The sequence below is a fragment of the Arthrobacter castelli DSM 16402 genome (assembly GCF_000430705.1).
GTDB lineage: Bacteria > Actinomycetota > Actinomycetes > Actinomycetales > Micrococcaceae > Arthrobacter_C > Arthrobacter_C castelli.
The window spans coordinates 1-57,671 of the sequence record NZ_AUMN01000014.1; the positions used below are offsets into that span (position 1 = coordinate 1).

Consider the following 57,671-nt stretch of genomic DNA (forward strand, 5'->3'; position numbering starts at 1 on the left):
GACAACCTGGACGGCATCCTCAGCGGCAACGACACTGAGGCCAACGCCAACCCCGATGTCGACTCCACCGTCGACGCCGACAGCTCCTCACAGAGCAACACTGACCGCGTCGAAGACAACGAGTCCCTGCTGGGCGGACTGCTCTAAGCACCCGCAAAGCAGCAGCCCGCCCAAGGCTGCACGTGTGGCACCCGCTCCCCCAGTCTCCCGGGGCGGGTGCCACACCCATCTCCAGAGGCAATAACCGACGGTCTCCAGCACAGCCTTGGCCGTTTCGTGGACAACCAACACCTTGGCCGCGGCGGTAAAAGACTGGCCCACCAAAGAAAGCGGGACCGAAAAACAGTAGCTGGGGCATCCGGAGTTGGTGCTAATGACCCTAGTGTTTGCTCAGCCAGTCAAATGCCCCGCGATTAGCACCGAAAATGGCATCTGCCTCGGCCGGCCCTCGATGAAACTATTCGTCGCGCCGGGCCTGTCTTCTTCTCTGGTTTTTGCACAGACCGTAAATCCCCGCACCGATCAGCGTGAAGCCGATGGCTCCCATGATGATCTCTTGGTTCAAAAATCCCATGACGAGCAGCAGTAGTCCACCGAGCATGAGCAGCCACCAGTCGAACGAACCCCCTGGACGTCGGTCCTCCGTTCCGGCTGCCAACTCCTCCGCCAGCATCGGGTCTTCTCTGGTAAGTTTCTGCTCCATTTCAGCCAGACGCCGTCGTTCTTCCCCCGACATCGGCATTGTGACCTCCACCCGCGCTGAATGCTCATTGTCAGGCCCAGCCGGGGCCGGCATCCAGCCGTCATGAGGACCCCTCTCACAGAGGACCGCTCGCTTCTTAACGGCCCCCATGAGAGAGGCCAGTAACCACATTACAAAACATAAGGCTGCTTAGTATAGGTTGCAAGTTCTGCTCGATCCTGACAGCTCCCTCAACTGCGGCCAGAACGCTTTATTCGACACCATGTGAAACGAATCCTGGAAGAGGTTGATGATCTCCTCATCACTGAATTTTCTTCCCACAGACACCCCCTCTCCTAGCCGACACGATCCCGGCCCCTTCACCATCGACCTGAACCGGCGGAGAAAACGAGGTAGACTCATTCACTGTAAAGGTGCTCCTTCGATCTGCTTAAGTAGCTGTGTGATGACTACTATTTTCGCGCCCCAAGGGGCACCTTTCACCGCTTAAACACGCCCCCACTGCGGGGCGGGGCCCCGATGGAAGATCGAGGCTAAGCTGCGATGCCTTGTTCGAGCATGGATATATGGTGGTCGACGAGAACCGAATTATCCACAGTGCGGAACTTGGGGTACACCGACCTCCACGACAGGCTGGATCAACTGGCCGGTACCAGGTGCCTCGCACACTCGGAAGCCACTGCGGCAAATTTCAAATCGCATTGGACGATAAGGTTCCGCGCTAAGGATCAGCCAAGTTAGATTCTGACGCCGGCCATTACCGCCGGCCAGAAGTCTACGCCGCCGGTACGCCGGTGCTCCTGGATCCCGACGTACTTATCGGTTCAGTACTGATCGGTTCACCGTTGCGGAAGGGCCATCTCCACGCTGGTTTTGGCGATCAGGAGACCGGCGATCACGATGCTCAGCACCATATAGCGACCTATGCCGACCATAGCCTGCTCGATGTGTTGCGACATACTTGTCACCTCCTTGAAGAACTTGATCGTGCGTTCTTCAAGATATCCCCGAGGTCGGTTACGCCGACTGGTCTTGGCACTGCCGGTGACAATGACGTGGGCACTGATGCTGAAACTATGGCCCCATTCGATAGATCATGTATCATCATTCTGCGATAGTATGGATTGATAAATAAATTGTCTATCTATTGGAGCACACAGATGACTGTGGGAATCCTGACCGAAAAGCCGTCCGCGGCGCGGCATTTTGCCGCGGCACTGGGAGGTGACAGCGGCACGTACAACGGCGAGCCGTATGTGATCGCCCACGCCCGCGGGCATTTGTACGAGTTCGTCGATCCGCACCGGATGGTCTCCGACGCGGACCTGGCCGAGAAATATCGCAAATGGGATCTGGTGAATCTGCCTTGGAACCCGGCGGATCTGTCCTGGCAGCTGGAGACGATCAAAGGGGCCGGGGCGGTCGCCTCCGAAGTGAAACAGAAGCTGGCGCGCTGCGATGAACTCGTGGTCGCCACTGATGTCGATCCGACCGGAGAAGGCGGCATGATCGCCGTCAACGCGTTCCTTGAGCTCGGACTCAAACCGAAGACCTGGTCGCGGATGTATTTCACCGATGAGGCACCGGCGTCGCTGCAAAAAGCTTTCACCTCGCGCCAGAGCATGGCTTTGCTGGTTGATTTCGACGAGTACAAGAAAGCACGTTACCGCTCTCAGTTCGATTTGCTGAGCATGCAGTTCACGCGTATCGCCACCAACATGGCCCACGCTTCCGGACAGAACACCGTGCTGCGCCAGGGCCGGTTGAAGTCGGCTATGACGCTGCTGGTCGGCGATCAGCTGAAGGCCTACAACGACTACGTGAAGAAGCCGTTCTTCCAGAACCGGTTTCGTGACGAAAACGAAGTCATGTATACGAACCCGCAGGAGCCGAGGTTCGACAAGAAAGAGCAGGTGTCGCAGCAGTACGGCCCCTCGCCGGTCACGGTTGACAGCACCGAGACGAAGAAGACCGCTCCCCCGCGGCTGCTGGATTTGGCAACTCTGTCTTCGATGCTGGTGGGCCAGGGAGTCAAGGCAAAGCTGACGCTTGAGACGTACCAGAAAATGTATGAAGCCCAGGTGGTCTCGTATCCGCGCACCGAGGATAAGACCATCACGCCCGAGCAGTTCGACGAACTTGCCCCGCATCTTGATCAGATCGCCTCTGTAGTTGGCGTTGATACGGCGCTGTTGACTCACCGGCAACCACGCAAGTCTCATGTCAAGGCCGCCGGCGCGCATGGTGCTAACCGCCCGGGACCGAAGGTTCCGGCCTCGCTCGACGACGTTGAGCAGCGCTTTGGTGCCACCGGCCGGCTGATCTACCAGACCCTGGCGAAAAACTACCTGGCCATGGTTGCCGAAGATTACGTCTACGAGCAGCAGAAAGGCCACGTCGAAAAGTATCCGGATTTCGCCGGGCTGGCCAACGTGCCGAAAAAACCCGGTTGGAAGGCGGTGTTCGATCCTGATGCCGGTGATGAGACAGCCGACGGTGACGAGAACGAGTCCGCCCGGGGCCTGGGCACCAACGCTGATCCGTTTGTCTTCGAGGGCGCGAACAAGCGCCCGGAGCACCCGAGTATGAAATGGCTGATGAAACAGCTGGAGAAGCGCGACGTGGGCACCGGTGCCACGCGCACCTCGACGTATTCCGACGTGACCTCGACGAAGGCAAAATACCCGCTGCTAGTGGAGAAAGGCAGGAAGCTGCTGTTGGCCGAGGCCGGGCAGATGAGCTGGCTGCTGCTGCCGGGCACCAGGATCGGTGACCTGTCGTTGACCGAGCAGGTCTATGCCGACATGCGTGCCATTGCCGACGGCACCGCCGACGCTGACGAGTGTCTGGCCCGGGTGGCCGACTGGGTTTGTACCGATATTGAGCAGATGCGCACCAACGCGGCATCGATGCGTCAACAGCTGGGCTTGAGCGAACAGACGGTGGTTGGTCGCTGCGAAGGCGTGTGGCAGGCAGCCCCTTCCGGTCCGAAGCAGGTCGCGTTCAAGAAGGTTTTCTCCCAGCATGAGTTCACCGACGAGGAGGTCGGGAAGCTGTTGGCCGGTGAGACGATCTCGTTTGAGGCCACGTCGAAGGCGGGTAAGAACTACACGGCTATCGGCAAGCTCGGCGTCGGCGAATTCAACGGACGCAAGTTCGTCGGTTTCCAGCTCGAGGTTCCCGACCGGCCGACGTCGTGGTGCGGACACCACTTCACCGACGACGAGAAAGGCAAGCTCGAGGCCGGACAGAGCCTGGAGTTCGACGATTTTGTCAGTGCCAGGACTGGCAACACTTTCGGGGCCAGAGTTTCGTGGGATGCGTCAGCCAAAAAGATCGTCCCGGATTTTGGTGTCGACGAACCGCCGCGTTCATGGTGCCAGCATTCTTTCACCGACGAGGAGAAGAAGAAGCTCACCGACGGCGAGTCGGTCTTTGTCACGGGTTTTACCTCGAAAAAAGGAAAAAACTTTGACGCGTCCGTGACGTGGAAAGAAGAGCAGGGCAAGAAGAAGATCGTGCCCGCCTTCGCTTAAAGGTGCGCTCGGACGTTGAGAACGGGTGTTGTCGACCGTGGTGGCTGTTCACAACCACCACGGTCGATGATGTTTCACTGATCTATTTGGATCATTCATATACTGTATGCTGGATGATGAATAACTCATCTATGAGACAGAGTAAATATGATGGCGTGATAGGACATATAGTGAGGGGTCGACATGGCCAAAGAAGTTTTCAAGATGCCTTCGTCGCTGAACCGCAGCTTCTTGGATCACGAGATTACGTTGACCGGCGGCGGGTGGCAGGCGAAGCCGTCGCCGATCAAGCAGCTGCTGTTTTTAACCGGCGGGGTCCTGGTCACTATATGGTTTGTCAGCTCAACGTTCGTGGCTCAGGCCTCTATCGGGATCATTGTCTTATTCGTCATTTGGTCGCTGGCCATGGTCTTCTACCTCGGCGGGCTGACCAGGACGAAAGAGCTGCGGCTGATGACGGTGCCGGCCCTGCTGTCGTATCTTCCCACCCGCGCCCGCAAGGTGGTGGCCAGACGCAGCTCGGACCCCAGCGAATTCGCCTCAATCGTGGGTATCGACAGCATCGAAGAGGGCGGGCGGATCGATTTTTCCGACGGCAGCGTCGGCCAGCTCTACCTGATCGTCGGCTCAGCCAGCTATCTGCTGTTCGATGAAGACCAGCGCGGGATCCTGAACCGGGTCGATGCTTTCTGGCGCAAGGTCCAGACCTCATGCGAATACATCTTCATCACCACCAAGGAGCCGCAGCGGATCCATCACCAGGTGGCGAACCTGGAGCGGCGCAACCGTGAGCTGGGTGTCCGCGACCCGGATCTGCTGGAACTACAGAACGAACAGTACGACATCCTCACCGAACATGTCGGCGGCAAGTTCACGTCGATTCACCAGTACGTGCTGCTCAAAGGCGTCAGTGCCGACGGTCTGCGCCAGGGGCACATGATCCTGCAGGCCGAGGCTGAAGGATCGTCACTGATGGTCAAAGAAGTGACGATGCTCGATCGCGAAGAGACCCGGCAGACGCTGCGGATCTTCTACCAGGGCGTCAACGACGATCCATTCACAACCGGCCGCACCGGAACCTGAGATTTTGACGAGACATGAACACCACAAAGGGGCATCAGATATGGCAATGCTGACGAAGGGCCGAACACCGATCGATACCGAGGCAGCGGATGAAACTGACACCGGTACGACGACCCTGGCCGATGAGCTGATTGGCACCGAGCCGGCGGTGATCGACGACGGCGAAGCCAGTGAACGCACTGCCGCTGTGACGAAGCAGAGTTGGTTCAAGCGCCGGCAGCGGATGAAGCAGGACGGTGGTGAGGCAGGCACCGCCGCCGATGACACCGGCGAGGCCGACACCGATGAACCTGAAAAGAAACAGGGCTGGTTCAAGCGCCGCCAGCAGATGAAACAGCTTGAAGGCCGGTTTGAATCGTATCCTCATCTGCTGGCCCTCAAACCCAAAGAAAAATATGTCTTCCGCTCGGACTACTTCGAAGTCGACAACTCAGTCGGGACCGTGCTGGCGTTCTTTCACGACGAGGCCGCCAAAGACGCCTTTCCGCCGTTTTGGGGCATCGGCCGGATTCCGGACGGTCTTGACGACCGGGTCACGGCCGTGGTGCTGGAACAAGTGACGCGGATGAGCGAGAAGTGGATTGACCAGAACACCAAGCAATCAGAGAAGCTGGACAAGCTCGATTCCGGTGAGCAGGACGATACAGGCACGAAGTCGTCGAAGCGCAAGGCGGAGAAAGTTTCGTCGGACCTGGAGATCATTATCGACGAACTCGCCGACGGTGCCTCATACCTGTCCGTCCAGAACCGCCTGTTGCTCAAAGCCCCGTCCCTGGAAGTGCTCGAAGCATCAATCGAGACCATCTCGCGGTTGTATATCGAACGGTTCAGCACGTTGAGCGTGGCCGCCTATGCCGGTGAGCAGCGCCAGGAGTTGTCGGCGCTGTTGAAGAAGAACGAGAAGAAGCGCGGCAAAGGTTTCTATTTCACGTCCACGGAGCTGGCCGGCTCGCATTCATTGGTGACCAACGGCCTCAACGACCGCCGCGGCGAATATGTCGGCTACATGGTCGGGGACGTGAACAATTCAGCGGTGCTCTTCGATGCCAACAACTACGATCACCATGCCGTCATCGCTGACTCGGCCCTCGGTGACTACCTTAACGGTGTCCAGGTCGCCGACATGTGGTGCTCGAAGCTGTCCCAGTCGGCGCTGCTGTCCAATCACAACGTGGTTCACCTGGTGCTCGACGGGGCGGACATGGACCGGCTTGGCCCGGCCTTCGACGGCATCACCTCCCGGGTGGACCTGAACAGCGGCGACGTCAACATGTTCGAGATGTTCGGTGATGCCGATGACGAACTGGCGATCTTTTCGGCTCAGATGGAGAAGCTCAAGCTCATGTTCGAGCAGCTCTATGAGTCCATCGACGGCTCGGTGGCCTCGATCATCCGCAGTGCTCTCGAAGATACCGCCACCGACTTCTACGTCGAACAGGGTATGTGGTCGCACAACGCCAAGGAGCAGCGCCACCGCCTGCGTGTGGTGGGCATCCCGCACCAGCAGGTGCCCCGGCTGCAGATGTTCGTGTCCTATCTGGCCACCGCGCACAAAGCACTGGTCAACTCATCCAAGGTTGACCCGGACCAGCTGCGCGCGTACAACGTGCTTCAGGGCATTGCCAACGCCATGCTGTCGACCAACGGCGATCTGTTCAACAATCATACGGCTCCGGCGGTCGACGGGGTTCGTGACGCCAAGCGCGTGGTTTACGACTTCTCGCGTTTGATGCGCCGCGGCAAGGGTGTGGCCATGGCACAGCTGGTCAACATCGTCGGTTTTGCCATCGGCAAGCTCGACCGCGGTGACACGGTCATCATCCACGGGGCCGAATACGTCGACGACCGGGTCAAATCCTATATCGAGACGCAGTTCGAACACTTGTATCAGCGTGGCGGACGCGTGGTCTTCAGCTACAACAACATCGACAAGATGCTCGATGACACCGCGTTCAACAAATTCGACGCCGCTGATTTCACCATCTTCGGTCCGATGCGGGACAAGACCGTGGCGGAGTATCAGAGGCAGCTGCACCAGCAGATCCCGCCGGATCTGGCCCGGCTGATCACCCGTCGCGGCGAGAACCTGTCGTATCTGCGCCGCGGCGTCTCCAACGTGGTATTCCAGCCCGATCTGGCACTGGGCATCAACCCTGTCCGCGAAGACCAGCGCCGGGCAATGGCGCTGGTCGTCGGTCAGGCTGAACAGGATGCCCAGTCCAGCGAGCCGACACCGCCGGCAAACAACACCGGCGCGGGCCCTGTGGACTATGGCTCACCGAACGGTTCGACGGATCGTTCGATGAAAATGACCAGAACCAAGCGGAAAGCTCTTTCGACTGATCGGTCCAAGACACGGTCCAAGGCGACGATGAGCAAGCGAGAGATCGGCAATCGAAGGAGCGGGCGATGAACCGGAAGATGACGGTCAGGGTGCGGACGTGTGCCATTGGGAGACCCTCGATCCTGGTGCGCTGCATGGTGGGCATGTTACTGGCGGCCCTGCTGGTGCCGGCCATACTGACGCTGTTCTCCGGCTCGGCCTCTGCCGCCGGTGAGGAAGACACAGCCGACTACAGCCTGTATCAGCTGTCGTCGAACGCGGCATCATATTTCAGCAACGAGAATTCGCCTAAGGGCGACGGTGACAGCGGCGATGAGGCCACAGATGACGCCGCCGAGCGGATGACTGACGAGTGGCATGAAGTCACCAAGCATCCCGGCATGGCCGGTTCATTGCTGGGCTATGCCGACCCGGAGTTCAGCTTCACTGTCAAGTGGCTGTTCTCCGCTGTCTCGGGATCGTCTCAGACACTCAGTTATGACACGTTCAAGACCCCTGACGCCGAAGAGAATATTTATCAGGGTCTGCTGAACTATGCTTATTTCGGTGCCGCCAACGCGGCCCTGGGCTTCGACAGCATGTCCTCGGGTATCGGCGGCGGCATGATTCACGCCATCGCTGGCTCGGTGATCTGGTTCGCCTATGCCCTGTCGATGGGTGTGTCGTGGCTGTTCTGGATGGTGATCCAGATCCTCCAGCTGCTCAACCCGTTCATGTGGTTCGCTGAGGCCGTCAAGAACACCGCCGGCGCGCTCTTCGCCAACGGGATGACGGCCGGTGGCGACAGTACGCTGGCCGATGGCCCCCTGGCGGGGCTGGCAGCGTTTATCGACCAGTGGTATAGCACATTGGTCAGTATTTCGTGGTCTGTTTTAGTGCCGCTGTTCATCGGTTTCCTGCTGTTGAGCCTGGTCTTTTTCAAGAAGATGAACCGTGGATCGGCGATCAAAAAACTCGTCGTGCGTGTGGCCTTCATCGGGCTGGGCCTGCCGCTGATCGGCAGCATGTATACCGGCATTCTCGATCAATTCGATGATTCGCTGGTCGGTTCGCACGCCGGCCCGACCAGGGTCGTGCTCTCCACCTACGTCGACTTCAATGCCTGGATGACGCAGAACCGCCTCTATATTCCCGAGAAAGCCTCCATTTCGTGGAATCCTGACGAAGGGCAGCCGACATCAAAGTCGATACTGTCGGTGCGCACCTCGACCCTGGCGATCAATGCACAGTCCCACGACGCTTTCTCCGATATAAATGTCGGCACATCGTCGCATACCGCGGGCCAGGCCTGGCAGTCGGCTTCGGTCGATCCCAGTGTGGAGAATCCCGACACCGGGGCCGTCCTGGCCACGATGGGCATGCTCGGTCAGTACATCACCAGCCAGTCCATCACCGCCTCCGACTTCGAGTCCGGCATCAAAAGTAATATCACCCAGTTGACCGAAGAGTCGGATGGTGTGACTCAGGCAGAGAAGCGCACGTGGTTCACCGACGACGGTGGCTATGCTAAGGCCAAGGATTTTGGTGAAAAAGGTGATCTGTCGCCGCGCGATCACCCGCTGATCTCCACGGGAGTGGTGGGCCTGGATTGGCAAGCGAACAAGACGGGTGGATCGAAAAAGATCTTCTTCACTCACCAGGAGACCAGAGTCGACTGCGGCTACCGGGTCGTCGACAGTCAGGGCAACCCGGCTAATTGCAACATGTCCCCACTGGCCGCGTACAACTACCTGAACACTTCGTTCGCGCCGCAGTCGATGACGATCTTCTCCTCGGACAAGGCAACCTCGGGTTTCACTCGCGAGACCCATAACGCGGTCAGCCAGGTCGGCACCGGTCCGGCCTCGTTCATGTACTGGGTCAACGCGGTCGTGCTGCTGTTTTCGATCGTCGTCATCGGTTTCTTCTACGCCATCGGCATGCTCGTGGCCGCGATCAAGCGGATGTTCAGTCTGGTCGCGGCGGTGCCGTTTGCCACCATGGGCTCACTGTCGGGCATCAGCAAAGTGATCATTTATACCGTGGCACTGATCCTGGAAATACTGGTGACCTTGTTCCTCTACCAGTTCGTTTCGCAGTTTCTGGTCTCACTGCCGCAGATCATCGAAGGCCCGATCGCCGATCTGGTCTCGGGCACGGAGACCAGTATCTTCAGCAGTGGAGTTCTCGGAGCCGTGGCCGTGGTGGTGATGACCGCCATTTCGACGATCATAATTATCGGGGTCACGTTTGTGCTGATGCGTGTTCGCAAGTCGGTGCTCGAAGCCATGGACGAAGTCGTCACCAAGCTCGTGGACAAGTTCCTGGAGACGAACACACCTCCGCAGCAATCCGGCGATGGATCCGGTGTCATGCCCGCCATGGCCGGCGGTGTCGGCTCCGCTGCCGCCGGTTCCCTGATGAACAAGCAATCCGGCGGAAACAGCGGGTCCGGTTCCCAGCCCACCACAGGCGGCGGCGGATCCGGCCCCAAGTCCGGTGGGACCAATGCCGGCGGGACCAACGGCCCGAAGAAACTGTCCGGCGGGTCGTCTTCAGGTGGACCTCAGTCACAGTTGCCGGCCGGCGGTGCCGGTGGCGTATCACAGACGGAAGGCTCTGCCGGTTCTGCCGGCGGTTCCGGCGGGCCGTCCGATCCTGCTGATCCGAACGGGCAGAACAACCCGGGCGGTGCGTCTGACTCCAGCGGTGGAGCCAATGTCGGCGTCATGGCTGGTGGTAGCGGCACCGGTGACGGCCACGCCGGCGGCGTCGGCGGCTCCGGCCAGCTGGGCACTGACGGCACCAGCGAAGACGGCATCGGTGGCGACGGATCGCAGGGCGAAGGCGGTCTTCACGGTGACAGCGCTCAGAATCCGGTCGAGGCCGATGGCCGCGCCGGCAGCGGGCCCGACGCGGCCGCCGGTTCGCAGGTGCTGACCAGTGTCGGCGCACCGAACAGCGCGCGCACCGACAAGGCCGTGGCCAATGACGTCAACGCCCAGGGCGGACTGTCGAGGCTCGGCGGACCGACCGCTGCCGGCAGTGCGTCGTCGGCCAGCGGGCCCGACGCGGCCGCCGGTTCCACTGATCAGCAGAGTCCCGACGCGAAGCCTGGTTCTTCAGGTTCCGGTGCCGGCTCCGCCACCGGTGCCACCGGCGGGGGTACGAACCTGTCAGGAACCAACGGTTCCACACCGGGTTCACCGTCGCAGAACAGCGCCGGCACACAGGGTGATTCAACCGGTGGGCAGAGACCGGAATTGTCCCCACAGAGCCCGGCCGCGGGCAAGAGCCAGTCCCGGCCCGCAGCAGCACAGGGTGACTCAGCCGGTGGTTCAGCCGGTGGTGTGACCGGTGCTGCTGCAGCCGGCGCGGCTGCCGCTTCTGCAGGCGAGCAGCCGAAGCAGCAGCAACAGCCGCAGACGGTTTCACAACAGTCGAAGGGACAGCAACCACAGTCGAAGCAACCAAAGCAAGTGCACCCAGCGCAGCCGCAGACGACTTCTCAGCGGCCCGCCGAATCTGGGCCACAACAACAAAAGGAGCAACAACCGGCGCAATCGCAGCCAAGGCGGCAGCCGGCACCGCAGCAGAAGGGAGCGCAACCAGTGCAACCTAAGCAGCAGCAAGCGCAGCAGCCGAAGTCGCAGGCGGCACCGCAACAGCCGAGGCAGCAACCGCAACCAAAGCAGCAAGCGACACCGCAGCAGTCGAAGCGGCCAACGCGCCCGGTTCAGCTGGCACAGCCGAAGCCGGCACCCAGGCAGCCGAAGCAGCCAAAGGGCCCCGGCCAGTCGAAACCGAAGCGCTAAAGGTCAGGCACCGACCGGCACGATTTCGTGCCGGTCGGTGTTTTGCTCAAGTGACGACAGACAAGGGTGGTGATGAGTCTGCGATCGCGGCTCCGTGACGATTTCCCGGCCGGCTGGTGGCACTGTCGGCGCTGGTGGACCGACGGTGGCCGGGAACTGGGTTTGTGGCTGGTGGCCATTACGGTCACTGTGATGTTGCTGGCCCGCGTTGTGACAGCTCTGCGCTGTCGCCGCCGGCCGGTTGTCCTGGCGAGAATCAACGGTGAGGCCTTCGTCGCCGCGGGTCTGGCCAACAGCATCATGGTGATATTCGCCGTCATCGCCCTGACCACCGGACCGGCGGCACGGGACCGTTCCTGGCTTTTCGCACTGGTGGCATTTCTGGCGCTATGTGTGCTGAATCTGCTGGTCGCGTCCGTAATGGTGGCTGTGCTGGCCGTCTCCCGGCTGACCAACAAATTCGAGTGGTCGGTGATCGACTACATCGACCGGCACGGCGTGCGGGGATCAGCACCGCCGCAGACCTGTGCCGAGTACGAGGCCGAGCGGATGCGGGACTTTCTTGGCGGTCGGTGAAGACGGCGACGTGAAGGAGGCCCGTGGGATGCTCCCCACGGGCCTGCTGTGATGTTGTTCTAATTTGGGTTAGTTCGGCTAATCCGAACAGGTCTCCCGGTGTTCTTTGAGCTGGGCCTGGGCCGCATCGGTCCCTTCACGGGTGAAGGTTTCGCCTGCTATCGAAAGAGCATCGTCAGTCATGGAGATCTGGTCATTCCCCTCCCACGTGCCTTCCTGCGTCCAGATGACTTGTGTTTGATTGTCATTGAGTTGACCGATACTTTTCTCGTCTGCCTTCGGTGTATTGCTACAGTAAAATGCTTGATAGGTTATAGTGTTTCCGTCAATGGTAAGGGTGGTATAACCGGCATTGGTGGCGGACTCGACTTCACCAATGTATTTACCGTCGGCTCCACCACCGCAGGCAGTCAATCCGAAAGCCAACGCGGGCACCGCCGCCACGATCAGAAGACTTCTTTTCATCGTCGCGGACATCATGATTTGTGCTCTTTCGTATCGGTGCCTGGTTGGTCACTGTATGTTATTTAACATACATATTTCTTTACCATTGTCGCATAGGAGCTGGTGCTTCAGCGTTTTGGCGGATCACGACCGCGACGAAAATACAGTAACCACGTCCGACTCGGATATGTGCTTCAACAGTGGCACGATGGTGGTTATGAGCGCTGACGTCGTCCACCACCTGTATACTCGCCCCGCTGATCTGTTGCCCTGGTGCGGGACCACACCCGGACCCGATGAACGCACCGGCGACTGGAACACCGGCCACGACCGGGACCTATTGCTTGAATGCGTCTCGGCCGGGCTGCCCTGCTGTGCGGCGTGCCTGTCGCCGCAGGCCCTGGGCGGCTGGACACCGCTGATTCTGGAAGAGGAATAAGCCTCGGCTTTATGGAGAGTTGTCGGGTTTCAATCAGAGAAGATAAGGAGATCTGATGTTGATTGCGTTTTCGGTTGCCCCGTCGGGCACCAGTGCTAACGACGGCTCTGTGGGTGATGCCGTGGCCGCGGCAGTGCGCGTGGTGCGCGAGTCCGGTCTGCCGCACCGCACCACGAGCATGTTCACCGAGCTGGAAGGAAGGCTGGGATGAAGTGATGGCTGTGGTCAGACGGGCGAGTGAGGCTGTCATGGCCTATGGGCCGCGGGCCTCGCTGGTGCTCAAGGCTGACATCCGGCCAGACCATGAGAACGAAATCGAGGGAAAGCTGACGCGGCTCGATGCAGAACTCAAGGACGGGACAGGTCAGCCTCGATGAGAGCCGTGCCAAGTCAGCCGAGGTCTCCGTCCACAGGCGGCGAGACGATCAGGCCAGTGTGCCGTTGATGCGCTCAAAAAGCTGTTCGAAACGAGCCAACGTCTCGTCGCTCAACTGGTCTCGCAACTCAGGATTCCGGAGCAGCATGTCCGCGGGGCGGTGATGGCTGTATCCGCCGTGGATATCGGCCAGACGCTTGACGATCCGGTCGCCGTATCCGAGGTCGTCGGCCGAGGTTGTCGTTTCGAACGCCCTGTTGAATAGTTTCAGATAGTCCTCGATCTCGAACAGGTCCTCGATGTCTGCCTGCTTGTGATCGGTGAGCTCATTGGCCTGGACGATCCGCCGCTGTTGCAACCGAGCCGCACTCGTGGCCTTCTCGAGGCGGTCCGCGCCTTCGACGCCGGAGTCGATCAGCACTGTCACCTCGAGGTTCCGCCCCATGAGCGCAACGAAAGCGGGGATGTTCGACGCGCCGCCGGCCGTGAGGATCTGCCAGTGCGAGTCCAGCCCGGTTCGGTCGCGATCCCGCAGCATTCGGCTCAGTGTGTCGAGGAAGACGAAGTCGCTCGACCCTTCGACGAGCAGATTCGCGTCCCCGATGAACAGGTGTTGCGCGATGTCGTACCCCAGCGCGGCCTGGAGCGGGAACAGGCTGCTCTCGCCCACCGTCAGAACTTCCTGCGTGACTGTCGCACCGGTCTCCGGTCCGCCGTCCTCAACGATGCGCGTCCGGGCGATCCGGTCGGTCTCGACCATGAACGGGCTGTGGGTCGAGTACAGGACCTGGGCGACAGTCGCCAGGCGCTCGTTGAGGAAGCGGATCAAGTCGCCCTGCGCGCGAGCGTGCAGCGTCAGGCCGGGCTCATCGAGCAGGACGACCATGGGCTCCTTCCGCCGCTCGAACTCCGTGAACGCGGCGAGGAAGGAGAAAAACCAGCGGAAGCCAGCGGAGCGCTGAGAGAAGTTGTTCGTGAACATGTGCCGCCTGTCCTGGACCCTGATGTCCAGGGACGTCCTCGTGACGGTGTGGCGGTTCGGCTGGGTCTGTTCAATCTTGCGATCGATGTCGAACTGCACCACGAGATTCTCGTTCTGCCTCCAGTACTTGAAGACTTCCGTGGTCAGCTCATTGCCGACCGCTTCGAGCTCGGCCTTGCGGTCCTCATAGTCCTCGTCGTTCAGGGCCGCCGGTGTCGTCCTCGCGAGCCGGAGCAGCGCGCGAGCGGTCTGGCTCGGTGACGAGCCAATCTCGGTGTCAGCTTCGGCGAGGGCGGTAATGTCGATTCGACCGTCGAGGCGGGAGTAGTCGGAGAAGTAGAAGAACTTCGGGAGCCGTGACTTCAGCAGGTTCAGAGCAACGCGCGATGTCGTGCCCCCACCAAGCTTCTTCAACTCGGCTCGGATTGCGGTCACTTCCTCTGCAGTCTTCTCGGTTTGGGGGTCATTCCCGTCCTCGATCAGCTTCGCGCACACGGCCTCGATGCCGTCGAGGTCCTCGACCGCCTTGAAGCGCTCGGTCGTCTTCTTGCGGACTTCTGCACGATCGAGGAGATTGCGGACTGCATGGGCCTTGTCGTGTGGGATGTTCCACTGTTGGCGCTCGGTGTTGTATCGCTGCGACACCTTCGCCACGGTGTTGGCTGAGACGACCCCTTTACCGAGAAACGCGGTGAGTGCGTCCACGTCTTCGTCCTCCAAGGCGAAGGTCGCGGTGATCGGCTCCACCGCGTCGATCGTCTCCTCGCGCCGATCCCTCGAGAGGAGCCACCTGGGGTAGTCCCGCTGCTCATCGAACTCGTCGCCGTCGACAGGATTGAGCCGGTGGAGAGCCGACAGGATCGCGGTCTTACCGGACTCGTTCATCCCGACGAGACAGGTGACCATCTCGTCAACGGTGATCTCGCCGCTGTCAATGATGTTCCGGAACTTTCGGACGCGGAATGCTGTCAGTCGCAACCCGGACCTCCTGGGGATGTTGGTTCAGTGATCATCACCGATTCCCCTTCGTTCTTGCTGGCCTTGGCCGCACCGAGGCTTCTGTTCCTCGCCGTTCTCGTCATACTCGCCCTCGCTCACCCGTGTCACTCGCACCGCCGGAGATGGGGCGCGCTACACGAGTCCATCCTATCGGCGAGCACCGACGATGACTGAGAGGCGAGGCCGCTCGGAGCGAATCGGTGCCAGGCACTTATCGGAGGACAATTTCGGTGTAGTGGTGTATGAGTCGTGATCCTTCGATCCCGTGAGTCGGGGTCAGTCGCAGTAGCTATTTGTTAATCATGTCCTGAATCGATGATGTTCGTGGCCGCCACAGTGGCACGATGGTGACTATGAGCGCTGACGTTGTCCACCACCTGTATACCCGCCCGGCCGACCTGTTGCCCTGGTGCGGGACCACGCCCGGACCCGATGAACGCACCGGCGACTGGAACACCGGCCACGACCGGGACCTATTGCTCGAATGTGTCTCGGCCGGGCTGCCCTGCTGTGCTGCGTGCTTGTCGCCTCAAGCCCTGGGCGGCTTTACGCCGCTGATCCTGGAAGAGGAATAAGCCGGCACTCTGTGCTCTGCCACGCTGCCTGTGTATTCGGTTCCGATGTGACGTGACCGGATTGCGGCCTGCTACTTGAATATGCGCAAGCACGCGGTGCTGTCATCTGACAGCGGTTCCAGTTCTGGTGCGACCGTCGAGTCTGCTGAGACGAGGCGGCACGAGCCGCCCTGTCGGAGCCAAGTGCGGCCTGCAGCATGATGGGCAGTAAGTCGTAGTAACAGAGGGTCATCCGTTTTGCGCGATACCGGGCAATAACATCCTTTGCCCGGTGCCTTGCCCGGTACCTGGGGTTTTTTGAGGCAAAGAGAAAGGCCCCCTGACTGGCGTTTTGCCTAGTCAGAGGGCCTTTCTCTTCTATTTTCGCTCCCCCAGCTGGATTCGAACCAGCAACCCTTCGATTAACAGTCGAATGCTCTGCCGTTGAGCTATGGGGGAATGAAGCAGATATAAGCCTAACAAGGAACTCCCTTGAAGGGAAAATTGCGGAAACTTGCGCTGGCCGCGGTTGTTCACCCGTCCTGGCGGAGCGCGCGGCGGCGCATTTCCAGCTCCATGAGCTCGCGCTGCAGCAGCTGGTACGACTCCGGATCCGCGGTGGGATCCATCCGCTGCAACTGTCCCATCTTCTCTGCCTTCTCCCGGGTGAGCTGCAGTTCGAACAGCCGGTTGAGGATGTCCGTGCAGTACATCGTCAAGGCTTCGGCGCTCGTGGTGTTCAGTGGACGCACCGCCAACTCCGAGACGAACGGGTCGAGCACATCCGGCACTTCCTGCCGGACCTGTTCGACCCACTGTGCCGGGGTGCCGCCGGCGGCTCCTGCCGCGCGGACGGCTTGGTGGATGGCCGCATGGGCCGGGGCGGTAAAGCTGACGGCCCGAAACCGTTCCCATTGCTGATCGGACAACATGGCCGGTTGCTGCAGCACCACTTCCAAGGCGTCGCGTTCGATACGCATCACGGGATCCCTTGGGTCCGGGCGGCTGTAAGCCGGTCCGGTATCGGCAGCCGCGTCATTTTCTTCCCCGCCGCCGGCATGCTGCGCAGTGCCCGGCCGGCCGTGCCCGCCTTGCCGGGAATGCCTCTGCTGCGGGTGGTTCGGCTGAGTCTGCCGGGCTTGCTGAGCCTGTCGTGAAGCCGCCGAGACGGCCCGGCCGACCTCCTCAGGGTCCATGCCCAGCCATCCGGCCAGCTCCCGACTGTAGGCGGGGCGCATCGCCGCGTCACGGATCCGGGCCACCACCGGGGCGGAGGCGCGCAAGGCCTGCACCCGACCTTCGACGGTATCCAGGTTGAACTTCCGCAGCGTGGCCCTGATGGCGAATTCGAACAGCGGCCGCCGGGAGTCGATGAGTTCTTTCACGGCAGCGTCGCCGCGGTTGACCCGCAGGTCGCAGGGGTCGGCCCCGCTGGGCTCGACGGCGACGTAGGTCTGGGCAACGAACCTCTGGTCTTCGTCGAAGGCCTTCAGGGCGGCCTTCTGCCCGGCTTCATCGCCGTCGAAGGTGAAGATCACTTCGCCGCCGGTGCCATCATCGGAGAGCAGCCGGCGGGAGATTTTCACATGTTCGGCACCGAAGGACGTTCCGCAAGTAGCGACGGCGGTTTTAATACCGGCCAGGTGGCAGGCCATGACATCCGTATACCCCTCGACGACGATCAGCTGACGTTGCTTGGCGATCTCGCGCTTGGCCAGGTCAATGCCGTAGAGCACCTGCGACTTCTTGTAGAGGAACGTCTCGGGGGTGTTGAGGTATTTGGGGCCCTTGTCGTCGTCGAGCAGGCGGCGGGCGCCGAATCCGATCGTGTCACCGGCGATGTCCCGGATTGGCCACACCAGCCGGCCCCGGAACCGGTCATACATACCCCGGGAGCCCTGGCTGAACATCCCGGTGTTGGACAACTCTTCTTCGGTGAACCCCTTGCCCCGCAGATGCTTGAGCAAGCCGTCCCAGCCCTGTGGCGCGAAGCCGACGCCGAAATGCTCGGCGGCGGAACGGCTGAAGCCTCGTTCGGCCAGGAACTGGCGGCCCGGGGCGGCGCCGGGCGAGAGCAATTGGCTGCGGAAGAATTCGGCGGCTATCTTGTGCGCGTCCAGCATCCGTTGCCGTTTGCCCACGTCCTCGCGCCTGGGGCCGGCCCCATCCTCATAGGTCAGCTCATAGCCGACCCGGGAGGCGAGCTTCTCAACGGTCTCGGAAAATCCGGTGTGGTCCATGCGCTGCACGAAAGCGATAACGTCGCCGCTCTCGCCACAGCCGAAGCAGTGGTAGCGCCCCACTTGGGGGCGGACGTGAAACGACGGGCTGCGCTCGTCGTGGAACGGACACAGCCCCTTGTATGAGCCGATTCCGGCGCTCTTGAGCGTCACGTACGCGTCGACTACCTGCTTGATGTCCGTCCGCTGGCGCACCTCATCGATGTCCTCGCGTCGAATCATTCCAGCCACCCGGCCAGTTTATGCCAGAGAGATCGGCGGCAAAGAACCGGCTGTGGATAAGGCCCCGGCCTGACCTGCGGGTGCCGCGGATATAAGCGGCAGCACGTTGGTGCCATTGGCTCAGGCAGTCCCGTCGGCGAGTTCCGCGTGCCATTGAGTCGCCGACACATCCGTCAGCGAAGCCACCTGGTCGATGACCACCCTGAGCCGGGCCGCGTCGTCGTCGGCGCCCTGCCAGTCCCCCGCGAATGTCGGCTCCAAATGCTGGTCTCCGGTGGCGTCGAGCACCTTCACCAATTCGGTGAGGATCTGCCGTTGCGCCTCATACACCGGACGCCGGTGGTCGCTGGTCATCACGAACGTGGTCGCCAGCCCCTTCATCACGGCAATCTCCATCACGGTTTCCTCCGGCACCACTATGTCGGCCGCGTAGCGGGTCAGCGGGTCCGGGCCGAAGATCTTCCGGGTGGTGTCCAAGGCGCTGGTGCAGAACCGGCCAATGAGCTGGCTGGTCATGTCCTTCAGCGCCGCCAGCGAGGCACGGCTGCCATCGAATTCAGCAACCCACACCGGAGTTGCCTCCAGCCGGGCGAGCGCCTCGTCGACGGCCGCCGGTTCGCTGTGCGGCAGGTACCACTGCTGCGTGTAGTTGATCACCCGGGCCCGTTCGTAGCGGTCGGCCAGCAGTGACGGCGTCAGATGCCCGGCCACGATGGCGTCCTCCACGTCGTGGACGGAGTAGGAGATGTCGTCGGCCAGGTCCATCGCCTGCGCCTCGATGCAGGAGTGTCCTTCCGGCGTATCCTGCCGCAACCAGGCGAAGACCGGCAGGTCGTCTTCGTAGGCACCGAACTTGCTGGTGCGGTGTCCGTGGATCACCGGCGCGTCGGCGGCGGACCATGGGTATTTGCAGGCCGCGTCCAGGCTGGCCCGGGTCAGGTTCAATCCCGCCGACACCGAGTCGGGGCCGATGATTTTCGGCTCCAGCCGGGTGAGCAGCCGCAAGGTCTGGGCGTTGCCTTCAAAACCGCCGACGTCGTGGGCCAGGTCGTTGAGCGCGGCCTCGCCATTGTGCCCAAAGGGCGGGTGGCCCAGATCGTGGGCCAGGCAGGCGGCGTCGACGACGTCGGGATCGCACCCCAGTGCCCGCCCCAGCTCCCTGCCGATCTGGGCGACTTCCAGGCTGTGGGTCAGGCGGGTGCGGACGAAGTCATCGGTTCCCGGGGCAACGACCTGGGTCTTGGCGCCCAGCCGGCGCAGCGCGGATGAATGCAGCACCCGCGCCCGGTCACGTTCAAAATGGGTCCGGTACGTGCTCTTGGCCGGTTCGTCCACCCACCGTTGCTGGTCGGATTCCTGATACGCCGTGCCGACCACGCTTGCCGGTACCCGCAGCCCGTCATTGAGCTCAACCACCGGAGACGTCCAGCTCGGCTGCGGCGATGTCTGCCTGGTGGTCGGCATTGAGCGTGCGCTGCTCCAGCCACCCCTGAGGCACGACCGCCTGCTTCGGGGAGCCGGCACGCCCGCGGGGCCCTTCGGCGTCGGCACCCGGATAGGGCCCTTGAGGATCCAGCTGGTCAAGCAATTCGCGCAACTCAGCCAGCGAGGACACCATGGCGAGCTTGGCCCGCAGGTCCCCGCCGACCACGTATCCCTTGAAATACCAGGCCATGTGCTTGCGGATGTCGCGCATCGCCTTGAGTTCCTCGCCGAAGGTGTCAACCAGCAATTCGGCGTGCCGGTAGACGCTGGCTGCTACTTCACCCAGGTTGGGGCGGTGCCGTTCATTCCGGCCCTCGAATGCGGCCATCAGGTCGCCGAACAGCCACGGCCGGCCCTGGCAGCCGCGGCCAACGACGACGCCGTCGACACCCGTTTCGGACACCATCCTCATAGCGTCTTCGGCAGACCAGATGTCGCCATTGCCCAGCACCGGGATATCAGGCAGCGCCTCGCGCAGTTCGGCAATGGCGTGCCAATCGGCCTTGCCGGAGTAGAACTGGGAGGCGGTGCGCCCGTGCAACGCAACGGCGGCCACACCGGCGTCGCGGGCGATCCTTCCGGCTTCGAGGAACGTGAGGTGGTCCTCGTCGATCCCTTTGCGCATCTTGATGGTGAGCGGGATATCGCCTCGGGACGCTTCGCGAACTGCCGTCTGCACGATCGAGGTGAACAGGTCCAGTTTCCAGGGCAGCGCCGCCCCGCCGCCCTTCTTAGTGACCTTCGGAACGGGGCAGCCGAAGTTCAAGTCAATGTGGTCAGCGTGGTTTTCCTCGACCAGCATCCGCACGGCGTGGCCGACCGTGACCGGTTCCACCCCGTACAACTGCACCGAGCGGACCTTCTCATCGGCGTCGTGGGAGATAATCCGCATGGATTCCCTGCTGCGCTCCACCAAGGCACGGGAGGTGACCATTTCGGACACGTAGAGACCACCGCCGTACTCGCGGCAGAGCCGGCGGAAGGCGGTATTGGTGATCCCGGCCATCGGCGCGAGCACCACCGGGGTGTCAACGGTCAGAGGCCCCAGCTGCAGGGCAGGAAGACTTAATCGTGGTGGCGCGGTCTCTTCAATCGTTGCTGTCACTGCTTCATTGTCTCAAAGAATGGTGTCAAGGCTATTCGCTGACGATGTTCGTCTCACTGACGACTTCGGCCGCGCCGGAGGCAATCAGCGGATCGAGGACCTGGCACAGCACCTCCATCGAGTCATCGACCTCCACCTCGACCGGGTACTGGTGGGTCAGCAGGGCCAGTAGCTGGCGGACGCCGTCACCAGACGCGGACGCGGGCGAGGAGGTGTCATAACCCAGCAGCACATCCGCCGGCGGCTGTGCGGCCTCCGGATCCTCTTGTGGCTGGGTATAGCTGATGGCAAACGCCAGAATGCTGCCTTCGGCGCGCAGCACCACGGCGCCATGGGCGCCGGCGTCATGGCCGAGGAACAGTTGGTTGACCTTGCCGATCCCGATCTCGGCCGGCGGATCCCATTGGTGAACGTCCCGGTAGAAGTCCCACAACGCCCGGGTCAGCTCCACCGACCCGGTGGCCAGGTCTTCGACCTTCCGGCTCTCGTCCTCGGCCAGGTCCCCAACGCCCAGCGAACCGGGTGAGACCCGCACGATCCTCGAGCGTTGGATGGCGCCAAGCCCCGCAGACGCGGCGAAGGCTTCGCCGGCCGTCCCCGGGCCCACCTTGGCCCGCAGCCGGTTCGTGCTGGTGTCCGCCGCGGCGGCTTCCTGCCGCAGCATCGCCAGCAGCGTGGCGGCCACCCCGTGGTTCCGGTGATCCTTCGCCACCTCGATGTAGGCCCACAGCCGCTGAGGGTGCACCGAGGCCTCGGCCACGACGCCGGCCGCGACCGGAACCGTCTGGTCCTCGGCGACGATCGTTCGGGAAAACGGCGCGTCGGTGGCCTCCCGGAAGAGGTCCCGGCCTGCTGCAGCGGCGTGTTCGGCGTCGCCCCACATGTCATTGAGCGCCACGCCGTCGGCATCCTTCCACGGTCGGTACGTCAGCTCGGCCATTGGTCCTCCTTGGTGTTCGCCCTGGTCTTCAACCTGGTGTTCAAGCCAGTGTTCAGCCGGCGCTTACGCCCCGAGCAGCCGGCCGGCCAGATAGCCTTCGATGGCGTCCAGCCCGATGCGTTCCTGGCTCATGGAATCCCGCTCCCGGACGGTGACGGCGTCGTCGTCGAGGGTGTCAAAATCAACGGTGATGCAGAAGGGGGTGCCGATCTCATCCTGGCGGCGGTAGCGGCGGCCGATGGCGCCGGCGTCGTCGAATTCAATATTCCAGTGCTTGCGCAGCTTCGCTGCCAGTTCCTTCGCCTGCGGCGAGAGCTTCTCGTTCCGGCTCAAGGGAAGCACCGCGGCCTTGATCGGGGCCAGCCGGCGGTCCAGCTTCAGCACGGTGCGCTTGTCCACTCCACCCTTGGTGTTCGGGGCCTCGTCCTCGGTGTAGGCGTCGATCAAAAACGCCATCATGGCCCGGGTCAGACCGAACGACGGTTCAATCACATACGGGATGTACCGTTCGTTGGTCTGCGGATCGAAGTAGGCCAATTCGGTGCCCGAGTCCCGGCTGTGCACCCCGAGATCGTAGTCGGTGCGGTTGGCCACGCCCATCAGCTCGCCCCACTCGCTGCCTTGGAAAGCGAAGCGGTACTCGAGGTCGATGGTACCGGCAGAGTAATGCGCCCGCTCGTCTTCAGGCACATCGAATTTGCGCATGTTGTCCGGGTTGACCCCCAGATCGGTGAACCAGTCCCAGCAGATCTCCACCCAGGTGTTGAACCATTCGTCAGCCTCGGCCGGAGCGGTGAAGAATTCGATTTCCATCTGCTCGAACTCGCGGGTGCGGAAGATGAAATTGCCCGGGGTGATCTCGTTCCGGAAGGCCTTGCCCATCTGCCCGATGCCGAACGGCGGCTTCTTCCTCGAGGTGGTCAGCACGTTGTTGAAGTTGACGAAGATGCCTTGCGCCGTCTCCGGCCTCAGGTAATGCAGGCCTTCCTCGTTGTCGACCGGGCCGAGGAAGGTTTTGAGCAGCCCGGAAAAGTTCTGCGGCTCGGTCCATTCACCGCGGTTGCCGCAGTTGGGGCACGGGATTTCCTTCATCCCGCCCTCCGGTGCCCGGCCCTTTTTCGCTTCGAAGGCCTCGACCAGGTGGTCGTGGCGTGCGCGGTGGTGGCAGGCCAGGCATTCCACCAGCGGGTCCTTGAAGGTCTCGACGTGCCCGGACGCTTCCCAGACCGGCCGCGGCAGGATGATCGAGGAATCCAGGCCGACCATGTCCTCGCGGCCCTGCACCAGTGAACGCCACCACTGGCGCTTGATGTTTTCCTTCAGCTCGGCGCCGAGTGGCCCATAGTCCCAAGCCGACCTCGAACCGCCGTAGATTTCTCCGGCCTGGAAGACGAATCCGCGGCGCTTGGCCAGCGAGATGATCGAGTCGAGTTTGGAAGCTGTGGAAGCCATGGGCAATTACCGCCGTCACTTTCTTTTTCTCACAACTGGGCCGCTGGATGCGGTCAGTGGAATGGCACGTCGCAGGTCAGGTGGGGCGCCGACGCCCCACGAAGCTCTCAATTCTACTCTACCGGCCGGGGCCGCTGCCGGTGGTGGACCGTTTCACGGCCGGGGCGGCATAGAGCGGTTGCCTCCACGGCAGGGTGGCCAGGACGACGGCGGCCAGGGTCAGCACGGTGCCCACCACCGTGGCCGGAGCAATTACCGTTCCGGGAGTCGGTACGAAGATGTCCAAGGCCAGCGATCCCAACAGCTGTCCGGCAATCATCCCCAGGCTGGTCAGCAGGATGCCCATAGTGCGCACCAGCAACGTGGTCATCCCGACAAAGATCGCCCCCAGCGGCCCGCCGAGGTAATACCACCATTCGGCGGGCAACTCGAGCGTGCCGCCCACCATCACCCAGCGGCCGACCCAAATGATGGTCAGCACCGCGGCGCCGAGCAGGAAATTCAGTGTGGTGGCCGTGATCGGCGTTCCGTACGCCACCGCGGCCGCGCCATTCATCGCGTGCTGGGCGCTGGAGAGCAACCCGGCCAGCAATGGCAGCAGCACCAGCAGGATCAGTGCCGCGCCGTCAGTGCTGCCCCCGAACCGCGGAGACAACGCTATCGCCACGGAGGCCAGCGTCAGCAAGGCGCCACCGAGGCGCGGGACGGTCACCCGCCGTCGTCCACCGGGACCCAGACCGATCCGGTCCACCAGCAGGCTGCTCAACGACTGACCGGCCACCACAGCCACCGTGAACACGGCGACGCCGAGCAGGGCAATGGTTCCGGCCTGCATCAGCACGAAATACCCGCCGCTGATACCAGCCAGCAGGTACCATCGGGGAACACGTCGTTCGCGCAGTGTCGGCACGATTTGGGCAAACCCGGCCCGACCGGCCGGCAGCAGCACGGTGATCAACATCATCACGGCAAGCCCGGTGTAGAAGCTGATCAGCGATGTCGTCAGGGAGTCGTCGATCCGTATCGCCAGGGCGCCGTTGACCCTGCCCTGCAGCGGCAGCATGGCGCCGCCCAGCAGCATCAGGGGCAGGCCAAGCGGAAGTGGAATATGACGGGGTCCGGACACCCATCCACCCTAAGTCAGGCAGAATGGAGCCATGAATTCCGATGACGTCATAGAGGTGCCCGTGCAAGGCACCATCCGCCTGGGCCAATTGTTGAAGCTGGCCAACCTCGCCGAGGACGGAGCCGGCGCAAAGGAGCTCATCGAGGATTCACTCGTCACCGTCAATGGGGAACTCGAAGTCCGCCGTGGCCGGCAGCTGCACGACGGCGACAGCGTCACCACCCCTCACGGCACGGCCCGGCTCATTCCCGGCTGATTGTCCCGGCGCTTTTCCGTCGCTGATGCCCCCGGCTGTGCTTAGCCCGGCTTGGGCAGCACTGTGAAGCGGAGGAATTCGGTCACATGCGCCAATTCCTGGGGCAAAATGCCGTGGCCCATGTTCGAGTAGAGCACCTTGGTCAGGTTGGTGTTTTCGCGCAGCCATGCGTTGCTGTATTCGACAGCCTCCGCGGGGATGACCGGATCCTCCTGGTCCCGGCCCCAGAACAGCGGCAGCTTCCGGGCAGCCAGCTGATCATCGGCGAAGAACCCATCGGCGTTGTCTTCGCCTTCGGCCCGGGCCACGAAACCGGACAGCGCGACGACGGCCGCATAGTCGGCGGGGCGGTGCCGTATCAGGCTGGTTGCCACGCACATTCCCTGGGAGAAGCCGAATAACGTCACGCTGCTGTGCTGCTCACGGACGCTGTCGATCCATTCGGCCACCTCGCGCGTGGTGTCTTTCACGGCGTCGAGCGAGAAGGACATATCAGTGCGCAGACCGAACCAGGCGAACCCCGGACCTGCGGGCTCCGGCGCCCGCAGGGACGCGACGGTGAAAGCGGACGGAAGCGAATCCACAATGCCGAACAGGTCGTGCTCGTGGGAACCATATCCGTGCAACATCACCAGCAACGGCGTTCCGGCACGCTCGCTTTCGGGCCTGGACCACAGCACGGTCGGGGCATCTACAGTCTGTTCTGTCATGTGTTCCATCTTGACACCGCACGAGCCGCAGCTGCGAATGCGGCTGTGGACGATACAGGTGATGACGGCAACGCCTTCTCAGTCCGGCGGACGCCGGCCGCCTGGTTACGTTGGCGTAAGTCGCGCCACCAGTGCAATATTGCTTGAGTAACCCCTATATGAAGGACCCCATGGCTACCGACCAGGATTCAACCAACCATCCGTCGTCGACCGCGGAGCAGGAACTGATGTTCGACAGTGGCACCGCTCCCCCGCAGGATGCATGGAGCGATATCAGCGCGGAAGGTGAATTGAACGAGTCGAGGTCGCACCCCTGGCGCCGCTATGTCGCAGTGGGCGACTCCTTCACCGAGGGGATCGGCGATCCTGACGAACAAAGCCCCGGAGGCCACCGCGGGTGGGCCGACCGCATTGCCGAGGAGCTCAGCCGGGGCCATCAGGATTTCGCCTATGCGAACCTCGCCATCAGAGGGCGGGTGCTGCAACAGATTATCGACGAGCAGATCGAACCGGCGCTGGAGCTCAAACCCGATCTGGTTACTATTTCGGCCGGGGGCAACGACATCCTCCGGCCCAGCTCAGATCCCGACGCGCTGGCCGAGAAGCTCGATGGTGCCGTCGGCCGCCTGAGCAGCGAGGGAGCGACGGTGGTGCTGTTCACCGGGCCCGACGTCGGCAGCCCCGGAGTGCTCAGTGCGGTGCGCGGCAAGACGGCAATCTACAACGAGAATATCCGCACGATCGCCACCCGCCATGACGCAGTGATTGCCGACATGTGGGCGCTGCGGGAACTGGCCGATCCGCAGATGTGGGCCGGGGACCGGTTGCATTTCTCGCCGCTGGGCCATCACACTATTGCCATTATGGCGCTCGACTCGCTTGCCGTCGTCCACTCCCTTCATCCCCAGAGGCCCAAACCGCTGCCGCCGAAGAACTGGCGCGCTGCCCGGGCCGAGGACTTGGTCTGGGCCAGGGAATTCTTCCTGCCGTGGGTCATCCGGCGGATCCGGCATCAGTCCTCCGGCGACGGCGTGCAGCCCAAGCGCCCGCAGGCAGGGCCGATCTTCGGCAGCGGAATGCCTCCCGGCTCCAACTGAGGCCGGCGGCACCTGACGGCGTCGCCGCTGCCAGCAACCTGGACGGCGTCGGCCGCCGGCGCACTGGACGGCGGCAGCTGTTCCGTGGCTCAGCAGCGGACGATGTCGGACAACTGCGCTGCCTCAATCAGGAACGCATCGTGGCCAAAGGGCGAGTCGATCATTTCCAGCCGCACGGGCACATCCGGCGGCAGTTCGGTGACCAGCCGCTCGGATTCGGCCGGGAAATACAACCGGTCGGAAGAAACCGCGGCAATGACAAACTCGATGCCGGTTCCGGCGAAGATATCCGCAATGGAACCGCGCCCACGAGTCAGGTCATGGCTGGTCAGCGCCTCCGTGACCACGATGTAACTGTTGGCGTCGAACCGTCCGGCCAGCTTGCCCGCCTGATAATCCAGGTAGCTTTCGACCTGGTACCGTCCGCGCCCGCCGTCGCCCTGCGGCAGCGGTTCCTCTGTATCCTGCGGCAGCCGTCCGAACCGGGCACCAAGATCGGGCTCGCTGCGATAGGTGATGTGAGCGATCCGGCGTGCCAGCCCGAGACCGGCCGCCGGTGCGACGCCGTCGTAATAGTCTCCACCGGCGAAGTTGGGATCCTGCCGGATCGCCAGGATCTGCGCCTGGGCGAAAGCGATTTGCTCGGCCGTGCTGGCCGCACAGCCCGCAACACAGATGCACCGGCTGACGCGGTCAGGGTGCATGGCAGCCCACTCCAGGGCGCGGGCGCCTCCCATGGAACCGCCGACGACGGTATGCCAGGCCCCGATACCCAGCGCATCGGCCAGATGAACCTCGGCGGAGACGGAATCCCGCACTGTCACATGCGGAAACCGCGAACCCCAGGGCGCGCCGTCCGGAGCCGGACTGGACGGCCCCGTGGTGCCGTAGCAGCCGCCAATGATATTGGGCGCGACGACGAACATCTCATCCGTGTCAATGGCACGGCCGGGCCCCACCAGGGGCTCCCACCAGCCGTCTTCGTTCGACGAACCCCGGCTCACGTGGGCGCTTCCGGTGAGGGCATGCAGCACCAGCACGGCGTTGGATGCGTCCTCGTTCAGCGTCCCCCACGTCTCGTAACCGAGGACGACGCCGGGCAGTTCGGCACCCGACTCGAGCTGCAGCGTTCCCACCGGAAGGCGCTGCAGTACGCCGTCCGGCCATGCCGACCCGACGTTATCGGGCTGCGCAGTCTTCCGGCTGCGCAGTTGGGACGGGGAACTCACTGGGCTTTGGCCGCCCGGAATCCGGCGTCGAGGTCGGCAATGATGTCCTCGACGTTCTCCAGCCCGACCGAGAGGCGGACCAGCCCGGGAGTGACGCCGGAGGCGGCCTGTTCCTCTTCGTTCAGCTGGCTGTGAGTGGTCGACGCCGGGTGGATCACCAGCGACCGCACATCACCAATGTTGGCCACGTGCGAGTGCAGTTCCAGGCTGTCCACAAACCGCTTGCCGGCCTCGACGCCGCCTTTGATATCGAAACCGATGATGGCAGGAATGCCCTTCGGGCTGTAGGTTCGCCCGCGCTCGTACCAGCGGCTCGAGGGCAGGCCCGCGTAGGCGACCGATTCGACGTCGTCCCTGCGTTCCAACCATTCGGCGACCTTCTGCCCGTTTTCCACGTGGCGCTCGATCCGCAGGCTCAGTGTCTCAAGTCCCTGGGCGATCAGGAATGCGTTCAGCGGGGCGACTGCCGACCCGAGGTCGCGGAGCAACTGCACCCGGGCCTTGAGGATATACGACATGTTGGCGCCGAGCGCTCCGCCTTCGCCCAGGTCCCGGCCGAACACCAGACCGTTGTACGTCGGGTCCGGGGTGTTGAAGCCGGGGAACTTGTCCGGATCCTTCGTGTAGTCGAACTTGCCGCCGTCGACGATCACGCCGGCGATCGCGTTTCCATGCCCGCCCAGGTACTTGGTGGCGGAATGGACGACGACGTCCGCGCCCCACTCCAGCGGGCGGATCAGGTACGGCGTCGCCAGCGTGTTGTCGATGATCAACGGCACGCCGGCGTCGTGGGCCACCTCGCTGACGCTCTCGATGTCGAGCACATCCTGGCGGGGGTTGGAGACCGATTCGGAGAAGAAGGCCTTGGTATTGGGGCGGACGGCGTCGCGCCACTGCTGCAAGTCATCCGGGTCCGCCACGAAGCTGACGTCCACGCCGAGCTTGCGCAGGGTATGCTGCAGCAGGTTGTACGTGCCGCCATACAGGTTGGGGCTGGCGACCACGTGATCGCCGGACTCGGCGACATTGAGGATGGCATACGTGGTGGCGGCCTGCCCGGAAGCGAGCAGCAGCCCGCCGACGCCGCCCTCAAGGTCTGCGACCCGGGCTTCGACCGGCTCGGAGGTGGGATTGCCAATGCGGCTGTAGATCGGCCCCAACTCGGCCAGGGCGAACCGGTCGGCGGCTTGCTGCGCATCGTCGAAGACGAACGACGTCGTCTGGTAGATCGGCAGCGCACGCGCTCCGGTGGTGCTGTCAGGCTGCTGTCCGGCGTGGATCTGACGGGTTTCGAATGACCAGTTATTACTCATTACAGGCTCCTAGGTTCCGGGGCCCATAGCCGTGCCGGAACGCGCGATCCAGCACGAGATACGACCCGCGCTTGCACCCAGCCTCGTGGCTGAATGCCTGGTCCTCACCCGGGGCACCCCACCGCGGTTGGAGGGTTGCCGGTCAGCAAGCCGGGGCAATGAGTCCGCCATCCGCCTCGTCCACGCGCTGGTCCACGCTGTAATCCACACGGTGATCCACGCTCGCGAAGCGGGCCAGGCGTCCTCTGCTGACACTCATGACCTGATTCAAGTGTCGGAAATCTTTGGCCGGAAGGCAACCTGTATGACGCAAATTGACACATAGCACGGATAAACCAGGGACCCGGGCGCCGGGCACGCCGAGTGCGAGCAAGCCCGGACCCGGGCCGCGGTCGCCGGGCAAAGCCAGACGATGACAGCCAGGACACGGCCGCCGGGCGCGAACAAGCGAGCACGCCGGCCGTGCTTAGGCAAGCCTTAGTCGAGACACATCTCACAAAGTGCAAAGATGAGCGTATGCGCTTGGATCACATCTCATACGCTTGTGGACCCGATGGACTCGCCGCTACGGCAGACAAAGTCGCCGAAGCCCTCGGTATCGAGGCCGTCAAGGGCGGCGTCCATCCCCGTTTCGGCACCAGGAATATGATCTTTCCCCTGACTGACCGGCACTATGCCGAGGTTGTCGAGGTGCTCGATCATCCGGCGTCGGACAAGGCCCCCTTTGGCCAGGCTGTTCGTGCCCGATCGGAAGCCGGCGGCGGCTGGATGGGCTGGTGCGTGGCCGTGGAGGACCTGGCTCCCTTCGAAAAGCGGCTCGGCCGTGAATCCGTCCCGGGCAACCGCAAATTCCCCGACGGACGCGAATTAATCTGGCGCCAGATCGGAATCAAAGGCCTCATCGCTGATCCGCAGGTCCCCTACATGCTCAAGTGGGACGGCGACACGGACCTGCACCCGTCGAATGCGCGGAGCAACGACGTGAAGCTCACCGGGCTGACCATTGCCGGCTCCGCCGAACGCGTCACGGAATGGCTGGGTACCTGCGTGGAGGACCCGCTCGACGACGTGCAGGTTGATTGGATGGCCCCGAACGGCACACCCGGCATCATGTCCGTGCGATTCGAGACCGCCGACGGCAAGGTCGTGGACCTCTAAGACCCCTGCCGCCGGCGCGGGGGCCGCCCTCGGGAACCGCGCCGCCCGAAACCACCGCTCGCCCCGAAACTCGGTTCTGCTCCGCTTTGGGACATTTGACCGGCGGCGCCGACGGTAAAATATCCCAAAGCGGAGTCTTTTCATCGGATCCTGTTCCGTCCAGGCCTCCACAGGGGCATCTTTCGGTCAAACCATCCACATTCAGCGCCCCGAGTGCGCCGACGTCGTTCTTCCCATAGCAGTATTGCTCCATGGCTGCTTCTTCCCTGATTTTCGTCCGCCACGCAGAGCGAGCGGGTATGGACCGACGTTTATTGGCGCGGCGGGCCGAAAAGGGACACCTGTATCGTGTCCAGTCCGGGGTGTACATCCCTGCCGAAGAGTGGATCGCTCTGGAGTGGTGGGAGCAATACCCGCTTAGAATCGAGGCGTTCAGCCGAAACTCCGCAAATATACGGGTCTTTGCGCTCCAGTCCGCAGCGGCGCTCTGGGGTATCCCCTTCTTTGGTACATACAACGACATTCATGTTCTGGTCATTGATGGAGCCCATCCACGGCGGCGCGGTGGTGTTCGCAGCCATCCCGACCTGGGACTGGACGCCCTGCAGTCGCACGACGGGTACCGGCTGACTTCCCGTGCCCAGACCGTCGTCGATCTGGCTGTCAGCGCGCCATTCGAACAGTCGGTTGCGGCGGCGGATCATGTCCTGCGTCCTGATAAGCAGCACGGCCTACCTGCTATCCCGAAAAGTGCCCTTCTCGCCGTAGCAGATCGCCTTGGTTCCAAGGCGAAGTTCGAACGTGCCCGGCGGGTTATCCAATTTGCCGACCCGCGCTCGGCGTCACCTGGTGAATCAGTCAGCCGAGCCTATATGTACTTGATGGGCTTCCCACAACCAGTACTTCAGTATCGTGTCGTGGATTCAGACGGGCGGGTCATCGGCAGAAGCGACTTCTATTGGGAAGACGGGCGCGTCCTCGGAGAATACGACGGGACCGTAAAGTACTCACGAAACAAGTACCTCAAGGGGAAATTGCCGCAGGACGCACTCGAAGCGGAGAAGAACCGTGAAGATGCCATGCGTGCCACTGGCCGTGGAATGGCCAGATGGCTCTGGACGGACATCTGGCAGTCCGGAGCAGAGCCGGCTATGGGGTTGGCCCGGAAGTTACGGAAAGCGGGACTCACTCCCGATCCGCACCGGAACATCTGGGATGTGACCCTAACTCGTTGACGCTGATTCCTGCTCCGCTTTGGGACATTGTGCCGGCGGCGCCGCCGGTCAAATGTCCCAAAGCGGAGCTTTTTCGTGGACGGTGGTCGTAGACCGTAGACCGTGGACCGTGGTGGTGGTCGGTGGGTGATGGGCGAGGGTCGGTGGTAAGGAGATCATGCCCCTCACGCCAGTCCGAGGGCTTCGCCGAAGATGGTGAAACCGACGAACGCGCCGATGTCGAGCAGCGCGTGGGCAATCACCAGGGGCATCACGCGGCCGTACCTGGTGTAGAAGTACCCGAAGATCAGGCCCATCATGAAATTCCCAAGGAACGGGCCGAACCCTTGGTACAGGTGGTAACTGCCGCGCAGCAGGGAGCTGACCACAATGCTGGTCACGGTGCTCCACCCGAATTTCGCGAACCGGTTGAACAGGTACGCCACGACAATGACTTCCTCGACAATGGCGTGCCGCAGCGCCGAGAGGATCAACACCGGAATACTCCACCAGTACTCGTCGAGGGCAGCCGGCACGATCGCCGTGGTGATTCCCAGCGCCCGGCCCGCGGCGTAGACACCAATGGTCCCGACGCCGATCACCACCGCGAGCCCGAATCCGAACAGGAAATCGCGGACCGGCCGGCTGAACGTGAACCCGATGGCGGCGAACGCGGACCGCCCGGGTCCGGTGAGCAGGAACAGCACCAGGGCCACCGGTACCAGCGCAAACAGGATGTCCAGCAGCTGGAAGGCCAGGTCGAAGTACGGCCGCTCGTTCAAGGTCGGGTTCATCGTCGTGGTCTGCTGTCCCAGGGGCGCCTGGGTGAGCTTGTCCAGCAGATTGACGACGGCGTAAACCGCCGATTGCCCGAGCGAGAGTCCGAGCACAATCAGCACTTCGAACAACAGACGACGGCGGCCGGCCGGTTCGGTGGATGGAACGGTCTGTGACGGCATGCTCTCCATCCTAGGATCCGCACCACCCCGGATCCTTACACGCCTCGGTCAGCACTCCGGGATGACGGCACATCGGAAAGACATCGTTTTAGAGTCGGCGTGGAATCAGGCCCGCGCGTCGAACTCTTTCCCCGCGCGCCACACCCGGTGGGTCAGCGGAATACCTGGCCGGTACGCCAGGTGAGTCGCCGACGGCGCATCGAGCATGTGCAGGTCCGCCCGGTGCCCGACGGCGATGCTGCCCACCGCACGGGCGCCATCGCGGTCCTCGCCGGCCTCCCGGTGCAGGGCCAGCGCTCCCCCGAACGTCGCCGCCCGGACGGCTTCGTGGATGCTGAGTTTCATCTGCAGCACGGCGGTGGTGACGCAGTAGGCCATCGAGGAGGTGTACGACGTTCCCGGGTTGCAGTTGGACGCCAGCGCGATCTGCACACCGGCATCGAGCAGCTCCCGTCCGGGGGCCAACGGCTGCCGGGTGGAAAGGTCGCAAGCGGGCAGGCAGGTGGCGACGGTACCGCGTGCTCCCCCGCCGGACCAGCCAGCCCAGGAATCGGCGAGCGCGGCGACGTCGGCGTCCTGAAGATAGCTCACGTGATCCACGCTGGCGGCTCCCATCTCCACGGCAAGCCGCACCCCCGGCCCGGGGCCCAACTGGTTGCCGTGCACCCGCAGTCCCAGGCCCGCGTCCCGCGCGGCTTCCAGCACCCGCCGAGACTGGCCCTCGTCGAAGGCGCCCTGTTCGCAGAACACATCGGCCCACCGGACATAGGGCGCCACGCCGTCGAGCATCGGCCCGCGCACCAGGTCCAGGTACTCATCGGCGTCCATCCCGTCGGGCACTAGATGCGCCCCGAGGTAGGTCACTTCGTCGACCTGGGCGGCTGCGATCCTGGCGCTGCGGATCTCGTCCTCGACGCTGAGCCCATAGCCGGTCTTCGTTTCCAGGTACGTGGTTCCCTGCGAGAGAGCTTCACGGATCCGCCCGGTCAGCAGCCTGCCCAGGTCCTCGTCGGAGGCCTGCCGGGTGGCGCTGGTGGTGACGGCGATGCCGCCGGCGCTGTAGCTTTCGCCGGCCATCCGGGCCTCGAACTCTTCCGTCCGGTCGCCGGCGAAAACCAGGTGGGTGTGGGAGTCCACCCAGCCCGGCAGCACTGCCCGTCCTTCGGCGTCGGCGCTGGTATCGGCGGCGGGTGCTTGGTCGGCCGGGCCGACCCAGCTGATCCGCTCTCCTTCGATGACGACGGCGGCGTCGGATAGCACGGTGCCCTCGCCGTCCTGGGTCATGAGTTCGCCAATGTTGGTAATCAAATGGCTCATCGTCTACTCCAATTCCTTCAGCGCGTCAGACAGCAGTGCGGCAGGGTCGCCGAGCGATTCGTGGATCCCGTTGCGACCCACGACCTCGCCACCGATGACGACGGTCTCCACGTCCGACGCCGTCGCGGCCAGCACGACCTGTTCCCCCTCCGCCCCAATGGTCCGGACGCTGTCGGATCGAACATGAATCTGGTCTTCGTGGGGTTGCGGTGCGTCGCCGGCGATCAAGCCAGCGCCGCCGGCGAGACTCCTGGCGCCGCCGGTGCTGGACGCGGCGACCAATTCCGACGGCGTGAACCGCCCCCGCGCTCCGCTGCGCAGCCGCTCCCCGTGCTCCAGCGCGCGCATCTCCAACAACGGGTCGACGACGGCATGCTGGTCGGTGCCCAGCGCAATCACCGCGCCGGCGCCGGCCAGCTCCAGGGCGGGGCCGATCCCGTCGGCCAGGTCCGCTTCCGTCGTCGGGCACATCACGATGTTCGCTCCGGCGGCGCCGAGCAGTTCGATGTCGCGCTGGGTCAAATGCGTAGCATGCACGGCCGACAACCGGTGGGACAACAGCCCCTGTTCGGCCAGCAGTTCCGTGGGGGTGAGTCCGTACGCCTCCGAACAGGCGCGGTTCTCACCGGGCTGCTCGGACAGGTGGACGTGCAGCGGCAACTGCGGATCCAGCTGCCCGGCAATGGTGCCCAACGACTCCGGATCGACGGCCCTCACCGAGTGGATTGCCGCACCCACACTGACGTATGCCGGGTCATAGGTCCGCTCAAACGCGGCACGCAGCGAGTCCAGCCGGGCCAGCCAGTCCGCGGCGTCGTCGTCGGCAAACCGGGCCTGCTCCTCACTGAGCAGCTGACCGATTCCGCCCTTCAGGTAGCAAGTGTCCAGCAGCGTCAGGCGGATGCCGGCGTTCCGGGCGGCGCGGGCCAGCGCGTGCTCCATGTCGTGGTCGGGATACGGGGTTCCATCCGGCCGATGGTGGACGTAATGGAACTCGCCGACGGCGCTGAAGCCAGCCGTGACCATCTCCGCGTAGACGGCGGTGGCCAGCTTTTCGTACAGCTCGGGCGTCAGGGCGGCCGCATGCCGGTACATCTGTTCGCGCCAGCTCCAGAAACTGCCCCGCCCGGTGTGCGTCCGGCCACGCAACACCCGGTGAAAGGCATGGGAATGCGCATTAACTGCGGCGGGCAGCATCACAGGCGGCGGCGCGCTCACAGCAGGCCCTCCAGTACATCGGCCAACGCGTCGGCGCCAGCGTCCGCATCGTCGCGTTCGACCCATTCCTCGGGCGAGTGCGAGATGCCGGTGGGGTTGCGGACAAAGAGCATGGCTGAAGGAACGACGGCGGCCAGCACACCGGCGTCGTGCCCGGCCCCGGTTGCCAGCGACGGTGCCTGCGGCAGTAAATCATGCAACCGGCTCTGCAGCCCGGCGTCCAAATGGACGGTGTTGCTGTAGGACTCCTCGGTCAGGGTGACGGTGCACCCCTCGTTGGCGGCGGCGATCTGCGCCTTGCCGTGGATCGTCTCGACCAATGCGGCCGTCACGGAGTCGTCGGGGTGGCGCACGTCCATCCACATCTCAACGGCCGAGGCGATGACATTGGTGCCTCCCGGAAGTGGCTGCAGCCGGCCGATCGTCGCACGCGCGTCGTCCCGGCCGGCGGCGACCCGTTGCACCGCGAGGACGACCTGCGCCGCGGCGACCATGGGATCGGCGCGGTCGGACATCAGCGTGGTGCCGGCGTGGTTCCCCTGCCCCCTGACGGTGAATTTCCAGCGTCCGTGTCCCAGAATGGACGTTCCGATGGCGACCGAGTTTTCGGCGCCGCCGGCCGGTCCGAGGTCGATCTGCCCGCGGCCCTGCTCGACGTGCAGTTCAACGAACTGGCCGACGCGGTCGATGGCTTGCGGATCGGCGCCGAGGTGTTGCGGATCCAGGCCGTGCCGGGCCGCTGCTTCGGCAAAGGTGATGCCGTCCGCGTCCGTCAGGGACCTCGCGCGGTCGGCGTCGATGGCACCGCTCATCAGCCGCGATCCGAGGCAGGCGACGCCGAAGCGGGAGCCCTCTTCCTCCGGAAACGCGGTGACGGCCAGCGGTCGGGCGCCGCCCTCGCCGGCGGTGATCCCGCGGGCGCGCAGCTTGTCGACGGCGGCGAGCGCCGAGGCGACTCCCAGCGGCCCGTCGAAGGCACCACCGCCGGGGACGGAATCCAGATGGCTGCCGGTGACCAGGGCCTGGGGACCGGACGACGACGGCGATCCCCACCAGGCCCAGATGGCGCCGTTGCGATCGGTCTCCACGTCGAGTCCGCGGCGTTGGGCCTGCTCGATGAACCAGCTGCGCAGGTCGAGTTCGGCGGCCGAGTACACCGGGCGGCTGTACCCGCCGCGCCGCGGGTCCCGGCCGACGTCGTCGATCGAATCAAGGACTTGGGATACGGTTTCCATTCTTTCCCCGCTTACTTTTCGCGCATGGGGATGCGGACGCCGCGTTCGTCGGCGACCTCGGTGGCCCGGTCGTAGCCGGCGTCGACGTGCCGGATCACACCCATGCCCGGATCGTTGGTCAGCAGCCGTTCCAGCTTCTCCGCCGCCAAGTCGGAACCGTCGGCGACCGAGACCTGCCCGGCGTGGATGGAGCGGCCGATGCCGACACCCCCGCCATGGTGGATCGACACCCAGGTCGCCCCGGAGGCGGTGTTGAGCATGGCGTTCAGCAGCGGCCAGTCGGCGATCGCGTCGGATCCATCGGCCATACCCTCGGTCTCCCGGTAAGGCGAAGCCACCGACCCGGAATCGAGGTGGTCACGTCCAATCACGATCGGCGCCGACACCTTGCCCTCGGCGACGAGCCGGTTGAACAGCGCCCCGGCCTTGGCCCGCTCGCCGTAGCCCAGCCAGCAGATCCGCGCCGGCAGTCCCTCAAACTCCACGTGCTCGGCCGCCGCCTTCAGCCAGGTATGCAGATGTTCCTTCTCCGGGAAGAGTTCCATCAGCGCCTGGTCGGTGACCTCAATATCCTTCGGATCTCCCGAAAGCGCCACCCAGCGGAACGGGCCCAGCCCCTCGCAGAACAGCGGACGGATGTATGCCGGCACGAAGCCGGGGAAATCGAAGGCGCGGTCGTAACCGCCCTGACGGGCTTCGTCACGGATGGAGTTGCCGTAGTCGAACACTTCGGCGCCGGCGTCGGCGAACCCGACCATCGCCTCCACGTGGGTGGCCATCGACTCCTGCGCCTTCTTGGTGAACCCTTCCGGATCCGACTCGGCCTCAGCTTTCCAGTCCTCCATAGAGATACCGGCCGGCAGGTAGCTGAGCGGGTCGTGGGCCGAGGTCTGGTCGGTGACGATATCGACCGGCTCGCCGCGCTTGAGCAGCTCGGGCAGGATTTCGGCGCAATTGCCGACCAGCCCGACGGACAACGCCGTCCGGGATTCCTTCGCCTGGCGCACCTTGGCCAGCGCCTCGTCCAGGTCAGCACTGACGACGTCGAGGTACCGCTTGGAGGCGCGCCTGCGCAGCCGGGTCTCATCGACGTCGATCATCAGCACCACGCCACCGTTGAGCGTGACGGCCAACGGCTGGGCCCCGCCCATGCCGCCGCAGCCACCCGTCACCGTCAACGTCCCGGCCAGGGACCCGTTGAACCGTTTAGCGGCGACGGCGGCGAAGGTTTCGAAGGTGCCCTGCAGGATGCCCTGGGTGCCGATGTAGATCCAGGATCCGGCGGTCATCTGCCCGTACATCATCAGACCTTCTGCCTCGAGCCGGCGGAACTCGGGCCACGTTGCCCAGTCCCCCACCAGGTTGGAGTTGGCCAGCAGCACCCGCGGCGCCCACTTGTGGGTCCGGAAGGCGCCGACGGGCTTGCCGGACTGGACCAGCAGCGTCTCGTCGTCGTCAAGCGTTTCCAACGCCTTGACGATGCCGTCGAAGGCTTCCCAGTTGCGCGCCGCACGTCCGGTTCCGCCGTATACCACCAGGTCGTCGGGCCGCTCGGCGACCTCCGGGTCCAGGTTGTTCATCAGCATCCGCATCGGCGCTTCGGTCTGCCAGCTCCTGGCGCGCAGCTCGGTGCCCCGGGCCGCGCGTACTTCGCGTGCTCCCTGCATGATTCTTAGTACCTTTCGTGTGTCTCTTGGGCTGCTGTTGTTTGATACGTACTCGGCTACGCGGCCGGGGCCGCGTGCTGGTCCATGATGGTTTGCGCTTCGTCGGCGACCAGGCGGCCGATGGCGGCGGCGTCGTCGTCGCTGATCCGGTAACTCGGCGCGACGACGCTCAGGGCGGCCACCACCCGCGAGCCCATCACGATGGGCGCTGCGATGGCGGTGACGTCGGGTTCCACCCCGTTGCTGACGACGACGTACCCGTCGTCGGGGATCGCCCCGTGCAGGATTTCGCCGGCGGCGGTGCCGTGCAACGGGATGCTGCGGCCCACCCAGCTGGTGTGCCGCACCGAGTGCGTTCCTTCTTCGATGGCGATATAGATTCCGGTCTCTTCGCCTTCCGGCATTTTCCGGGACGGAACGTTGAGGTAGGAGGATTCGCCGGTTTTCGCCACCAGCCGCTTCATCGGTTCGGCGGCCAGCGCGATAAGTGATTCATGGCTCAGCGCCGCGGCACCCAGTTGAACGATCCGCATCCCGGGCCGGTAGCCGTCGTCGTCCTTCCGCACAAAGCCGGCCGTTTCCAGCGTGCGCAACAGACGCAACGCCGTACTGGCGGACAGTTCGGCTTGCCTGGACGCTTCGGCCAGGGTGAGCGAACCGCCGTCGCACACCGCGCCCAACAGTGACAGCGCCCGCTCCACGGTGCGGGTTGATGTGTCGGCCATGAGTTCCTCCTACCAGCGGCACGGTGCCAATTCGCCTCAGCTTCTTGAACTTCAGCGCAAAATGTATTTCACTTAGTAAAACGCTAATTTCATTGTTTGGCAAGAGCAACCCGGCAACGCCGTCGGCATTCGGAACGAGGAGCACATATGACCGGAACCACCACCAGCACCGTTGAAGTATCCGTCGGGCCGCTGGCCGCCGACGACGTCGTCGCCGTCACCAGGGACGACGCGCAGATCAGAATCACCGACGAATCAGTTCGCGCCATGACCGAATCGCGCGACGTGATCGAATCAATGGTCGACGACGACCAGCCGCACTACGGTGTCTCCACCGGCTTCGGCGCGCTGGCCACCAAACACGTCCCCGTCGACATGCGCGCCCAGCTGCAGCGGTCGTTGATCCGCAGCCACGCGGCCAGCAGCGGCGCCGAGGTGGATCGGGAAATTATCCGCGGACTGATGCTGCTGCGGCTGTCCACCCTTGCCACCGGCCGCACCGGTGTCCGCCCCTCGACCGCGCAGGCCTATGCCGGAATCCTCAACGCCGGCATCACTCCCGTCGTCCGCGAATACGGCAGCCTGGGTTGCTCCGGGGACCTGGCACCGCTGTCCCACTGCGCGCTGGCGCTGATGGGCGAAGGCGAAGTCCGCAACCGCGCCGGCGAGCTGATGAACGCCGGAGACGCGCTCGCCGCCGCCGGGTTGAGCCCGGTGGAGTTGCGGGAGAAGGAAGGGCTGGCGCTGATCAACGGCACCGACGGGATGCTGGGCATGCTGCTGATGGCCTCATCCGACCTGCACCGCCTGCTCAAAATCGCCGATATCTCGGCCGCCATGACAGTCGAGGGGTTGCTGGGCACCGACGCGGTGTTCGCCGAAGACCTGAATCAGCTCCGCCCGCATCCCGGCCAGGGAGCATCCGCGGCGAACATCCGTTCCGTCCTCGGTGAATCGCCGCTGATCGGCACCCGGCAGTCAGGCGAAGACGGAAAGCGGAGCTTCACCCGGGTACAGGACGCCTACTCGGTCCGGTGCGCGCCGCAGGTCCACGGCGCCGCCCGCGCTACGCTGGCCCATGCCGAATCCGTCGCCGGATACGAACTCGATTCGGCCGTGGACAACCCGGTCGTGACGCTGGATGGCCGGATTGAATCGAACGGCAACTTCCACGGCGCGCCGGTCGGGTACGTGTTGGACTTCCTGGCCATCGCCGTGGCGGACCTGGCCTCGATGAGCGAGCGGCGGACCGACCGGTTCCTCGATCCCGCCCGGAACCACGGACTGAATGCCTTCCTCGCCGACGATCCCGGGGTCGACTCCGGCCACATGATCGCCCAATACACCCAGGCCGGCATCGTCTCGGAGCTGAAGCGGCTGGCGGCGCCCGCATCGGCGGATTCCATTCCGTCTTCGGCGATGCAGGAAGACCACGTCTCCATGGGCTGGAGCGCCGGACTCAAGCTGCGCCGCGCCATCGACGGATTGTCGCGGGTGCTGGCCGTGGAGCTGCTCACCTCGGCTCGTGCGTTGGACATGCGCGACGGCGGCGTGGAACAGGCCAAGACTGCCCCGGCGACGACGGCGGTGCGGAAGCTGATCCGGACAGTCGTTCCCGCCCCTGGAACCGACCGTTACCTGGCCCCCGAAATCGAGGCGGTGCGGAAGCTGGTCGAATCCGGCGATGCGCTCACGACGGCAGAAGAAGCCATCGGCTCTGAGCTGTCGTAGGGCTGTGGCGGGTCCGGCGATGCAAAGTCCCACATCGCAGCTCGTCCGGTCCCCGGCACATTTCGCCACTGCCCTAGCGCAGCGGTGACAAGGCCTTCGCCACCGGGTCGGCGTCCGTCGTCGATCCGGTGATCAGGGACGCGGCGAGGTCGGCCATCGCCCACGACGTCTGGATCCCATAACCTCCCTGGCCGGCCAGCCAGAAGAAATCCGGCGCCTCTTCGTCATACCCCACCATCGGCAGCCCGTCGCCCGGTTCAGTGCGCAGGCCTGTCCACGACCGGACGATATTTTTGATTGAGAACGTGGTGGCGGAGTTGATCCGCTCCACGAGCCGGTCGACGTCCGCCGTGATGGGTTGGGCGTCTTCAGCCTGGCTGGCGACGGTTTCGCAGGGCGAGATGAGCAATTGTGTACCCTCGGGACGGTAGTAGAAGCTGCCGTCGGCGCCCCGGATCATGTGCCCGTCTTCGGCCACCGGCCGGGAGGTATCGACGACGGCGGCTGTCCGGCGGTACGGCTCCAGGCCGAGGATCCGGACGCCGAAGATGATTGCCAGCGGGTCGGCCCAGGCACCGGCGGCGTTTACCACCGTCCCGGCGTGGAAGGCTTCCTCCCCTGCCCCGACGGTCCATCCGGCCGACACCTGTTGCGCCGTGTGCACGGGAGCGTTGCAATGAATCTGCACCCCGGCGCCAAGCGCCTGGTCCCGATAGTAATCGAGCAGCACATCGGCCTCGACCTGCAGCGCGGAATCGTCCAGGGCGGCAGCCTGCACTGCTTCCGGTCTCAGCTCCGGGCTGCGGCTTAGCGCTTCGTCGACGGATATCCGCTGCAACACGTCGCTGGCTGCGAGTCTCGCGGCGACGTCGTCCTCGGTGCCTGTGAAGATCAGCGGCCTGTCGTTGAGGATGCGCCGGCCGATGTGCGCGGAAATATCCTCCACGGCGGCGATCGTCCGCCCGGTCAGGGTCCGGATCGGCAGCGGACCGTGGCTGGGCTGCAGCTGCCGGGCCGAGCGGGATGAGGCGTGGTACGCGAGTGCACTCTCCGCCTCGACCACCGCCACCTGCATGTCATTGCCCAGCCGGGCAGCCAGAGAGAGGCCGGCGATGCCGCCACCAACAATGAGCACGTCACAACTTTGCGCCATCCAGCCATGCTATATCGCGCCGCTGACGATGGACCGCTGACGATGGACGCGGACTACGCCCGGCCCACCGTGCGTAGCGCATCACGGCTGGCCACGAAGGCCCGCACACAGGTTTCAATATCCTCGGCGCTGTGGGCCGCGGATAGCTGCACCCGGATGCGGGCCGCCTCCTTGGGAACCACCGGGTAGCTGAAGGCCGTCACATACACCCCGTTGGAGAGCATCTCGTCAGCGATCCGCCCGGCCCGCACGGCGTCGCCGAACATCACCGGGATGATGGCATGCTCGCCCTCGAGCAGCTCGAAATTCTCTTCGGCCATCCGCCGGCGGAAGTGCGCGGCGTTCTGCTGGAGCTTGTCCCGCAATTGGCCGCTGCCCGACACCAGTTCGAGGGCTTTCAGCGTCGCGGCCACGATGGACGGCGCCAGGCTGTTGGAGAACAGGTAGGGACGTGCCTTTTGCCGCAGCATGGCCACGATTTCGGCCCGGCCGGCCACGTACCCGCCGGACGCGCCGCCGAGTGCCTTGCCGAACGTGCCGGTGTAGATATCCACCCGGTCGGAGACCCCGGCATGTTCGGGCGTTCCCGCCCCGGTCTTGCCCATGAAACCGACCGCGTGCGAGTCGTCCACCATCACCAGTGCGTCGTACCGGTCGGCCAGTGCGCAGATCCGGCGCAATGGTGCCAGGTAGCCGTCCATGGAAAAGACACCGTCGGTGACGATGATCTTCCGGCGAGCCCCGGTGGAACCATCGGTGCGTTCCTGCTCGCCGGCCGCCTGCAGCTGGGCTTCCAGGTCCGCCATGTCACGGTTCCGGTAGCGGTACCGCTTCGCCTTGCACAGCCGGATGCCGTCGATCAGGGAGGCATGGTTCAAGGCGTCGGAGATGACCGCGTCGTCCGGGCCGAACAGCGGTTCGAAGACGCCGCCATTGGCATCGAAGCACGACGAGAACAAGATGGTGTCGTCAGTGCCGAGGAAGTCGGACACCCGGCGTTCGAGCAGCAAGTGCTGGTCCCCGGTGCCGCAGATGAACCGCACGCTGGCCATCCCGAAGCCACGTTCGTCCATCGCTTCTTTCGCGGCGGCAATGATCTCCGGGTGGCCGGCCAGCCCCAGATAGTTGTTCGCGCAGAAGTTGAGCACCTCGGCCGGTTCGGAGCCCGGCAGCGCCGCTTGGACATGGCTGGACTGCGGGGAACTGATGCTTCGCTCCGCCTTGAACAACCCGGCCTGGCGGATGTCATCAAGTTCGTCCTGAAGTTCGGCCTGCATCGTCGAATACACGTTGTTCTCCTTCGTTAAACCTGTGTCCAGTCGAGCACAACCTTGCCGCCGGCGCCATCGCGGGCCGCTTCAAAGCCCTGCTCCCAGTCGGCCGCCGGCAGCTGGTCGGTAATGACGGACGAAATCGCGTCGTAGAGCCACTCATTGGTCTGCAGCATCGCGCTCATCGCGTACCACGTTTCGTACATTTCCCTGCCATAAATACCCTGCAGGGTCAGCATGTGGGTGACGACGGTGGCCCAGTCAATATCAATCGACGACGCCGGCAGCCCCAGCATCGCGATCCGCCCGCCATGGTTCATGTTGGCGATCATTTCCGGCAGTGCGGTTCGGTGCCCGCTCATCTCGAGTCCGACGTCGAACCCTTCAGCCATCCCCATCGACTGCTGCGCACCGTGGATCTTCGTGCTGGAGACATCAATAGACAAGTCGACACCCATCGATTGAGCCAGTTGCAGCCGCGGTTCGGACACGTCGGTGATCACAATGTAGCGCGCGCCCACATGGCGGACGACGGCGGCAGCCATCAGTCCGATCGGTCCGGCGCCGGTGATCAGCACATCCTCGCCCACCAGCGGGAATTTCAACGCCGTGTGCACTGCGTTGCCCAGCGGGTCGAACACCGCGCCCAGCGCGGGTGTGATTGTCTCGTTCTGCACCCACGCATTGGTCTCGGGAATCACCACGTATTCGGCAAACGCCCCATCACGCTGCACCCCGACGCTGACGGTATGAATACACAGCTGACGGCGCCCGGCACGGCAATTGCGGCACATCCCGCACACCACATGGCCCTCACCGGAGACCCGGTCGCCGACCTTGGTATTGGTGACGCCCTCTCCGGTGGTCACGACCTCACCATAGAACTCGTGCCCGGGAATCAGCGGAGCCTTGATGGTGTTCTGCGCCCAGCTGTCCCACGATTGAATGTGCAGGTCGGTTCCGCACACACCGGTGGTCAACACCCGGATCTTCACCTCGCCGAACCCGGGCTCCGGCTCCGGCCGGTCCACCAATTCGAACCCAGGCTGTGCCGCGGACTTGTAAAGCGCTTTCACTGATACTTCCCTTCCGTATCACCCTCGGGCGTCGTTGCCCGCCGCTCTACGGTATCAAGAGTCGCTATCGCCGGATGTCCCGCCGTTGCATGGACGGCACGGCAAGCAACACGGCCGCCACGCCGATTCCGGCCAGCACCGCAAGCGGCCAGTACACCGGGTCATCGCCGGCCAGGTCGGGGACATGATTGAACACCATCAGGTCCATCAGCCACCCAGGCGGTTCCAACAAGCTGCCGAACCAGGTCATGCTGGCGGTTACGGCGACCAGCGCCCAGCCGATCCACGCCAGCTGCGGCCGCAGTCCGATCAGCAGTGCGGTGGCGCCGGCCAGGCACACGGCCGCGGGCCACTGGAGCAGGAAATAACCTATGATCCGCCCGGCGTCCGCCTGCCCGCCGAGTTCTTGCGCCGTGATCCCGGCCGTGACCAGGCCGGCCAGCAGCAGCATCACTGCGCTGCCGACGACGGCGGCAACCCAGGCAGCCACCAGCGGCTCCCAGCGGCGCCGGCCAGTGACCAGCTCGGCCTCCAGCAACCCCGCGGACTCGTCGGCACGGACCCGCATCACTGAGCCAACCGCGTAGACGGCAACGAAGATCCCGGCAATGAGAGTGACCATCTGGAAGTACATGGAGGTCACAGAGGCGTCGCCCATCATCCGGCGCACGAGTTGAGCGGTGACGTCCGAGCCTGTCAGCAGGTCCAGCAGCCCGGAGCTCATGCCGCCGAACAGGGCGCCGAGGGCCACCACGGCCACCGTCCAGCCGATCGCCGAACCCATCCCCCGGCGCCGCGCCAAGCCGAATCCGGACGATACCCGCAGCCCGCGGTCGTGTCCCCTGCGGCGGGCAATGATCCCGGCCTGGTATTCCCGCTTCGAGGCCAACCACAACGACAGCACCAACAACAGCAGGAGCACTGCCCCGAAGACCCAGAACGGCCACGCCCGGTCCCGGGTATAGGGGGCAACCACCTGCACCCACCCCAGGGGCGAAACCCAGTGCAGCCACGTCACCGGCGCGGCGCCGGCATCGTCGAGAGTGGCCCCGGCGTTGGGCACTGCCCGGGCCAGGAACGCGATACCCAGGATCAGCAGTGACCAGGAGCGGGCCACCGGGCCGTCCGGGGCAAGCTGGCACATCACCGTGGCCAGCAGGGCAAACGCGCCCGAGACCGCGGCCACCACGGCGCCGAATGTGAAGGCGCCGGCGGTGGTGAGTTCCTGGTTCACCTGCGCCTGGCCCCATAGGATCAGCGCGGTGCCGGCGCCGAGCGCCAGGCACTGGCCGATCAGCACCGTGAACGATGCCGCCACCGGCAGCCAGGGTGCCGTGCCGGTGGATCGGACGACGGCCAGGGTGCCGGCGTCTTCGGGACGGCGCACCAACGTGACCGCGAGCAGCAAGGCCATCACGGCGCCGACGATGAGTACGTAGGTCCCGGTTTCCCAGACGAGTAATTGACCCAGCGTCCCCGGATCCGGCAACGGGCCGTACAGCACGGCGGTGGCTGTGTTGGCGCGCAGGGACTCGACCAGCACGGTCCGCTGCGCCAGGTCCGGATATAACTCGGCGTAGGACGGAGCGGTCACAGCCACCAGGGCCAGCAGCGGGATCAACCATGCCAGCAACTGTGTCCAGTGCCGCCGCAGCACCAGAGCCACCAGCCTGCGGTACTGGCCCGCGGTCCCGGTTCCTGTGGCGGCGGGCACATCCTGGCGGTGTCGCGGCCTGGTCTGCACAGCAGCGGGTGTGCCCATCATGACACCACCTCGTAGTGGCGCATGAAGAGGTCCTCCAGCGACGCCGGCACCGAAGTGATGTCCCGGGCCCCGGATGCGGCAAGGGTGCCGAGCACCTCCGGCACGTTTTGGCGGTCCACCGACCCGGCTACCCGGATCACACCATCGGCAGCACCGCCGTCGTGGTCCGCGGCCATGCCGTACGCGGCCAGCCGGGCCGCGATATCGTCGGCGCGCTCGACGGGCACGGTGGCCTCGATCCCGGAGGCGGCGAGGTGGCGCATGGCGGCCAGCCGGCCGGACTCGACGAGCCGGCCGTCCCGGATGATCGTAACGGATGAGCACAGCTCCTCGACCTCGGAGAGGATATGGCTGGAGAGCAGGATCGTCCGGCCATCGTCAACGGCCTGGCGCACGCAGTGGCCGAACTCCCGCTCCATGAGCGGATCCAGGCCGGCAGTGGGCTCGTCGAGCAGCAGCAGGTCCGTGCGGGCGGCGAAGGCGGCCACCAGCATCACCTTCTGCCGGTTGCCCGTGGAGTAGGTGCGGATCTTCTTGGACGGGTCCAGACCGAACCGCTCGATCAGCCCGGCCTCGCGCGTGCGGTCGTAGCGGCCGCGCAGTCCGGCGAGGACGTCGAGCGCCTGGCGGCCCGTGAGGTTCGGCCAGAGGCTGACGTCGCCGGGAACCGCGGAGACGTTCCGGGTGGCCTCGGCCGGGTGCGTGGCGGGGTCTTTCCCGAGGACCCGCACCCTGCCTGCTGACGGTTTGTAGAGCCCCAGCAGCACCCGCATCGTGGTCGACTTGCCGGCCCCGTTCGGGCCCAGGAAACCATGGACCGACCCGGCCGAGACCTCCAGGTCCAGCCCGTCGACGGCGGCAAAGGACCCAAACTTCTTGGTCAGTCCCTCCACCTGGACCGGGTGAGCGGCGGGGTGGTCCGGGGAACTGCTCTGGGGAATGCTCTGCTCTGCGCTCATGGCGTGGCTCATGTCGTTGCCTTCCGGCTGAGTTGGTGTAGGTGTTTCTGGTTCTCTTCGCGCGCCGATTCGGCCAGCGCCCGGCGATCTTCGGCCGACAGCGGGATCCCCAGCTCTTCGGCGAGCGTTTCGACGTAGAGAGTGAAGTAGGCGCCCGGGTAGTAGCTGCCCGGGTAAACGAGGGCAAAGATCCGCCAGGTCCAGGCGTGACGTCCATCCGTGAGCATGTCGCCCATGGCGGCCAGCAGCTCGGGAGCCACACGCCGGGCGAACTCCCCGCCCCAGGCGGCGAGCGCCCGGATCTGGTCCTCCGCGTCCGGCGGCTGGTTGTCCGCCACCCGTTGGAACCCGGCGATCATCTCCACGGCCTCGTCGAGGTCGTCCTTGGTGATGCGGTCAATGACCTCGCAGACGATTGGCGGCAGCTCCATCCGATAGCAGGCCATTTCAACCAGGTCCGCTTCAGCTTGGATCATGCCCCGGGCCCGTTCGTCCGGCGCCAGGTCCAGCAGGTCAGCGTAGAAGCGTGCCAGCGGTTCGGGCACCGGGGTCAACGGCCGGCCCGATTCCGCGGTCTGCAGCAACGTGGCCAGCTGGGCTCGCCGGGCCCTGAGATCGTCCAGCTGCCGGTCGACGCCCTCCAGCGTGGCCCGCAGGTCCGCCGCGACGCTGCTCCGGGCCGGGTTCTGCGTCTCCGCGGCGATGAGCTCCTTCACCTGTGCCAGCGGAACGCCGGAGTCCACCAGCCAGCGCACACGCATCAGCCGGGCAACATGGGCGAAGCCATAGTCGCGCCAGCCGTGACGGGTTTCCGGCAGCGGTAATAGATTGATCTGGTGGTAGTAGCGGACCGTGCGCACGGTCGTGCGTGCCAAGTCCGCGAGCTCCTTTACCTTCATACCCCCATCATGCAGGTGTGACGTGACGTCACTGTCAAGGGCCGTGCCCACATTGAGGTGGCTTAGACTGTGGAACATGCTTCAGCCGCCGATGGAAAATCCCAGCGCCGTTGTCTTTGACTTGGGTAATGTAGTTGTTGGATGGGATCCTTTTGGCCCGCTTGCGGACCGGCTGAGTCGTCCCGAGTGGGAAGAGTTCACCGAGGCCGCGGATTTCTTCGGACTGAACCGCCTGGCGGACGCTGGAATGCCCGTTGCCGAGGTGTCCGCTATCGCTGGCGGTAAGAACCCGCATTATGGTGATCTGGTCAGAGAATATTTCCACAGCTTCGACAAAGCCCTTACCGGGCCGATTCCAGGAACTGCCGGGATTATTGAAGACCTGCACGCCGAGGGAGTCCGGCTCCTGGGATTGACCAACTGGTCAGCCGAGACCTTCGACTGTGCCCCGGTGGCCGCGCCGGTGATTAATCGGATGGAGGCGGTGATGGTCTCCGGCAAAGAAGGCGTGGCAAAACCGGATCCGGAGATCTTCCGCCGCCTGGTATCGACCTACGCACTGCAGCCGCAGGCAACGGTCTTCATCGATGACTCGGTCTCGAACGTGGAGGCCGCCCAATCGCTGGGATTAGTGGCCCTGCAGTTCGTGGGAGCGGATCAACTGCGGCAGGATCTTAATCAACTCGGCCTTCTCAACTAAGTGACCTGTGGGCCGGCCGTGCCCGTCCAGGCTCGAGCAACTGATTGTGATCGTTACGGCACTGGCGTGTTGGGGAATCCGGTCCAGCGCAAGTCGGCGGGCAGGTGGGTCATGTCGTTGAACATCACCATCGTGGGAGGCAGGTTGGGGCGGTATGCGATGACGGTGAGTGCGGTGTTGGAGCTGTTGAGACCGAGCCACCGGGCAGGCGGAGCGTCCAGAGCGTGGCGCACGAGCCAAGCGATGGGATAGTCATGCGTGATGAGTACCTCGTGGGTGTCCTCGCTCTGTGATGGATCGGAGGGTGTCGCGAATCGGGCGGACAAGGATTGCGCGATCCGGTGCCCCGCCGCGGCCTCAGCCTCGTCGTAGCCGTCGAAGAATCCGATCCAGGACGGTGGTGTCTCGGCCGCGCTGGGAACGTAGGGGACGTGGTCGATGAGTTCAGCTGCCTCGGCCACGGTCGCGTCCGGTAGATGACGGGCGACTTCGTGCGCGCTGGCGGTAGCGCGGTGAAGCGGTGAGTGCCACACGGCTTCGACGGGGACAGTGGCGAGCCGTTTTCCCAGCAGGTTCGCCTGTCGGCGTCCGGTGTCGGTGGGTTCGCCGAACGCGTCGGCAGCACCATGGCGGGCGAGGTAGAGATGTCGGATTCCCATGAGGTATCGCGGTTCCTTCCGGATCAGGTGCTTGTTGTCTTAATGGTTCCCGTGGTGCCGTCGACGATGATGGCGGTGCCGTCGCGGATTCGGCTGGTCGCGTTGCGGGTCCCGAGAACAGCGGGGATGCGGTACTCCCGGGCGACGATCGCCGCGTGGGAGAGGATGCCACCGGTTTCGGTAACGACGCCGGCGGCGAAGCGCAGCAGGGGTGTCCAGGATGGGTCGGTGCTGGGGCATACCAGGATGTCGCCCGGGTGCACGCGGGAGAAGTCATCGGGGCCACGGACGATCCGCGCGGTGCCAGTGGCGCTCCCGTGGCTGCCCGGTGTCCCGGTCAGAGCGGCCGACGGCGTGGCCGAGGTCTCGGACGGTGGTGGCGACGGCGGAGCGGCCGTGACCGGCCGGGCTTGCAGGATCCAAATATTGCCGTCCGCGATCGCCCACTCAATGTCCTGCGCTCCGCCGAGCATGTCGGCGATTTCCGTCCCGTACCGGGCAAGCCGCAGGACGGTCGCGTCGTCGAGCGTCGGCCGGGTTCGCACGGGGCCGGACACGCTGCTGATAGCCACCTGCCTGCCGTGCCGGTCCAGGCGGGTCCGCTTTTCTCCGATGACGCAGGCGACCGCTCCGTCGGCGGCGACGCGATAGGCGTCGGGGGTGACGGTGCCTCCGACGACGCTGAGGCCCAGCCCCCAGGACGCCTCGATTTCGGTCCCGCCCTCGGGCCCGGCAGCGGTGAACATCACCCCGGAGGTATCGGCATCCACCAGACGTTGGATGAGGACAGCCATCGCCGAGTCCCCCGACGACCAGTGATGGCCGGGGCCGCTGCGATAGTCGTTGGCGCGTGCCGAGTGCAGCGAGGCCCAGCAGATACGGACGGCGTCAACGACTTCATCGATGCCCTGCGCCGCAAGGATGCTCTCATGCTGGCCGGCCGCCGATGCACCGGCAGCGTCCTCGTCGGCCGCCGAAGACCGCACAGCCACCGGCGGGTTAGCAAGCACGTCGAGCCCGCGCGCTACGGCTTCGAGCAAGTCGGGACGAAGCGCGCGGGTTCCGATCATCAGTTGCGCCGCGCCAGATTCGTTCCGCCCGTTGTTCGATGAGGTGATATCCAAGCCATTGAACGCGGCGCGGTACGCGTCGAACCCGATAACGAACCCGTCGGGCACCGGCAAGCCGGCGCGGCGCAGCTCCCCCAGCGCCGCCGCCTTCGCACCGCAGGTCTCCGCCACGGCATCGTGCAGAGCCACCACCATTCCCACACCTTTCAACGAACCGTTGACAACGTTCTGTTGATTGTGCACCATAGTGGCATGCCACGCAAGTACGACATCGCCCAAGCCGCGCACGACGATCACGCCCTCGCCGGCCGTCAGCAGGACGCCACGGATCGACTGTTGGGCCTGGGGGCCGAAGAACTTGATGCTCGTCCCTGGCGACCCGCGCCAGTGCCGCCGTCGGCGATGGACCTCGCGCAGTTCGCCCTGTGGCGCTCGGCAGCCCTCCCTCCGGAAGACCTCCTGCACGCGCTTGCGCTGCTGCCCGCAGCACGCGCCGAGGCCGAGGGCCTCGAATCCGGGCTGCTGTTCACCGCCCGCAGCGCCGGCCTGACCTGGGCGCAGATAGCCGAGGCGATGGGATTCAACTCCCCGCAGGCGTGCCAGCAGCACTACAACCGGCTTGCAGAGCGACAAGGCTCCGACTCATGACCCGGGCCTCCCCGACCGGGCTGCTGGTCCTGCACGCCGTCCGCATCACGGGGTTCGCCGACACCCAGGTGATCGCTCACCGCTTTGGGCTCGACCCCGCGGAAACAGCCGGAATACTGCGCGACGCCGAAGCGCGCGGCTGGGTGCAACATGCCGCCTTCGCCGACATCGGCGGCTGGTCATTGACCGGGATGGGCCGGACCGAGAACGAGCGGCAGTTGCGAGACGAACTCGCCGCCGCCGGCGGCGGTGACGATGAAATCCGCGCGATCCACCGCGGGTTCCTCCCGCTGAACGCCCGCCTCCAACAGGCCTGCACCGACTGGCAGCTGCACCCTGTGCCCGGTGACCGACTCGCCGCGAACGATCACTCAGATCCCGTGTGGGATGCCTGCGTCCTCGACGAACTCGCCACCATCGACCGCGCTCTCACTCCGCTCGCCAGACGACTCGCAGACATCCTCACCCGGTTTCAGGGATACGACACACGATTCACCGCGGCCCTGCAACGCGCTCAAGCAGGCGATGGCGGCTGGGTCGACCGTACCGACGTCGATTCCTGCCATCGCGTCTGGTTCGAGCTTCATGAAGACCTCATCGCCACACTCGGCATCGACCGCCGCACAGCAGCGTGGCCCCTCGAAAGGTAACGTCGGAGAGCTCAGTGAAAAAGCACAGGCCGAACAGTTATGCATTCGATGATTCCCGAATAGGGCGGCCGGCGCCAGTTCCAGCACGTGATCAGCGGATGAGCCGCACTCCCGGACCAAACTCAAAACGTGTCCATGCCTGATCGGCAGTCACCACCGGCAACTTCAGCCGTTGGGCCAACGCGAGGCAGGCCCGATCGCCCAGAGACAATCCAAACCTACGGGTCGACGGCCAAAGTTCCGCTGCGTTCAATGCGTCCTCGGGGGTAAAGGCCTCCACCACAATTCCAAGAGCCTGGAGGCGACTGCTGACCTGATGCGGTCCGACCCCATGCTGCTGCAGCTTCTGCGCCAACTCAGACCAATTCACGGAGGACATCACTGCATGAGATAACAAAGGATCCACAACGTCTGCACCGGATTCCGCGTGGATCCAAGCCAGCACTGCAGAAGTATCCAGAACCGCCGCCACTATCGATTCTCCTCCGCCTCTTCTGCGGCAAACTCGGCGCGTCGTTCGGCAATCAGCTCATCGACGGCTGAGCCTTCGCCACGCCAGCAAGCCATGACGTCGCGGCGAATGCGTGCCGCCAATTGGGTTTGCCCCTCGATCATCACCCTGCCATCTTCGACATACACAACTAGCCGTTGTCCGGGCTCGATGCCTGCGGCGCGCCGCACGTGCGCCGGGATGGTCAGGCGCCCGTTCTCTGTGGCGACAACTTCTGCTGTTGCCACCTCCTGGGATATTTGTGTCATATTCTGAGTATGCACGCCATTGAATCTATAAACAAGCCACATGCGACGAATATATGACTAACATGCAATTGTTAGCCGTATTGGCCTACACCCAGGCATCGGGCAGGCTGCTAAGACCGGGCACGACCGATCATGACGGTGGATAATACGGCGCAGGCTCCCCTGTGGACCGGAAGTCGCTCACTCCGCCGGGTCCCCCGTTGGCTGCCGACTGGCCAATCGGAAGCGGCAGTCGCTTGAACAGCCTGCGTCCGATCGTCACGCGGTCGTCGTCCCGACCCGGCTTCGCGCTGACCTCGTTGCCGGCGTAGCGCGAGGCACGAAACGCCAGCCACGCCAGTGGATGGCGGCGACCGCGCCGGTGCACCCGGTGTGGAACCGTAACCTCCTTGCGGGTCCGCTGCCCCGCTGCCGCACAAATACTGGGCAGCAGCACGTCGGCGGCCCGCGCATACCCCAGCGATGACGGATGGAAGTGGTCGGACGAGAACATCACCTTCGGTTGCCGCCAGAACATCGGCCCCAGCAGGTCGGCCAACGAGACGGTACGTCCACCGGCACGCAGCACCACAATGGTCTGGGTGGTGGTCAGCAGCCTGCTCGCCCAGTATGCGTAGGTCCGCAGTGGCTGCACCAATGGCCGGACAGTGCCCATGTTCGGGCAGGACGCCACCACCACCTCGCATCCGATGCTCCGAAGCTGATGCACCACCGACGCCAGATGGCGCCCGGCATCACGGGGCCGGACCAGATTGACTATATCGTTGCCCCCGATGACGATCAGCGCCACGTCAAAGCGATTCCCCTGCTGCATCAACGTGGCGAATTGGCCCGGCAGTCCAGACGACCTCGCTCCAACCACTGCCACATTGTTCAGCTGCACGGGCCGGCCGGATACATGGGACAGCCCTTGCGCCAGTAAGGCTCCCAGCGTCCGGTCGGGCGTTTCCGCCCCGAGCCCGACGGCCAGCGAATCGCCGAGCACGGCCATGTGCAATGGTTCGCCGGCTCCGCCGCCGTCGTCGTATCGTCCCGTGGCGAGGGGAAGATAATCGCTCTGCTTGGCCTCGGTGGTCTTGCGCGCCCGCACCGCTTCCCAGCTGACCAGCGCGGCAAAGAGCACTGCACCGCCGGCGGCAACGGCCCCCGCGCTGGTCAGCACCTGGATGCCATGATGACTGGTCGTTTCGACCACAGTACCCACCCTTCGACGGCGCCGCTTCACATCAGCCGACGCCCCGTTGGACTTCCTGCGAGACCTCTACTCATTATGCCCCAAGACCTGTTCCAGCGATTCCTCACCGAGAACACGCATGCCCGGATGATCGTCGGAGGCGGCCAGCATCGCCGTCGACATGGACAGTGCCCAGGCTCGCGCCCGTTTCCAAGTGTCCGCGTCGACGCCCTTCCTGCCCACGCGGTTTTGGAAGCGGCCCCGGCCCTCGGCATCGAAAGTCAGCCATGCGGTGGCCAAATCCGTGGCCGGGTCGCCGGCGGTGAGGTCGCCAAAATCGATCACCGCGCTCAGCGCGTCCTCGCCGTACACAATATTGGCCGCATGCAGGTCCCCGTGCAGCCACAGTGGCGGTCCGGACCAATCAGGGGCGGCGCTCAACTCGTCCCACAGTTTTGCAAGATCCGCAGCGCCCGGGAGCCCGCCGCTGCCCAGCCGTTGCGCGACCGCGGCGCGGCGGGTGGCCAGCGGTACTCCGCGGACCGGGTTGGCCGGCGCGTGTTCCGGTGCCGGACGATGCAGAGCGATGAGGAAGTCGGCGAGCTCTTCGGCAAAAGCGGTCCGCTCGTTCCGGGGGACTTCAGAGGCCAACGTGCCTCTGAACCAGGGACATACCGACCACGACCACGGATAGTACGGCGTCGGCTCGCCCACCCGGACGGGGACCGGGAGCTGCACCTTGACCCACTGCGCGAAAACGGGCAGCCAGTGCTGTTCGTTGACGATCAGCCCGGCGGCCTGCTGCCGGCGGGGCAGACGAACGGTGAGATCATCCCCCAGCCGGTAGATCGCGTTATCCCAGCCGTTGGCCTGCAGCTTCAGCGGTAATCCGCCCAGGTCCGGGTGCTGGTCAGTGAGCAGCCGGCGAACCAGCTGCTCACTGACTTCAACCTCCGCGGCCGGAAGATTGGCCACGGTTCTTAGGCTTGGACGTCGAGGCGTTCCAGGATCAGCTCCCGGACGCGGCCGGCGTCGGCCTGACCCTTGGTCGCCTTCATCACGCCGCCGACGATGGCCCCGACGGCCTGGACTTTCCCGCCGCGGATCTTGTCCGCGACATCCGGCTGCGCGGCCAACGCACCGTCGATTGCCTCGAGCAGGGCGCTGTCGTCCGAGACGACGGCGAGGCCGCGCTTCTCAACCACCTCGGACGGGCTCCCTTCACCGGCGAGCACACCGTCGAGGGTCTGGCGGGCCAGCTTGTCGTTAATCTTGCCGGCCTCGATCAGCTCGTTGAGCTCTATGATCGTCGCCGACGTGACACCCAGTGCAGCCGGTTCCACGTCGTCGGCTTTGGCCCGGCGGGAAACCTCGCCCATCCACCATTTCCGGGCGACGGCGGGGCTTGCCCCGGCAGCGATGGTTTCCTCGACCGAATCCAGCAACCCGGCGTTGACCACGTCCCGGAATTCCTCGTCCGAGTACCCCCAATCGGCCTTGAGTCGCTTCCGGCGGATGGCCGGCGGCTCCGGCAGCTGGCTGCGCAGTTCCTCGATCCAGTCCTTGTCCGTCACCACCGGAACCAGGTCGGGCTCGGGGAAGTAGCGGTAATCGTCGGCGTCGGACTTCGGCCGGCCCGACGTCGTCGAACGTGTGTCTTCATGCCAGTGGCGGGTTTCCTGCACCACCTCGCCGCCGCCGTCGAGCAGGGCTGCCTGGCGCTGGATCTCGAAACGCACGGCGTGCTCGACCGAACGCAGCGAATTAACGTTCTTGGTCTCGGAGCGGGTGCCGAACTTTTCCTGTCCGACCGGGCGCAGCGATACGTTGGCGTCGCAGCGCACATTGCCGCGTTCCATCCGGGCATCGGAGACGTCCAGGTTCTTGACGATTTCCCGGATGGCGGTGACGTAGGCCTTGGCCAGTTCAGGGGCGCGGTCGCCGACGCCTTCGACCGGCTTGGTCACGATCTCCACCAGCGGAACACCCGAGCGGTTATAGTCCACCAGCGAGTACTCGGCACCCTGGATGCGGCCGGTGGTGCCGCCCATATGGGTGAGCTTGCCGGCGTCTTCCTCCATGTGCGCGCGCTCGATCTCCACGGTGAAGACGGTGCCGTCATCGAGTTCGATGTCGATAGCGCCGTCGTAGGCGATCGGCTCGTCGTACTGGGAGGTCTGGAAGTTCTTCGGGGTGTCCGGGTAGAAGTAGTTCTTCCGGGCAAACCGGCAGCTTTCGGCGATCGTGCAGCCCAGAGCCAGGCCGATCTTGATGGAGTACTCGACCGCGTGCTTGTTCACCACGGGCAGCACCCCCGGCAGGCCGAGGCAGACCGGGGTGACATTGGTGTTCGGATCGTCGCCGAAAGCGTTCGGCGCGGCGGAGAACATCTTGGTCTTGGTGTTCAGCTCGACGTGGACCTCGAAACCGAGGACCGGATCGTACTTGGCGATGGCGTCGTCGAAGGTCATCAGTTCCGTTGTGGCGGTCGTCGTCATGACCGGCTTCCTTCCGTGGCTTCGGTGTGGCTCATGGCCCTCGCTTCCATGCGGGTCTCCGCGCGGGTCTCCGCGCGGTCGCTGGCGCTCCCTTGGTCGACCACCGAGGCGCTCCCTTGGTCGACCACCGAGTCGACCACCGGCTGGACGTCGGGTGCTTGGGCGAGCAGTGGGCCGCCCCACTTTTCCTCGAGCTTCGATTCGAGCACCGCGCCGACCCGGTAGAGCCGGGCGTCCTGCTTCGCCGGCGCGAGCAGCTGGATGCCGACCGGCAGGTTATCCTCGGACGCGAGGCCGCCGGGCAGTGACAGACCGGGCACACCGGCGAGGTTGGCTGGAATGGTCGCGACGTCGTTCAGGTACATGGCCAGCGGGTCGTCCAGCTTCTCCCCCAGCGGGAAGGCCGTCGTCGGCGTCGTCGGTGAAATCAGCACATCGACCTGCTTGAAGGCCGCCTCGAAATCGCGCTGGACCAAGGTGCGCACCTTCTGCGCCGAGCCGTAGTACTCGTCGTAGTACCCGGCGGAGAGCGCGTAGGTGCCCAGGATGATGCGCCGCTTCACCTCGTCGCCGAATCCGGCCTCACGGGTCGCTCCCATCACGCGTTCGATGGTGGTCGGTCCATCCGGAAGCACCCGGTTGCCGAAGCGGACGCCGTCGAACTTGGCCAGGTTGCTGGAGGCCTCCGAGGGCATGATCAGGTAGTAGGCGCCCAGGGCGTAGTCGAAGTTGGGGCAGGAGACCTCGACGATCTCCGCGCCGGCGTCGCGCAGCAGGTCGAGGGACTCGCTGAAGCGCTCGCGAACGCCGGCCTGGTAGCCCTCGCCGCCCAATTCCTTGACGACGCCGATGCGCAGCCCCGAGACGTCGCCGTGCCTGGCCGCGTCCACCAGCCCTTCGAGGGGATCAGCCAACGACGTCGAGTCCGCCGGATCGTGGCCTCCGATGACTTCCTGCAGCAATGCGGAGTCCTCCACCGTCCGGGTCACCGGGCCGATCTGGTCAAGCGAAGACGCCATCGCGATGGCGCCGTAGCGGGAGACTCCCCCGTAGGTGGGTTTCGTGCCGACGGTTCCGGTCATCGCCCCGGGTTGCCGGATGGAGCCGCCGGTGTCGGTGCCGAGCGCCAGCGGAGCCTCGAAGGCGGCGACGGCGGCGGCCGAACCACCGCCGGAACCGCCCGGGATGCGTTCCACATCCCATGGGTTCCGCGTGGGCCCGTAGGCCGAATGCTCCGAGGAAGAGCCCATGGCGAACTCGTCCAGGTTGGTCTTGCCCAGGATCGGCATTTTCGCCGCCCGCAGCTTAGTCACCACGGTGGCGTCGTAGGGACTGACCCAGCCGTCGAGCATCCGCGAGCCTGCCGTCGTCGGCTGTCCCTTGGTGACAATCAGGTCCTTCACCGCGATCGGAACGCCGGCCAATGGGTGCAGGTCGGCGCCCTTGCCGGCGGCCCGCAGTTCGTCAACTTCGGCGGCGACGGCCAGGGCCTCTTCGGCGTTCACATGCAGGAACGCATTGAGGGAACCGTCGACGGCGGCAATCCTGTCCAAGCAGGCCCGGGTTAACTCGACCGAGGTGGTTTCGCCGGAAGCCAGCAGCCCGGCCAGCTCGGTGGCTGTGCGTTTGATCAATTCGCTCACGTAATTAGTCCTCATCCAGAATCGCGGGCACTTTGAACCGTCCGTCCGCCGAATCCGGTGCGCCGGAAAGCGCCTCCTCATTCGACAGCGTCTGGCCGACGACGTCCTCGCGGAACACATTCGTCAGCGGAAGCGGATGGGACGTGGGCGGGACGTCGTCGCCGGCGGCTTCGCTGATCGACTTGATGGAGTCAACGATCACATCGAGCTCGCCGGACATCCGGTCCAGTTCCTCGTCGGACATATCGATATGAGCCAGCCGCGCGAGATGCGCCACCTGGCCGCGACGCAGGGTAGACATTAATCTCCTGTGCTTCAAGCGAGTGGGTTTTGTCGTATCCAGTCTACTGGTGATGACCATGGGCGGTGGCGTGCCGCTTCTTATCCGCATGCAGCGTTATGAAGTACAGGAGCGCGGCGATACCAAACAGCCAGACAAAAACCCCGGGGAACATGGCAGTGCCGCTCGCCAACTCCGGCCATGCCCCTGGAACAGCGCTGACCAGTCCGGGGATCAC

General features: G+C 64.4%; 49 protein-coding genes, 1 tRNA gene, 1 pseudogene and 1 riboswitch (1 of these 52 running past the window's edge). Of the genes and pseudogenes, 16 read left to right on the top strand and 35 right to left on the bottom strand.

What is annotated here, in order from left to right:
* Positions 1-457 precede the first annotated feature (457 nt).
* Positions 458-742: a DUF3040 domain-containing protein gene (locus H535_RS27905; protein WP_162144892.1), complete on the bottom strand. Its 285-nt coding sequence runs from the start codon at positions 740-742 to the stop codon at positions 458-460.
* Positions 743-1,863: 1,121 nt separating this feature from the next.
* Here H535_RS27905 and H535_RS0114980 point away from each other — a divergent pair.
* The 5 genes from H535_RS0114980 to H535_RS0115000 all read left to right on the top strand — a co-directional run bounded on the left by H535_RS0114980 (position 1,864) and on the right by H535_RS0115000 (position 12,036).
* Positions 1,864-4,239: a type IA DNA topoisomerase gene (locus H535_RS0114980; protein WP_026820190.1), complete on the top strand. Its 2,376-nt coding sequence runs from the start codon at positions 1,864-1,866 to the stop codon at positions 4,237-4,239.
* A gap of 183 nt (positions 4,240-4,422) precedes the next feature.
* The gene (locus H535_RS0114985) at positions 4,423-5,322 is read left to right on the top strand and encodes a hypothetical protein (protein ID WP_026820191.1); all 900 of its coding nucleotides are present in this window, start codon (positions 4,423-4,425) and stop codon (positions 5,320-5,322) included.
* A gap of 40 nt (positions 5,323-5,362) precedes the next feature.
* A complete protein-coding gene (locus H535_RS25800) occupies positions 5,363-7,735 on the top strand; it encodes a hypothetical protein (protein ID WP_211236607.1) in 2,373 nt (790 codons plus the stop codon).
* Entirely contained in the window at positions 7,732-11,460 is a 3,729-nt protein-coding gene (locus tag H535_RS0114995) for an ABC-2 family transporter permease (RefSeq protein ID WP_026820192.1), read from the top strand. The genes H535_RS25800 and H535_RS0114995 overlap by 4 nt, the downstream gene beginning before the upstream one ends.
* A 72-nt stretch (positions 11,461-11,532) precedes the next feature.
* Positions 11,533-12,036, top strand: coding sequence for a hypothetical protein (locus H535_RS0115000; protein WP_026820193.1), 504 nt, complete (start codon positions 11,533-11,535; stop codon positions 12,034-12,036).
* A gap of 78 nt (positions 12,037-12,114) precedes the next feature.
* Here the strand turns inward: H535_RS0115000 and H535_RS0115005 are convergent, their stop codons facing one another.
* Positions 12,115-12,516 (bottom strand): hypothetical protein, encoded by a 402-nt coding sequence (locus tag H535_RS0115005; protein ID WP_026820194.1) that lies wholly within the window; start codon positions 12,514-12,516, stop codon positions 12,115-12,117.
* Positions 12,517-12,697: 181 nt separating this feature from the next.
* Here H535_RS0115005 and H535_RS0115010 point away from each other — a divergent pair, with 181 nt between their 5' ends.
* Positions 12,698-12,919, top strand: a complete 222-nt coding sequence (locus tag H535_RS0115010; protein ID WP_162144893.1) for a hypothetical protein — start codon at positions 12,698-12,700, stop codon at positions 12,917-12,919.
* 55 nt (positions 12,920-12,974) lie between these two features.
* A pseudogene (locus tag H535_RS25805) lies at positions 12,975-13,296 on the top strand (thiamine-binding protein).
* 48 nt (positions 13,297-13,344) lie between these two features.
* Here the strand turns inward: H535_RS25805 and H535_RS0115020 are convergent.
* On the bottom strand, positions 13,345-15,255 hold the full coding sequence (locus H535_RS0115020; RefSeq protein ID WP_026820196.1) for an ATP-dependent nuclease: 1,911 nt from the start codon (positions 15,253-15,255) through the stop codon (positions 13,345-13,347).
* Positions 15,256-15,629: 374 nt separating this feature from the next.
* Between H535_RS0115020 and H535_RS0115025 the strand changes: the two genes are divergently transcribed.
* Positions 15,630-15,851 (top strand): hypothetical protein, encoded by a 222-nt coding sequence (locus tag H535_RS0115025; protein WP_026820197.1) that lies wholly within the window; start codon positions 15,630-15,632, stop codon positions 15,849-15,851.
* A 366-nt stretch (positions 15,852-16,217) separates the two neighbouring features.
* Here the strand turns inward: H535_RS0115025 and H535_RS0115030 are convergent.
* The 7 genes from H535_RS0115030 to H535_RS0115060 form a co-directional block, all read right to left on the bottom strand.
* Positions 16,218-16,289, bottom strand: a tRNA-Asn gene (locus H535_RS0115030).
* 74 nt (positions 16,290-16,363) lie between these two features.
* Positions 16,364-18,301: a DNA primase gene (dnaG, locus tag H535_RS0115035; RefSeq protein ID WP_026820198.1), complete on the bottom strand. Its 1,938-nt coding sequence runs from the start codon at positions 18,299-18,301 to the stop codon at positions 16,364-16,366.
* Between the two features lie 111 nt (positions 18,302-18,412).
* Entirely contained in the window at positions 18,413-19,756 is a 1,344-nt protein-coding gene (locus H535_RS25810; protein WP_081416719.1) for a deoxyguanosinetriphosphate triphosphohydrolase, read from the bottom strand.
* Complete coding sequence (gene dusB / locus H535_RS0115045; RefSeq protein WP_026820199.1) at positions 19,701-20,882, bottom strand: tRNA dihydrouridine synthase DusB; 1,182 nt, start codon at positions 20,880-20,882, stop codon at positions 19,701-19,703. The genes H535_RS25810 and dusB overlap by 56 nt, the downstream gene beginning before the upstream one ends.
* 31 nt (positions 20,883-20,913) lie before the next feature.
* Positions 20,914-21,822, bottom strand: coding sequence for a GNAT family N-acetyltransferase (locus H535_RS0115050; RefSeq protein WP_026820200.1), 909 nt, complete (start codon positions 21,820-21,822; stop codon positions 20,914-20,916).
* A 63-nt stretch (positions 21,823-21,885) separates the two neighbouring features.
* Positions 21,886-23,274: a glycine--tRNA ligase gene (locus tag H535_RS0115055; protein WP_026820201.1), complete on the bottom strand. Its 1,389-nt coding sequence runs from the start codon at positions 23,272-23,274 to the stop codon at positions 21,886-21,888.
* Positions 23,275-23,392: 118 nt separating this feature from the next.
* Positions 23,393-24,400 carry a DMT family transporter gene (locus H535_RS0115060; protein WP_026820202.1) on the bottom strand — a complete coding sequence of 336 codons (1,008 nt, stop codon included), beginning with the start codon at positions 24,398-24,400 and terminating at the stop codon, positions 23,393-23,395.
* A 31-nt stretch (positions 24,401-24,431) separates the two neighbouring features.
* Between H535_RS0115060 and H535_RS25815 the strand changes: the two genes are divergently transcribed.
* On the top strand, positions 24,432-24,656 hold the full coding sequence (locus H535_RS25815) for an RNA-binding S4 domain-containing protein (protein ID WP_035769849.1): 225 nt from the start codon (positions 24,432-24,434) through the stop codon (positions 24,654-24,656).
* A gap of 41 nt (positions 24,657-24,697) precedes the next feature.
* On the opposite strand, the gene H535_RS0115070 is transcribed toward H535_RS25815, so the two are convergent.
* The gene (locus H535_RS0115070; protein WP_026820203.1) at positions 24,698-25,366 is read right to left on the bottom strand and encodes an alpha/beta hydrolase; all 669 of its coding nucleotides are present in this window, start codon (positions 25,364-25,366) and stop codon (positions 24,698-24,700) included.
* Between the two features lie 170 nt (positions 25,367-25,536).
* Here H535_RS0115070 and H535_RS0115075 point away from each other — a divergent pair, with 170 nt between their 5' ends.
* Positions 25,537-26,463: an SGNH/GDSL hydrolase family protein gene (locus tag H535_RS0115075; protein ID WP_245580336.1), complete on the top strand. Its 927-nt coding sequence runs from the start codon at positions 25,537-25,539 to the stop codon at positions 26,461-26,463.
* Positions 26,464-26,552: 89 nt separating this feature from the next.
* Here the strand turns inward: H535_RS0115075 and metX are convergent, their stop codons facing one another.
* Together metX and H535_RS0115085 are read right to left on the bottom strand one after the other, a co-directional pair.
* Positions 26,553-27,674: a homoserine O-acetyltransferase MetX gene (gene metX / locus H535_RS0115080; protein ID WP_035769876.1), complete on the bottom strand. Its 1,122-nt coding sequence runs from the start codon at positions 27,672-27,674 to the stop codon at positions 26,553-26,555.
* Between the two features lie 14 nt (positions 27,675-27,688).
* Positions 27,689-29,005: a bifunctional o-acetylhomoserine/o-acetylserine sulfhydrylase gene (locus H535_RS0115085; protein WP_026820206.1), complete on the bottom strand. Its 1,317-nt coding sequence runs from the start codon at positions 29,003-29,005 to the stop codon at positions 27,689-27,691.
* Positions 29,006-29,067: 62 nt separating this feature from the next.
* A riboswitch (SAM riboswitch) is annotated at positions 29,068-29,187 on the bottom strand.
* A 334-nt stretch (positions 29,188-29,521) separates the two neighbouring features.
* Between H535_RS0115085 and H535_RS0115095 the strand changes: the two genes are divergently transcribed.
* Complete coding sequence (locus tag H535_RS0115095) at positions 29,522-30,163, top strand: VOC family protein (RefSeq protein ID WP_026820207.1); 642 nt, start codon at positions 29,522-29,524, stop codon at positions 30,161-30,163.
* A gap of 362 nt (positions 30,164-30,525) precedes the next feature.
* Complete coding sequence (locus tag H535_RS25820) at positions 30,526-31,398, top strand: immunoglobulin domain-containing protein (RefSeq protein WP_155838715.1); 873 nt, start codon at positions 30,526-30,528, stop codon at positions 31,396-31,398.
* A gap of 164 nt (positions 31,399-31,562) precedes the next feature.
* Here the strand turns inward: H535_RS25820 and H535_RS0115105 are convergent, their stop codons facing one another.
* The 6 genes from H535_RS0115105 to H535_RS0115130 form a co-directional block, all read right to left on the bottom strand.
* On the bottom strand, positions 31,563-32,336 hold the full coding sequence (locus tag H535_RS0115105) for a CPBP family intramembrane glutamic endopeptidase (protein ID WP_051299404.1): 774 nt from the start codon (positions 32,334-32,336) through the stop codon (positions 31,563-31,565).
* 105 nt (positions 32,337-32,441) lie between these two features.
* Positions 32,442-33,653, bottom strand: a complete 1,212-nt coding sequence (hutI, locus tag H535_RS0115110; RefSeq protein ID WP_026820209.1) for an imidazolonepropionase — start codon at positions 33,651-33,653, stop codon at positions 32,442-32,444.
* 3 nt (positions 33,654-33,656) lie between these two features.
* Entirely contained in the window at positions 33,657-34,871 is a 1,215-nt protein-coding gene (locus H535_RS25825; RefSeq protein WP_425387284.1) for a formimidoylglutamate deiminase, read from the bottom strand.
* Positions 34,868-36,106: an allantoate amidohydrolase gene (locus tag H535_RS0115120; RefSeq protein WP_026820210.1), complete on the bottom strand. Its 1,239-nt coding sequence runs from the start codon at positions 36,104-36,106 to the stop codon at positions 34,868-34,870. The genes H535_RS25825 and H535_RS0115120 overlap by 4 nt, the downstream gene beginning before the upstream one ends.
* 11 nt (positions 36,107-36,117) lie before the next feature.
* The gene (locus H535_RS0115125; protein ID WP_026820211.1) at positions 36,118-37,773 is read right to left on the bottom strand and encodes a urocanate hydratase; all 1,656 of its coding nucleotides are present in this window, start codon (positions 37,771-37,773) and stop codon (positions 36,118-36,120) included.
* A 56-nt stretch (positions 37,774-37,829) separates the two neighbouring features.
* Entirely contained in the window at positions 37,830-38,498 is a 669-nt protein-coding gene (locus H535_RS0115130) for an IclR family transcriptional regulator (protein ID WP_026820212.1), read from the bottom strand.
* A 147-nt stretch (positions 38,499-38,645) separates the two neighbouring features.
* Here H535_RS0115130 and hutH point away from each other — a divergent pair, with 147 nt between their 5' ends.
* Positions 38,646-40,229, top strand: a complete 1,584-nt coding sequence (hutH, locus tag H535_RS0115135; RefSeq protein WP_026820213.1) for a histidine ammonia-lyase — start codon at positions 38,646-38,648, stop codon at positions 40,227-40,229.
* A 73-nt stretch (positions 40,230-40,302) separates the two neighbouring features.
* On the opposite strand, the gene H535_RS0115140 is transcribed toward hutH, so the two are convergent.
* The 6 genes from H535_RS0115140 to H535_RS27910 form a co-directional block, all read right to left on the bottom strand.
* The gene (locus H535_RS0115140) at positions 40,303-41,382 is read right to left on the bottom strand and encodes an NAD(P)/FAD-dependent oxidoreductase (protein ID WP_026820214.1); all 1,080 of its coding nucleotides are present in this window, start codon (positions 41,380-41,382) and stop codon (positions 40,303-40,305) included.
* A 53-nt stretch (positions 41,383-41,435) separates the two neighbouring features.
* Positions 41,436-42,659 (bottom strand): glycine C-acetyltransferase, encoded by a 1,224-nt coding sequence (locus H535_RS0115145; protein ID WP_425387289.1) that lies wholly within the window; start codon positions 42,657-42,659, stop codon positions 41,436-41,438.
* A 26-nt stretch (positions 42,660-42,685) separates the two neighbouring features.
* On the bottom strand, positions 42,686-43,729 hold the full coding sequence (tdh, locus tag H535_RS0115150; RefSeq protein ID WP_026820216.1) for an L-threonine 3-dehydrogenase: 1,044 nt from the start codon (positions 43,727-43,729) through the stop codon (positions 42,686-42,688).
* Between the two features lie 64 nt (positions 43,730-43,793).
* Positions 43,794-45,494 carry an ABC transporter permease gene (locus H535_RS0115155; protein ID WP_026820217.1) on the bottom strand — a complete coding sequence of 567 codons (1,701 nt, stop codon included), beginning with the start codon at positions 45,492-45,494 and terminating at the stop codon, positions 43,794-43,796.
* Positions 45,491-46,465 carry an ABC transporter ATP-binding protein gene (locus H535_RS0115160; RefSeq protein ID WP_026820218.1) on the bottom strand — a complete coding sequence of 325 codons (975 nt, stop codon included), beginning with the start codon at positions 46,463-46,465 and terminating at the stop codon, positions 45,491-45,493. Before H535_RS0115160 ends, H535_RS0115155 begins: the two co-directional genes overlap by 4 nt.
* Positions 46,462-47,352, bottom strand: coding sequence for a MerR family transcriptional regulator (locus tag H535_RS27910; RefSeq protein ID WP_051299390.1), 891 nt, complete (start codon positions 47,350-47,352; stop codon positions 46,462-46,464). The genes H535_RS0115160 and H535_RS27910 overlap by 4 nt, the downstream gene beginning before the upstream one ends.
* Positions 47,353-47,428: 76 nt before the next feature.
* Between H535_RS27910 and H535_RS0115170 the strand changes: the two genes are divergently transcribed.
* Positions 47,429-48,052, top strand: coding sequence for an HAD family hydrolase (locus H535_RS0115170; RefSeq protein WP_026820219.1), 624 nt, complete (start codon positions 47,429-47,431; stop codon positions 48,050-48,052).
* Positions 48,053-48,105: 53 nt separating this feature from the next.
* Here the strand turns inward: H535_RS0115170 and H535_RS0115175 are convergent, their stop codons facing one another.
* Positions 48,106-48,711: a histidine phosphatase family protein gene (locus H535_RS0115175; protein ID WP_026820220.1), complete on the bottom strand. Its 606-nt coding sequence runs from the start codon at positions 48,709-48,711 to the stop codon at positions 48,106-48,108.
* Between the two features lie 23 nt (positions 48,712-48,734).
* Complete coding sequence (locus H535_RS0115180; protein ID WP_245580338.1) at positions 48,735-50,027, bottom strand: PEP/pyruvate-binding domain-containing protein; 1,293 nt, start codon at positions 50,025-50,027, stop codon at positions 48,735-48,737.
* A 6-nt stretch (positions 50,028-50,033) separates the two neighbouring features.
* On the opposite strand from H535_RS0115180, the gene H535_RS0115185 reads away from it, so the two are divergent.
* Entirely contained in the window at positions 50,034-50,429 is a 396-nt protein-coding gene (locus tag H535_RS0115185; RefSeq protein WP_026820222.1) for an SANT/Myb-like DNA-binding domain-containing protein, read from the top strand.
* Positions 50,426-51,079: a hypothetical protein gene (locus H535_RS0115190; protein WP_026820223.1), complete on the top strand. Its 654-nt coding sequence runs from the start codon at positions 50,426-50,428 to the stop codon at positions 51,077-51,079. Before H535_RS0115185 ends, H535_RS0115190 begins: the two co-directional genes overlap by 4 nt.
* 91 nt (positions 51,080-51,170) lie before the next feature.
* On the opposite strand, the gene H535_RS0115195 is transcribed toward H535_RS0115190, so the two are convergent.
* The 8 genes from H535_RS0115195 to H535_RS0115230 all read right to left on the bottom strand — a co-directional run.
* Positions 51,171-51,551, bottom strand: a complete 381-nt coding sequence (locus H535_RS0115195) for a type II toxin-antitoxin system VapC family toxin (RefSeq protein WP_026820224.1) — start codon at positions 51,549-51,551, stop codon at positions 51,171-51,173.
* Positions 51,551-51,838, bottom strand: coding sequence for an AbrB/MazE/SpoVT family DNA-binding domain-containing protein (locus H535_RS0115200; protein ID WP_035769855.1), 288 nt, complete (start codon positions 51,836-51,838; stop codon positions 51,551-51,553). The genes H535_RS0115195 and H535_RS0115200 overlap by 1 nt, the downstream gene beginning before the upstream one ends.
* A 130-nt stretch (positions 51,839-51,968) precedes the next feature.
* Positions 51,969-53,033, bottom strand: coding sequence for an SGNH/GDSL hydrolase family protein (locus H535_RS25835; protein WP_051299392.1), 1,065 nt, complete (start codon positions 53,031-53,033; stop codon positions 51,969-51,971).
* Between the two features lie 66 nt (positions 53,034-53,099).
* Positions 53,100-53,987 carry an aminoglycoside phosphotransferase family protein gene (locus tag H535_RS0115210; protein ID WP_026820226.1) on the bottom strand — a complete coding sequence of 296 codons (888 nt, stop codon included), beginning with the start codon at positions 53,985-53,987 and terminating at the stop codon, positions 53,100-53,102.
* A gap of 5 nt (positions 53,988-53,992) precedes the next feature.
* Entirely contained in the window at positions 53,993-55,510 is a 1,518-nt protein-coding gene (gene gatB / locus H535_RS0115215; protein ID WP_026820227.1) for an Asp-tRNA(Asn)/Glu-tRNA(Gln) amidotransferase subunit GatB, read from the bottom strand.
* Positions 55,507-57,168: an Asp-tRNA(Asn)/Glu-tRNA(Gln) amidotransferase subunit GatA gene (gene gatA / locus H535_RS25840; protein WP_081416722.1), complete on the bottom strand. Its 1,662-nt coding sequence runs from the start codon at positions 57,166-57,168 to the stop codon at positions 55,507-55,509. The genes gatB and gatA overlap by 4 nt, the downstream gene beginning before the upstream one ends.
* Positions 57,158-57,454, bottom strand: coding sequence for an Asp-tRNA(Asn)/Glu-tRNA(Gln) amidotransferase subunit GatC (gene gatC / locus H535_RS0115225; protein ID WP_026820228.1), 297 nt, complete (start codon positions 57,452-57,454; stop codon positions 57,158-57,160). The genes gatA and gatC overlap by 11 nt, the downstream gene beginning before the upstream one ends.
* A gap of 43 nt (positions 57,455-57,497) precedes the next feature.
* Positions 57,498-57,671, bottom strand: the 3' portion of a protein-coding gene (locus tag H535_RS0115230; RefSeq protein WP_026820229.1) for a hypothetical protein. 141 nt of this gene lie beyond the right edge of the window; only the last 174 of its 315 coding nucleotides appear in the window; its start codon lies beyond the right edge, outside the window — the gene reads right to left on this strand; it ends in the stop codon at positions 57,498-57,500.

What these genes read in the sequence shown, in the direction of transcription:
- H535_RS0115140 (WP_026820214.1), bottom strand. Translation starts at nt 41,382, where the DNA reads ATGGCGCAAAGTTGTGACGTGCTCATTGTTGGTGGCGGCATCGCCGGC.
- H535_RS0115050 (WP_026820200.1), bottom strand. Translation starts at nt 21,822, where the DNA reads ATGGCCGAGCTGACGTACCGACCGTGGAAGGATGCCGACGGCGTGGCG.
- H535_RS0115125 (WP_026820211.1), bottom strand. Translation starts at nt 37,773, where the DNA reads ATGCAGGGAGCACGCGAAGTACGCGCGGCCCGGGGCACCGAGCTGCGC.
- H535_RS27905 (WP_162144892.1), bottom strand. Translation starts at nt 742, where the DNA reads ATGCCGATGTCGGGGGAAGAACGACGGCGTCTGGCTGAAATGGAGCAG.
- H535_RS0115000 (WP_026820193.1), top strand. Translation starts at nt 11,533, where the DNA reads ATGAGTCTGCGATCGCGGCTCCGTGACGATTTCCCGGCCGGCTGGTGG.
- H535_RS25800 (WP_211236607.1), top strand. Translation starts at nt 5,363, where the DNA reads ATGGCAATGCTGACGAAGGGCCGAACACCGATCGATACCGAGGCAGCG.
- hutI (WP_026820209.1), bottom strand. Translation starts at nt 33,653, where the DNA reads ATGAGCCATTTGATTACCAACATTGGCGAACTCATGACCCAGGACGGC.
- H535_RS27910 (WP_051299390.1), bottom strand. Translation starts at nt 47,352, where the DNA reads ATGAAGGTAAAGGAGCTCGCGGACTTGGCACGCACGACCGTGCGCACG.
- H535_RS0115190 (WP_026820223.1), top strand. Translation starts at nt 50,426, where the DNA reads ATGACCCGGGCCTCCCCGACCGGGCTGCTGGTCCTGCACGCCGTCCGC.
- H535_RS25815 (WP_035769849.1), top strand. Translation starts at nt 24,432, where the DNA reads ATGAATTCCGATGACGTCATAGAGGTGCCCGTGCAAGGCACCATCCGC.
- H535_RS0115155 (WP_026820217.1), bottom strand. Translation starts at nt 45,494, where the DNA reads ATGATGGGCACACCCGCTGCTGTGCAGACCAGGCCGCGACACCGCCAG.
- H535_RS0114985 (WP_026820191.1), top strand. Translation starts at nt 4,423, where the DNA reads ATGGCCAAAGAAGTTTTCAAGATGCCTTCGTCGCTGAACCGCAGCTTC.
- gatB (WP_026820227.1), bottom strand. Translation starts at nt 55,510, where the DNA reads ATGACGACGACCGCCACAACGGAACTGATGACCTTCGACGACGCCATC.
- H535_RS0115105 (WP_051299404.1), bottom strand. Translation starts at nt 32,336, where the DNA reads ATGCCGTCACAGACCGTTCCATCCACCGAACCGGCCGGCCGCCGTCGT.
- hutH (WP_026820213.1), top strand. Translation starts at nt 38,646, where the DNA reads ATGACCGGAACCACCACCAGCACCGTTGAAGTATCCGTCGGGCCGCTG.
- H535_RS0115005 (WP_026820194.1), bottom strand. Translation starts at nt 12,516, where the DNA reads ATGATGTCCGCGACGATGAAAAGAAGTCTTCTGATCGTGGCGGCGGTG.
- H535_RS0115025 (WP_026820197.1), top strand. Translation starts at nt 15,630, where the DNA reads ATGAGCGCTGACGTTGTCCACCACCTGTATACCCGCCCGGCCGACCTG.
- H535_RS0115170 (WP_026820219.1), top strand. Translation starts at nt 47,429, where the DNA reads ATGCTTCAGCCGCCGATGGAAAATCCCAGCGCCGTTGTCTTTGACTTG.
- H535_RS0115075 (WP_245580336.1), top strand. Translation starts at nt 25,537, where the DNA reads ATGGCTACCGACCAGGATTCAACCAACCATCCGTCGTCGACCGCGGAG.
- H535_RS0115130 (WP_026820212.1), bottom strand. Translation starts at nt 38,498, where the DNA reads ATGGCCGACACATCAACCCGCACCGTGGAGCGGGCGCTGTCACTGTTG.
- H535_RS0115175 (WP_026820220.1), bottom strand. Translation starts at nt 48,711, where the DNA reads ATGGGAATCCGACATCTCTACCTCGCCCGCCATGGTGCTGCCGACGCG.
- H535_RS0115095 (WP_026820207.1), top strand. Translation starts at nt 29,522, where the DNA reads ATGCGCTTGGATCACATCTCATACGCTTGTGGACCCGATGGACTCGCC.
- gatA (WP_081416722.1), bottom strand. Translation starts at nt 57,168, where the DNA reads ATGAGGACTAATTACGTGAGCGAATTGATCAAACGCACAGCCACCGAG.
- H535_RS0114980 (WP_026820190.1), top strand. Translation starts at nt 1,864, where the DNA reads ATGACTGTGGGAATCCTGACCGAAAAGCCGTCCGCGGCGCGGCATTTT.
- H535_RS0115085 (WP_026820206.1), bottom strand. Translation starts at nt 29,005, where the DNA reads ATGAGTAATAACTGGTCATTCGAAACCCGTCAGATCCACGCCGGACAG.
- H535_RS25810 (WP_081416719.1), bottom strand. Translation starts at nt 19,756, where the DNA reads ATGCCGACCACCAGGCAGACATCGCCGCAGCCGAGCTGGACGTCTCCG.
- H535_RS0115160 (WP_026820218.1), bottom strand. Translation starts at nt 46,465, where the DNA reads ATGAGCCACGCCATGAGCGCAGAGCAGAGCATTCCCCAGAGCAGTTCC.
- H535_RS0115145 (WP_425387289.1), bottom strand. Translation starts at nt 42,659, where the DNA reads ATGCAGGCCGAACTTCAGGACGAACTTGATGACATCCGCCAGGCCGGG.
- H535_RS0115120 (WP_026820210.1), bottom strand. Translation starts at nt 36,106, where the DNA reads ATGGAAACCGTATCCCAAGTCCTTGATTCGATCGACGACGTCGGCCGG.
- H535_RS0115200 (WP_035769855.1), bottom strand. Translation starts at nt 51,838, where the DNA reads ATGACACAAATATCCCAGGAGGTGGCAACAGCAGAAGTTGTCGCCACA.
- H535_RS0115010 (WP_162144893.1), top strand. Translation starts at nt 12,698, where the DNA reads ATGAGCGCTGACGTCGTCCACCACCTGTATACTCGCCCCGCTGATCTG.
- H535_RS0115180 (WP_245580338.1), bottom strand. Translation starts at nt 50,027, where the DNA reads ATGGTGCACAATCAACAGAACGTTGTCAACGGTTCGTTGAAAGGTGTG.
- gatC (WP_026820228.1), bottom strand. Translation starts at nt 57,454, where the DNA reads ATGTCTACCCTGCGTCGCGGCCAGGTGGCGCATCTCGCGCGGCTGGCT.
- H535_RS0114995 (WP_026820192.1), top strand. Translation starts at nt 7,732, where the DNA reads ATGAACCGGAAGATGACGGTCAGGGTGCGGACGTGTGCCATTGGGAGA.
- H535_RS0115185 (WP_026820222.1), top strand. Translation starts at nt 50,034, where the DNA reads ATGCCACGCAAGTACGACATCGCCCAAGCCGCGCACGACGATCACGCC.
- H535_RS0115055 (WP_026820201.1), bottom strand. Translation starts at nt 23,274, where the DNA reads ATGGCTTCCACAGCTTCCAAACTCGACTCGATCATCTCGCTGGCCAAG.
- H535_RS0115070 (WP_026820203.1), bottom strand. Translation starts at nt 25,366, where the DNA reads ATGACAGAACAGACTGTAGATGCCCCGACCGTGCTGTGGTCCAGGCCC.